At 71.2% G+C, this 55,998-nt stretch carries 60 protein-coding genes (2 of these 60 cut by a window edge); 46 read left to right on the top strand and 14 right to left on the bottom strand.

Annotation, left to right across the window (positions count from 1 at the left end; genetic code table 11):
* Window positions 1–1,654, top strand: partial view of an ATP-binding domain-containing protein gene (locus QK288_RS08775; protein ID WP_281267419.1) — the 3' portion only. 590 nt of this gene lie to the left of the window's left edge; only the last 1,654 of its 2,244 coding nucleotides appear in the window; the start codon falls outside the window, past its left edge; its stop codon occupies window positions 1,652–1,654.
* Between the two features lie 178 nt (window positions 1,655–1,832).
* Here the strand turns inward: QK288_RS08775 and QK288_RS08780 are convergent, their stop codons facing one another.
* Genes QK288_RS08780 through QK288_RS08790 form a run of 3 tightly spaced genes read right to left on the bottom strand, consistent with a single transcriptional unit; the run spans window position 1,833 to window position 4,326 of the window.
* Window positions 1,833–2,105 (bottom strand): protealysin inhibitor emfourin, encoded by a 273-nt coding sequence (locus QK288_RS08780; protein WP_281267420.1) that lies wholly within the window; start codon window positions 2,103–2,105, stop codon window positions 1,833–1,835.
* A 41-nt stretch (window positions 2,106–2,146) separates the two neighbouring features.
* Complete coding sequence (locus tag QK288_RS08785; RefSeq protein ID WP_281267421.1) at window positions 2,147–3,214, bottom strand: M4 family metallopeptidase; 1,068 nt, start codon at window positions 3,212–3,214, stop codon at window positions 2,147–2,149.
* A gap of 53 nt (window positions 3,215–3,267) precedes the next feature.
* On the bottom strand, window positions 3,268–4,326 hold the full coding sequence (locus tag QK288_RS08790; protein WP_281267422.1) for a glycoside hydrolase family 6 protein: 1,059 nt from the start codon (window positions 4,324–4,326) through the stop codon (window positions 3,268–3,270).
* A 201-nt stretch (window positions 4,327–4,527) separates the two neighbouring features.
* Between QK288_RS08790 and QK288_RS08795 the strand changes: the two genes are divergently transcribed.
* The 3 genes from QK288_RS08795 (at window position 4,528) to QK288_RS08805 (ending at window position 6,157) form a co-directional block, all read left to right on the top strand.
* Window positions 4,528–4,974, top strand: a complete 447-nt coding sequence (locus tag QK288_RS08795; protein ID WP_281267423.1) for a VanZ family protein — start codon at window positions 4,528–4,530, stop codon at window positions 4,972–4,974.
* 100 nt (window positions 4,975–5,074) lie between these two features.
* Window positions 5,075–5,344 (top strand): 30S ribosomal protein S15, encoded by a 270-nt coding sequence (gene rpsO, locus QK288_RS08800; RefSeq protein WP_070416523.1) that lies wholly within the window; start codon window positions 5,075–5,077, stop codon window positions 5,342–5,344.
* 189 nt (window positions 5,345–5,533) lie between these two features.
* Entirely contained in the window at window positions 5,534–6,157 is a 624-nt protein-coding gene (locus QK288_RS08805; protein ID WP_281267424.1) for a CE1759 family FMN reductase, read from the top strand.
* Here QK288_RS08805 and QK288_RS08810 read toward each other — a convergent pair.
* Entirely contained in the window at window positions 6,154–6,663 is a 510-nt protein-coding gene (locus QK288_RS08810) for a GNAT family N-acetyltransferase (protein ID WP_281267425.1), read from the bottom strand. The two genes, QK288_RS08805 and QK288_RS08810, sit on opposite strands and share 4 nt — an antisense overlap.
* A gap of 118 nt (window positions 6,664–6,781) precedes the next feature.
* Here QK288_RS08810 and QK288_RS08815 point away from each other — a divergent pair, with 118 nt between their 5' ends.
* The 5 genes from QK288_RS08815 (at window position 6,782) to QK288_RS08835 (ending at window position 10,056) form a co-directional block, all read left to right on the top strand.
* Complete coding sequence (locus QK288_RS08815) at window positions 6,782–7,063, top strand: hypothetical protein (RefSeq protein ID WP_281267426.1); 282 nt, start codon at window positions 6,782–6,784, stop codon at window positions 7,061–7,063.
* Window positions 7,060–7,986, top strand: coding sequence for an FAD:protein FMN transferase (locus QK288_RS08820; RefSeq protein ID WP_281267427.1), 927 nt, complete (start codon window positions 7,060–7,062; stop codon window positions 7,984–7,986). The genes QK288_RS08815 and QK288_RS08820 overlap by 4 nt, the downstream gene beginning before the upstream one ends.
* The gene (locus QK288_RS08825) at window positions 7,986–8,549 is read left to right on the top strand and encodes a ferric reductase-like transmembrane domain-containing protein (protein WP_281267428.1); all 564 of its coding nucleotides are present in this window, start codon (window positions 7,986–7,988) and stop codon (window positions 8,547–8,549) included. The genes QK288_RS08820 and QK288_RS08825 overlap by 1 nt, the downstream gene beginning before the upstream one ends.
* Before the next feature lie 95 nt (window positions 8,550–8,644).
* The gene (locus tag QK288_RS08830) at window positions 8,645–9,799 is read left to right on the top strand and encodes an NADH-ubiquinone oxidoreductase-F iron-sulfur binding region domain-containing protein (RefSeq protein ID WP_281267429.1); all 1,155 of its coding nucleotides are present in this window, start codon (window positions 8,645–8,647) and stop codon (window positions 9,797–9,799) included.
* Window positions 9,796–10,056, top strand: coding sequence for a ferredoxin (locus tag QK288_RS08835; RefSeq protein WP_281267430.1), 261 nt, complete (start codon window positions 9,796–9,798; stop codon window positions 10,054–10,056). The genes QK288_RS08830 and QK288_RS08835 overlap by 4 nt, the downstream gene beginning before the upstream one ends.
* On the opposite strand, the gene QK288_RS08840 is transcribed toward QK288_RS08835, so the two are convergent.
* Complete coding sequence (locus QK288_RS08840; protein WP_281267431.1) at window positions 10,037–11,200, bottom strand: hypothetical protein; 1,164 nt, start codon at window positions 11,198–11,200, stop codon at window positions 10,037–10,039. The genes QK288_RS08835 and QK288_RS08840 overlap by 20 nt on opposite strands.
* Window positions 11,201–11,478: 278 nt before the next feature.
* Between QK288_RS08840 and QK288_RS08845 the strand changes: the two genes are divergently transcribed.
* Window positions 11,479–13,746 (top strand): polyribonucleotide nucleotidyltransferase, encoded by a 2,268-nt coding sequence (locus tag QK288_RS08845; RefSeq protein WP_281267432.1) that lies wholly within the window; start codon window positions 11,479–11,481, stop codon window positions 13,744–13,746.
* A gap of 269 nt (window positions 13,747–14,015) precedes the next feature.
* On the opposite strand, the gene QK288_RS08850 is transcribed toward QK288_RS08845, so the two are convergent.
* From QK288_RS08850 to QK288_RS08860, 3 genes are all read right to left on the bottom strand, one after another.
* Window positions 14,016–14,543 carry a YbhB/YbcL family Raf kinase inhibitor-like protein gene (locus tag QK288_RS08850; RefSeq protein WP_281267433.1) on the bottom strand — a complete coding sequence of 176 codons (528 nt, stop codon included), beginning with the start codon at window positions 14,541–14,543 and terminating at the stop codon, window positions 14,016–14,018.
* 116 nt (window positions 14,544–14,659) lie between these two features.
* On the bottom strand, window positions 14,660–15,625 hold the full coding sequence (locus QK288_RS08855) for a ferritin-like domain-containing protein (RefSeq protein WP_281267434.1): 966 nt from the start codon (window positions 15,623–15,625) through the stop codon (window positions 14,660–14,662).
* A 156-nt stretch (window positions 15,626–15,781) separates the two neighbouring features.
* Entirely contained in the window at window positions 15,782–16,432 is a 651-nt protein-coding gene (locus QK288_RS08860) for a TetR/AcrR family transcriptional regulator (RefSeq protein WP_281267435.1), read from the bottom strand.
* Window positions 16,433–16,670: 238 nt separating this feature from the next.
* On the opposite strand from QK288_RS08860, the gene QK288_RS08865 reads away from it, so the two are divergent.
* Both QK288_RS08865 and QK288_RS08870 read left to right on the top strand, forming a co-directional pair.
* Complete coding sequence (locus tag QK288_RS08865; protein WP_281267436.1) at window positions 16,671–18,008, top strand: pitrilysin family protein; 1,338 nt, start codon at window positions 16,671–16,673, stop codon at window positions 18,006–18,008.
* 5 nt (window positions 18,009–18,013) lie between these two features.
* Window positions 18,014–18,616 carry a histidine phosphatase family protein gene (locus tag QK288_RS08870; protein ID WP_281267437.1) on the top strand — a complete coding sequence of 201 codons (603 nt, stop codon included), beginning with the start codon at window positions 18,014–18,016 and terminating at the stop codon, window positions 18,614–18,616.
* 526 nt (window positions 18,617–19,142) lie between these two features.
* Here the strand turns inward: QK288_RS08870 and QK288_RS08875 are convergent.
* Window positions 19,143–19,649, bottom strand: a complete 507-nt coding sequence (locus QK288_RS08875; RefSeq protein ID WP_281267438.1) for a GNAT family N-acetyltransferase — start codon at window positions 19,647–19,649, stop codon at window positions 19,143–19,145.
* Window positions 19,650–19,672: 23 nt separating this feature from the next.
* Between QK288_RS08875 and dapB the strand changes: the two genes are divergently transcribed.
* Together dapB and QK288_RS08885 are read left to right on the top strand one after the other, a co-directional pair.
* A complete protein-coding gene (gene dapB / locus QK288_RS08880) occupies window positions 19,673–20,419 on the top strand; it encodes a 4-hydroxy-tetrahydrodipicolinate reductase (RefSeq protein ID WP_281267439.1) in 747 nt (248 codons plus the stop codon).
* A gap of 71 nt (window positions 20,420–20,490) precedes the next feature.
* On the top strand, window positions 20,491–20,898 hold the full coding sequence (locus QK288_RS08885; RefSeq protein WP_281267560.1) for a tetratricopeptide repeat protein: 408 nt from the start codon (window positions 20,491–20,493) through the stop codon (window positions 20,896–20,898).
* Here QK288_RS08885 and QK288_RS08890 read toward each other — a convergent pair.
* Complete coding sequence (locus tag QK288_RS08890) at window positions 20,895–21,803, bottom strand: TIGR01777 family oxidoreductase (RefSeq protein ID WP_281267440.1); 909 nt, start codon at window positions 21,801–21,803, stop codon at window positions 20,895–20,897. The genes QK288_RS08885 and QK288_RS08890 overlap by 4 nt on opposite strands.
* A 90-nt stretch (window positions 21,804–21,893) precedes the next feature.
* Between QK288_RS08890 and QK288_RS08895 the strand changes: the two genes are divergently transcribed.
* The 17 genes from QK288_RS08895 (at window position 21,894) to dapF (ending at window position 39,612) form a co-directional block, all read left to right on the top strand.
* On the top strand, window positions 21,894–22,724 hold the full coding sequence (locus tag QK288_RS08895) for a thymidylate synthase (RefSeq protein WP_281267441.1): 831 nt from the start codon (window positions 21,894–21,896) through the stop codon (window positions 22,722–22,724).
* Window positions 22,724–23,236, top strand: coding sequence for a dihydrofolate reductase (locus QK288_RS08900; protein WP_281267442.1), 513 nt, complete (start codon window positions 22,724–22,726; stop codon window positions 23,234–23,236). Before QK288_RS08895 ends, QK288_RS08900 begins: the two co-directional genes overlap by 1 nt.
* Window positions 23,237–23,388: 152 nt before the next feature.
* Window positions 23,389–24,366 carry a 4-hydroxy-tetrahydrodipicolinate synthase gene (gene dapA, locus QK288_RS08905; RefSeq protein WP_281267443.1) on the top strand — a complete coding sequence of 326 codons (978 nt, stop codon included), beginning with the start codon at window positions 23,389–23,391 and terminating at the stop codon, window positions 24,364–24,366.
* A 47-nt stretch (window positions 24,367–24,413) separates the two neighbouring features.
* The gene (locus QK288_RS08910) at window positions 24,414–26,090 is read left to right on the top strand and encodes a ribonuclease J (protein ID WP_281267444.1); all 1,677 of its coding nucleotides are present in this window, start codon (window positions 24,414–24,416) and stop codon (window positions 26,088–26,090) included.
* A gap of 119 nt (window positions 26,091–26,209) precedes the next feature.
* Window positions 26,210–27,214, top strand: a complete 1,005-nt coding sequence (locus QK288_RS08915; RefSeq protein WP_281267445.1) for an efflux RND transporter periplasmic adaptor subunit — start codon at window positions 26,210–26,212, stop codon at window positions 27,212–27,214.
* On the top strand, window positions 27,211–27,909 hold the full coding sequence (locus QK288_RS08920) for an ABC transporter ATP-binding protein (protein WP_281267446.1): 699 nt from the start codon (window positions 27,211–27,213) through the stop codon (window positions 27,907–27,909). The genes QK288_RS08915 and QK288_RS08920 overlap by 4 nt, the downstream gene beginning before the upstream one ends.
* Complete coding sequence (locus tag QK288_RS08925) at window positions 27,906–29,135, top strand: ABC transporter permease (protein ID WP_281267447.1); 1,230 nt, start codon at window positions 27,906–27,908, stop codon at window positions 29,133–29,135. Before QK288_RS08920 ends, QK288_RS08925 begins: the two co-directional genes overlap by 4 nt.
* 74 nt (window positions 29,136–29,209) lie before the next feature.
* Complete coding sequence (locus QK288_RS08930) at window positions 29,210–32,113, top strand: DNA translocase FtsK (protein ID WP_281267448.1); 2,904 nt, start codon at window positions 29,210–29,212, stop codon at window positions 32,111–32,113.
* On the top strand, window positions 32,110–32,754 hold the full coding sequence (pgsA, locus tag QK288_RS08935; RefSeq protein WP_281267449.1) for a CDP-diacylglycerol--glycerol-3-phosphate 3-phosphatidyltransferase: 645 nt from the start codon (window positions 32,110–32,112) through the stop codon (window positions 32,752–32,754). The genes QK288_RS08930 and pgsA overlap by 4 nt, the downstream gene beginning before the upstream one ends.
* Window positions 32,751–33,239 carry a nicotinamide-nucleotide amidohydrolase family protein gene (locus tag QK288_RS08940; protein WP_281267450.1) on the top strand — a complete coding sequence of 163 codons (489 nt, stop codon included), beginning with the start codon at window positions 32,751–32,753 and terminating at the stop codon, window positions 33,237–33,239. The genes pgsA and QK288_RS08940 overlap by 4 nt, the downstream gene beginning before the upstream one ends.
* 154 nt (window positions 33,240–33,393) lie before the next feature.
* Entirely contained in the window at window positions 33,394–33,702 is a 309-nt protein-coding gene (locus QK288_RS08945) for a helix-turn-helix transcriptional regulator (RefSeq protein WP_058725115.1), read from the top strand.
* A gap of 78 nt (window positions 33,703–33,780) precedes the next feature.
* Entirely contained in the window at window positions 33,781–34,005 is a 225-nt protein-coding gene (locus QK288_RS08950) for a DUF3046 domain-containing protein (RefSeq protein WP_123656394.1), read from the top strand.
* A 257-nt stretch (window positions 34,006–34,262) separates the two neighbouring features.
* Window positions 34,263–35,333, top strand: coding sequence for a recombinase RecA (gene recA, locus QK288_RS08955; protein WP_281267451.1), 1,071 nt, complete (start codon window positions 34,263–34,265; stop codon window positions 35,331–35,333).
* On the top strand, window positions 35,330–36,193 hold the full coding sequence (locus QK288_RS08960) for a regulatory protein RecX (protein WP_281267452.1): 864 nt from the start codon (window positions 35,330–35,332) through the stop codon (window positions 36,191–36,193). The genes recA and QK288_RS08960 overlap by 4 nt, the downstream gene beginning before the upstream one ends.
* Before the next feature lie 71 nt (window positions 36,194–36,264).
* Complete coding sequence (gene miaB / locus QK288_RS08965) at window positions 36,265–37,758, top strand: tRNA (N6-isopentenyl adenosine(37)-C2)-methylthiotransferase MiaB (protein ID WP_281267453.1); 1,494 nt, start codon at window positions 36,265–36,267, stop codon at window positions 37,756–37,758.
* A 13-nt stretch (window positions 37,759–37,771) separates the two neighbouring features.
* On the top strand, window positions 37,772–38,725 hold the full coding sequence (miaA, locus tag QK288_RS08970; RefSeq protein WP_281267561.1) for a tRNA (adenosine(37)-N6)-dimethylallyltransferase MiaA: 954 nt from the start codon (window positions 37,772–37,774) through the stop codon (window positions 38,723–38,725).
* Complete coding sequence (dapF, locus tag QK288_RS08975) at window positions 38,722–39,612, top strand: diaminopimelate epimerase (RefSeq protein ID WP_281267454.1); 891 nt, start codon at window positions 38,722–38,724, stop codon at window positions 39,610–39,612. The genes miaA and dapF overlap by 4 nt, the downstream gene beginning before the upstream one ends.
* A 324-nt stretch (window positions 39,613–39,936) precedes the next feature.
* Here the strand turns inward: dapF and QK288_RS08980 are convergent, their stop codons facing one another.
* Window positions 39,937–40,551, bottom strand: a complete 615-nt coding sequence (locus QK288_RS08980; protein WP_281267455.1) for a methyltransferase — start codon at window positions 40,549–40,551, stop codon at window positions 39,937–39,939.
* Window positions 40,552–40,612: 61 nt separating this feature from the next.
* Here QK288_RS08980 and hflX point away from each other — a divergent pair, with 61 nt between their 5' ends.
* Window positions 40,613–42,136, top strand: coding sequence for a GTPase HflX (hflX, locus tag QK288_RS08985; protein ID WP_281267456.1), 1,524 nt, complete (start codon window positions 40,613–40,615; stop codon window positions 42,134–42,136).
* A gap of 112 nt (window positions 42,137–42,248) precedes the next feature.
* Here hflX and lexA read toward each other — a convergent pair whose 3' ends face one another.
* Window positions 42,249–42,893, bottom strand: coding sequence for a transcriptional repressor LexA (gene lexA, locus QK288_RS08990; RefSeq protein WP_281267457.1), 645 nt, complete (start codon window positions 42,891–42,893; stop codon window positions 42,249–42,251).
* A gap of 237 nt (window positions 42,894–43,130) precedes the next feature.
* Between lexA and QK288_RS08995 the strand changes: the two genes are divergently transcribed.
* The 9 genes from QK288_RS08995 to scpB all read left to right on the top strand — a co-directional run bounded on the left by QK288_RS08995 (window position 43,131) and on the right by scpB (window position 50,070).
* Window positions 43,131–43,490 carry a hypothetical protein gene (locus QK288_RS08995; protein ID WP_281267458.1) on the top strand — a complete coding sequence of 120 codons (360 nt, stop codon included), beginning with the start codon at window positions 43,131–43,133 and terminating at the stop codon, window positions 43,488–43,490.
* Window positions 43,491–43,602: 112 nt separating this feature from the next.
* Window positions 43,603–44,709 (top strand): histidinol-phosphate transaminase, encoded by a 1,107-nt coding sequence (locus QK288_RS09000; RefSeq protein ID WP_281267459.1) that lies wholly within the window; start codon window positions 43,603–43,605, stop codon window positions 44,707–44,709.
* Window positions 44,706–45,308, top strand: coding sequence for an imidazoleglycerol-phosphate dehydratase HisB (gene hisB / locus QK288_RS09005; RefSeq protein WP_281267460.1), 603 nt, complete (start codon window positions 44,706–44,708; stop codon window positions 45,306–45,308). Before QK288_RS09000 ends, hisB begins: the two co-directional genes overlap by 4 nt.
* Complete coding sequence (gene hisH / locus QK288_RS09010) at window positions 45,305–45,940, top strand: imidazole glycerol phosphate synthase subunit HisH (RefSeq protein WP_281267461.1); 636 nt, start codon at window positions 45,305–45,307, stop codon at window positions 45,938–45,940. The genes hisB and hisH overlap by 4 nt, the downstream gene beginning before the upstream one ends.
* Window positions 45,941–46,055: 115 nt before the next feature.
* Entirely contained in the window at window positions 46,056–46,802 is a 747-nt protein-coding gene (gene priA / locus QK288_RS09015) for a bifunctional 1-(5-phosphoribosyl)-5-((5-phosphoribosylamino)methylideneamino)imidazole-4-carboxamide isomerase/phosphoribosylanthranilate isomerase PriA (RefSeq protein WP_281267462.1), read from the top strand.
* Between the two features lie 3 nt (window positions 46,803–46,805).
* Window positions 46,806–47,618, top strand: a complete 813-nt coding sequence (locus tag QK288_RS09020) for an SseB family protein (RefSeq protein ID WP_281267463.1) — start codon at window positions 46,806–46,808, stop codon at window positions 47,616–47,618.
* Window positions 47,619–47,668: 50 nt separating this feature from the next.
* A complete protein-coding gene (locus QK288_RS09025) occupies window positions 47,669–48,547 on the top strand; it encodes a ParA family protein (protein ID WP_281267464.1) in 879 nt (292 codons plus the stop codon).
* Window positions 48,531–49,355, top strand: coding sequence for a ScpA family protein (locus QK288_RS09030; protein WP_281267465.1), 825 nt, complete (start codon window positions 48,531–48,533; stop codon window positions 49,353–49,355). Before QK288_RS09025 ends, QK288_RS09030 begins: the two co-directional genes overlap by 17 nt.
* On the top strand, window positions 49,345–50,070 hold the full coding sequence (gene scpB / locus QK288_RS09035) for an SMC-Scp complex subunit ScpB (protein ID WP_281267466.1): 726 nt from the start codon (window positions 49,345–49,347) through the stop codon (window positions 50,068–50,070). The genes QK288_RS09030 and scpB overlap by 11 nt, the downstream gene beginning before the upstream one ends.
* Here scpB and QK288_RS09040 read toward each other — a convergent pair.
* Entirely contained in the window at window positions 49,997–51,037 is a 1,041-nt protein-coding gene (locus QK288_RS09040; RefSeq protein WP_281267467.1) for a hypothetical protein, read from the bottom strand. The genes scpB and QK288_RS09040 overlap by 74 nt on opposite strands.
* Window positions 51,038–51,202: 165 nt before the next feature.
* On the opposite strand from QK288_RS09040, the gene QK288_RS09045 reads away from it, so the two are divergent.
* Window positions 51,203–51,976 (top strand): pseudouridine synthase, encoded by a 774-nt coding sequence (locus QK288_RS09045; protein ID WP_281267562.1) that lies wholly within the window; start codon window positions 51,203–51,205, stop codon window positions 51,974–51,976.
* 10 nt (window positions 51,977–51,986) lie between these two features.
* Here the strand turns inward: QK288_RS09045 and QK288_RS09050 are convergent, their stop codons facing one another.
* Window positions 51,987–53,246: an NAD(P)/FAD-dependent oxidoreductase gene (locus QK288_RS09050; protein WP_281267468.1), complete on the bottom strand. Its 1,260-nt coding sequence runs from the start codon at window positions 53,244–53,246 to the stop codon at window positions 51,987–51,989.
* Between the two features lie 87 nt (window positions 53,247–53,333).
* Between QK288_RS09050 and QK288_RS09055 the strand changes: the two genes are divergently transcribed.
* The 4 genes from QK288_RS09055 to der all read left to right on the top strand — a co-directional run.
* Entirely contained in the window at window positions 53,334–53,939 is a 606-nt protein-coding gene (locus QK288_RS09055; RefSeq protein ID WP_281267469.1) for a TetR/AcrR family transcriptional regulator, read from the top strand.
* Window positions 53,936–55,060: a prephenate dehydrogenase gene (locus QK288_RS09060; protein ID WP_281267470.1), complete on the top strand. Its 1,125-nt coding sequence runs from the start codon at window positions 53,936–53,938 to the stop codon at window positions 55,058–55,060. The genes QK288_RS09055 and QK288_RS09060 overlap by 4 nt, the downstream gene beginning before the upstream one ends.
* A 152-nt stretch (window positions 55,061–55,212) precedes the next feature.
* On the top strand, window positions 55,213–55,908 hold the full coding sequence (gene cmk, locus QK288_RS09065; RefSeq protein WP_281267563.1) for a (d)CMP kinase: 696 nt from the start codon (window positions 55,213–55,215) through the stop codon (window positions 55,906–55,908).
* Window positions 55,909–55,966: 58 nt separating this feature from the next.
* Window positions 55,967–55,998 carry the start of a ribosome biogenesis GTPase Der gene (gene der / locus QK288_RS09070; protein WP_281267471.1) on the top strand. The gene runs 1,495 nt beyond the window's last position, so only the first 32 of its 1,527 coding nucleotides appear in the window; the start codon lies at window positions 55,967–55,969; its stop codon lies beyond the right edge, outside the window.

Raw genomic sequence — 55,998 nt, forward strand, 5'->3', positions numbered from 1 at the left:
CGAGGGCGTCCTCATCGTGCAGGGCGGACCCGGCACGGGCAAGACCGCCGTCGCGCTGCACCGCGCCGCGTACCTGCTGTACTCCTACCGCGAGCGGCTCCGGGGCTCCGGCGTGCTCGTCGTCGGGCCGTCCCCGGCGTTCCTGACCTACATCGAGCAGGTGCTGCCGTCCCTCGGCGAGACCGGCGTCGTGATGGCCTCGCTCGGGTCGCTCTACCCCGGTGTGCACGCGACGACCCACGACCGCCGGGACACCGCCGCGGTGAAGGGCTCGGCGGAGATCGCCGACCTGCTCCGTCGCGCGGTCCGCTCGCGGCAGGTCGTGCCCGCGGAATCGGTGACCCTCGACGTCGAGGGTGAACGGCTCGTCGTCCCGCCGCAGCTCGTCGCGGACGCGATGCGCCGCGCCCAGGACCGTGGGAAGCCCCACAACGTCGCCAGGGTCACGTTCAACAAGATCGCGCTCGACGCCATGACGAAGCTCCTGGCCGACCAGCTCCGCGAGCGCGGTACCACCGTCGACGACGCGGACATCAAGGTCCTGCGCGAGGACATCCGCTCGTCGTACGACGCCCGCGTGCTGCTCAACACCGCGTGGCTGCCGCTGCCGGCGGAGAAGCTGCTCGAGGACCTGTACGCCCGGCCGAACTGGCTCGCGTCGCTCACCCCGAACTGGACTCCCCAGCGCCGTGCCCTGCTGGCGCGCGAGCGCGGGGCGACGTTCACAGTCGAGGACGTCCCGCTCCTCGACGAGGCCGCCGAGCTCCTCGGCACGTTCGACCCGACGGGCGGTGCCGCGAAGCGCCAGGCGAAGGCGAGTCGCAACCGGGACATCGAGAACGCCAGGCAGGCCATCGAGAACATGGGCGTCGAGGGCATCGTCACCGCCGAGCAGGTCGCCGGCGCCTTCGCCGAGGGCGGCGACCCCCGGAGCACCGCGGAACGCGCGGCCGAGGACCGGGAGTGGACGTACGGCCACATCGTCGTCGACGAGGCGCAGGAGCTCTCCCCGATGCAGTGGCGCGTGCTCGCGCGCCGCAACCCGCTCCGCTCGTTCACGATCGTCGGCGACATGGCGCAGGGGTCCTCGCCGGGAGCCGCCCGCACCTGGGACGACGTCATCGGCGCGCTCGCCCGACGCCGTCGTGGTCGTGCCCCGCAGGTGCCCCTCGACCACCGTGTCGAGGAACTCACTGTCAACTACCGCACGCCGCGGTCCATCGTCGAGGCAGCGGGTGCGTTCGCCGCGTCCGCCGGGCTCACGGTCACCGCGAACCAGGCGGTCCGGGACGGCGACCCCGTCGTGCGGCTCCGAGCGTCCCGCGCCGAGGTCCTCGACACCATCGCCACGACGGTGGCGTCCGAGCGCGAGCACATCGGCTCGGGGACGATGGGCGTGATCGTGCCGGACGCCCAGGTCGACGTCGTGCGACAGCGTCTGGCGCAGGGCGACCTCGACGTCCGGAGCCTCGGGTCACCGCGTTCGGGATCGGTCACGGTGCTCACCGGTGCGGACGCCAAGGGGTTGGAGTTCGACGGCGTGCTGCTCGTGGACCCGGACGGCGTCGGGGACGACGCGGCCCGTGCGGCCGCCGCGGTCTACGTCGCGATGACGCGTCCGACGCGTCGCCTGACGGTCGTCGACGTCGCCTGACCAGTCCGGGCGCAGGCGTCCCTGGTCGTTCGCCGATTGCGCCCCCGCACGAAGATCGCGCCCCGTCACGACGGGGCGCGATGTTCGCAACGGGGCGCGAACGGGCTGAAGCATGGGCGAGGCGGGGCGGGGTGCGAACGGGTCGCAGACGCCGGACGGGAGGCCACGGTCGGGTCCGTCAGGTCGGGTCGCCCTCGGCACGCACCCGGTCCACGAGCGCGGCCCACTGGCCGTCGAGCTGGCTGCCCGGCATCCGCACGGTGGTCCTGGCGACGGTGATCGTCCACTCGAAGTCGTCCGGTACCCGTCCACGGCGTCGGACCGGCGGCTCGCGGGGGAGGGCGTCGACGAGGTCGTACCAGCCGTCCGGGTCGTCGCAGGACTCCGTGTCCACGCGCCACCCACGCGTGAGGCCGGCGACCCCACCACTCCGGCGGACGACGATGTGCATGCCCCGAAAATACCCCCGCGCGGCGCGGTCCGGCCGGGAGATCAGGGGAGCACGCCGACCGTGCGCCACGCATCGGTGACGGCGGACGACTCGCGGGAGCCTGCCCCGAACCGGGCGTCGGCAGCCGACACCGTGACGCGGGCGAAGCCGGCGAAGTCGATCGAGGCCGTCACCTCCGCCGAGGTGAGCGCGTCCCACCACACCGCGCCGGCGCCTTCCCACGCACGACCGCCGATCGCCGTCGCCGCGAGGAAGAACGCGTGGTTCGGGATGCCGGAGTTCGTGTGGACGCCGCCCGAGTCGTCCTCGGTGTCGACGTACCCGGCCATGGTCGCCGGCTGCGGGTCCTTGCCGAGCACCGGGTCGTCGTACGCGGTACCCGGTGCCTTCATGGACCGGAGCGCCACCCCGTGCACGGCCGGCGTGAAGAGGCCCTCGCCGATGAGCCAGCTCGCCTGGTCGGCGGTCTGACCAGCGGCGTACTGCGCGACGAGGGAGCCGAAGACGTCGCTCACCGACTCGTTGAGCGCCCCGGACTGCCCCTGGTAGGTCAGGTCGGCCGTGTACTGGGTGACCCCGTGTGCGAGCTCGTGCCCGATGACGTCGAGGGCGATCGTGAAGCGCTCGAAGACCTCGCCGTCCCCGTCGCCGAACACCATCTGCGTGCCGTCCCAGTAGGCGTTGTCGTAGTCGTTCCCGTAGTGCACGCTCGCGTCGAGGGGGAGCCCGGCGCCGTCGATCGACACCCGCCCGAACACGTCGAGCCAGAAGGCGTGGGTCGCACCGAGGCCCGCGTACGCCTCGTCCACGGCCGCGTCACCGGTGTCCGGGGCTCCTTCGCTGCGGACGAGGGTGCCGGGGAGCGAGGTCGACCCGTGCGCGTCGAAGATGCTCCGCTGTGGCGACCGGTCGGGGGCAGCGGCGGCGTGCCTGATGCCGAGCCGTGCTTCGCGCTTGGGTGCCTCGACGACGGCGAGCGAGGCCAACGCCGTGCGTGCGGCGGGGGTCGCGCGGGGGAAGGCGTCCGACGGTGCGTCCGCGATGGCGCGCAGCAGGTACGGCGGGACGACGGATCGGCGGCCGACGGATCGGGGCTGGGCGGAGGTCATGGTGACCATGGAACCCCCGACAGCCGACAATCGGGGCCGAGCCGGGCCTCCTGTCAGTCGCCCTTGCGGTTCTCGACCAGGGCGAGCGCGTACGACTCCCACCACTGGCCGGCTGCCGGGCCGCCGTTGCAGGTGCCGTCGCTGAGCCCCGGCGTCTTCACCCAGAGCAGCGCGTCCAGCCGGCTCGACCCCGCGGTCACGTGCGGGTCCTGCCCGAGCCCTGCGCCCTTCGGGTTGCACCAGTCGCCACGCCAGCCCTGACCGTTCCGGGAGACGTCGATGACGAAGTGCGGGTCACCACCGACGGCATCGGCCAGTCGGTCGGCGTACGCGCGCTCCTGGTCGACGCGGTAGAAGTTCGACACGTTCGTGAAGAAGCCCTGCGTCTCATCGATCCCGGCTTCGCGGAGCCACTTCGCCATCGACGCCGTCGGCACGCGGTTCTCGTTGCCGCCGTCGAGGTAGACCGTCAGCCCGTGGCCGGTGAGTGCGTCCACCGCCTTCCTGAGCAGGGGGAGCCGGGAGTCCTGGAGCCGCTTGCACACCTGGATCTGCGCGATGGCGTCGGGTTCGACCAGCACGACGGCTTTGGACCCGGCCATCGCCCGCACCGCGGAGCGCACCCACGGGACGTACTCGGACGCGGTCGTGCCGCCCTTCGAGTAGTGACCGCAGTCCCGGTCGGGCACGTTGTAGAGGACGAACACCGGCGTCCGGTCCTGCTTCCTGGCGTTCGAGACGACGTCGCGGACGGTCTCCCGGGTCTGGGTGACCGAGGGGTTCGTCAACCACGTGGCGATCGGCTGGTCCGCGATGACGGCGATGCGGTCGGCGGTGTCCTGCTCGCCGTCCTGCCGGGCGGCTGACTCCCGCATCCCGGGCTGGTTCTCGTTCGCGGGCTGTCGTGCGAGACCACCGGGGAACGCCTGGGCGGCGCTCTTCCGCTCGACGATGTGTCGGCCGTCCGGGCCGTTCGGCCGGTTCGGGAGCCAGAGCGCGACGGCCGCGACGACGGCGATCACCACGACGGCGGCACCGCCGATCCACAGCCACTGGCGGGCAGCACTCGGCACGCGGGTCCGGCGCGGGCGATTCGTCTCGTGGTCCGGCATCGGCGGTCCTCCCTGGTCTGACCGTTGTCCGTCGGGCGCTGCGTTCGTGCGGTTCCGGGCGGCCCTGTTCCACCCGTGGTCCCATGCTTCCACCCCGAGGACCCGCCTGGCCACCACGGGCAGGCGTTCCCTCAGCATCGGCGGTGCTCCTGCCCAGGAGCGCTCCAGGTGTCGCGCAGGCCGGTGACCCACACTGTCCGGATGCTCCGGAAACTCCTCCTGCTCGCCCTCACGGCGGCCTACGCCTGGGTGATCTGGCGGATGACGTTGACCCCGCACGTCTTCTCCGACGCGCAGCAGTCCTTCGTCTCGCACGCGATCGTCTGGGCGCAGCAGCTCCCGGGGGGCGCGTGGCTCACCTACGACCGGACGGAGTTCCTCGCGAACATCGCCATGTTCGTGCCCGTCGGGATGATCGCCGCGATGTGGTTGCCGCGCCGTTGGTGGTTCGTCGCCGCGGTGCTGGCGGTCGGCCTCTCCGCCGGGATCGAGATCGCGCAGGGCGCACTGCTGCCGTACCGCGTGGCCGACCCGCACGACGTGCTGTCGAACGGCATGGGCGGGTTGCTCGGAGCGACGCTCGTCGGGCTCGCGCGCAGTCTGATGCCGGCCCCGCGTCGTCGTCGACTCCGGGCCAGGACCGCGTAGCCCGTCTGGTAGTCTTGTGCGGTTGCCGTCGAACGGCCGCGGACAAAGAGCGCTCACGCATCCGGTGTGGGCACCGCGCAACGGACAGAAGGGGATCACCATGGCACTTGACGCGAAGGTCAAGCAGGAGATCATCGAAGAGTACGCGACCCACCCGGGCGACACCGGATCCCCCGAGGTCCAGGTCGCAGTTCTGACGCGTCGTATCAACGACCTGAACGAGCACCTCAAGGAGCACAAGCACGACCACCACTCGCGTCGTGGTCTGCTGCTCATGGTCGGTCAGCGTCGCCGTCTCCTCGGCTACCTCTCCGACGTCGACATCGCCCGCTACCGTGCGCTCATCGAGCGCCTCGGCCTGCGCCGATAAGGTCAGCGCCGCTAGTCGACCGACACACGCTTGACCGAACGCCCCGGTCCTCCTCGTGAGGCCCGGGGCGTTCTCCGTGTGCCCGGAGGCCATCGATTCCGCCCGGAAGGGAGCACGAGGGGAATGGTTGCGAGGGAAGCCCTGTTGGGTACGATGTTCATGCAAACGCATCGAAGATCGGGAGTCACCATGACCACCATCGCCGTCGTCTCCGCCGGGCTCTCCGAGCCGTCGTCGACCCGCCTGCTCGCCGACCGCCTGGCGGCGTCCGCCGTCGCCGCCATCGAGCAGGGCCGGACTGGAGGCTCGCCCCGCGTCGTGCACGTCGACCTGCGTCCGCTGGCCCACGAGATCATCGACGCGATGCTCACCGGCTTCCAGGCCCCCGCCCTGGCAGCGGCGACCGCTGCGGTCGTCGAGGCCGACGCACTCGTCTTCGTCTCGCCGATCTTCACCGCAGGCATGAGCGGCCTGGCGAAGTCCTTCCTCGACGTGATGGACAAGGACGCCCTCGCCGACATGCCCGTCCTGCTCGGCGCGACCGGCGGCACGGCACGGCACTCCCTGGCACTCGAGCACGCGATGCGCCCGGTGTTCGCGTACCTCCGCGCGGCCGTCGTGCCGACCGGGGTGTTCGCCGCGACCGACGATTGGGGCACCCAGGGTGACCAGGCAGCCCTGGACGGTCGCATCCGCCGGGCCGGGACCGACCTCGCCTGGGCGATCGGAGCCTCCCGTCGGTCACCGCAGGAGGCGGACGCCCTGCCGGAGGTGCAGGACTTCGCGAGCCTGCTCGGCGGGCTCGGTCACTAGAGCGGGCGGACGAACAGCCGGAACCGGACCGGACGGCCGTCCGCGTCGGTGTCGGTCGTGCTCGCGAACTCGCGGACGAAGGTGAAGCCGGCACGCTCGGCGACCTTCGCGGAGGCGGTGTTGCGGACGTCGGCGCGGATCGCGGCACGGGCCCCGACACCTCCGGAGCGGATGCGGTCGCAGATCTGCGCGACGGCGATCGCCGTCACGCCACGGCCGCGCATCCACGGCGCGATGCCGTAGGCGATGTTGACGTCGCCCGGATCGAGGCCGTCGCGGACGTCGGGGTCGTAGTCGATGGTGCCGACGCAGTCACCGTCGACGAGGACCGCGAACGCGCGTTTGCCCGCGCCGGCCGCTGCCTCGCGGGCGAGTCGGTCCACGTAGGCCTCGGTGCCGACGACCGTGCTGCGTCCGCCGCTCAGCCAGCGGATCGTCTCGTCGTCCTCCGCCGCGACGATCGCCGCGGCGTGCTCGTGCCGCAGCGGCTCGACGGTGACGTCCACTCGTCCACCGTACCGGGCTCTTAGGCGGACCACAGGGTTCCTCGGGGAGCGGCGCAGCTGACGCCCGGTGTCCTCATCGTCACGGCCGCGAGCCTCGTGGTGACGGCGAGGAGGAACGATGGACACCAGGGGCAGTGGGAAGCGGTCCGCACGGATCACGAGCGCGCTGGTCGGTGCCGGAGGGCTCGTGGTGGCGCTGGTCACCGGCGGCGGGCTGTGGCTCGGGCACACCGAGGCCGCGACGACCGGTGACACGAGCACGTCGACGTCGACCTCCACGGACACGGACACCGGGACGTCCACGGACACCGGGACGTCCGCCGGCACCGGGACGTCGTCCGACACGGGCGTCAGCCAGGGCACCACCGGCGGCACCGACGCGACGACGACGGGATCGTGACCGTGCGCGCCGTCACCTCGTGGGACGTCTGGACCACGACCGCCCGGGTCGTGCTCGACCACCGCGACCGCCGTCACCTCGCCGCAGCGGAGTCGTGCGTGCGCGAGGTCCTCGCCGCCGTCGACGACGCGTGCAGCCGCTTCCGATCCGACTCCGAGCTGCGCTCCCGTGCCGCGGAACTCGAACGCGGCGCCGTCGTCTCACCCCTGCTCGCGAGTCTCGTCCACCAGGCACTCGACGCCGCCGAGACCACGGGCGGCGACGTCGACCCGACGCTCGGGGCGCGCATGGTCGCACTCGGGTACGACGCAGCCTTCGCCGACGCCCCGCCGACCGACACCCCGACGGAGCTCGCCGCGGCGCTCGACGGGCGGCCGGCCTGGAAGCGCGTCCTGCTGTCCGGCACCTTCCTCCGGGTCCCGCACGGGGTGGTCCTCGACCTCGGCGCCACCGCGAAGGCCGCTGCTGCCGACATGGCCGCCGCGAGCGTCACCGCCCGGTTCGGCATCGGCGTGCTCGTCTCCCTCGGCGGGGACGTCGCCACCGCGGGTCCGGAACCGCACGGCGGATGGCAGGTGCTGGTGCAGGACCTCGACGACGACCCGACCGAACGGGTCACCCTGTCGCCCGGGTGGTCGATCGCGACGTCGAGCACCCAGAAGCGCCGATGGGAGCAGGACGGGGACGCACGGCACCACATCCTGGACCCGCGGTGGGGGCTGCCGGCTGACCCGGTCTGGCGGAGCGTGACGGTCGTCGCACCGTCGTGCGTCCTCGCGAACACGTTCACCACCGCAGCGGTCGTCCGCGGTCACCGTGCTCCCGCGATGCTCCGGGCGCACGGCGTCGCAGCGAGACTGGTGGGGGCGAACGGAGACGTCGTGCGCCTCGGGGGATGGCCGGACGAACGGCAGGTCGCCTGATGGACACCGCGCTGTGGGTCCTCGGGCGAGGGATGGGCGTGGCGGCCGTCGTGCTGCTCTCCCTGACGGTCGTGCTCGGCATCGTCACGCGTGGCGGCCGTCCGCTCCGGGGCCTCCCGCGCTTCGCCGTCCAGCTCGTGCACCGGGACGTCGCCCTCGCCGCGACGCTCTTCGTCGTCGTGCACGTGGTGACGCTGCTCCTCGACACCGAGGCCGAACTGCGGCTGGTCGACACGGTCGTGCCGTTCGTCGGCACCTACCGCTGGTTCTGGCTCGGGCTCGGCACGCTCGCGGTGGACCTGCTCGTCGTCCTCGTCGTCACCGCGTTGCTCCGGCGGGTGATCGGCCCGCGGGTGTTCCGCGTCGTGCACTGGACGGCGTACGCGATGTGGCCGGTCGCGATGGCACACGCGATCGGCACCGGGACGGACGGGACCTCGGCGTGGTTCCTGGTCGTCGCCGGGGTCTGTGCGGCAGCAGTCACCGGTGCCGTCGTGTGGCGCTGCTCCGACCGGGTCACCGAACACCGCACGTTCCACCTCGAGAGGACGGCCCGACCATGATGACCACCACCGCGATCGCTCCACCACTCGGCGTCCGAAGGCTCCTCGCAGCGCCAGGCCCCGCACTCGCCGACCACGTGCGGACACACGGCCCGATGCCGTCCGTGCGACCGGGCATCATCGACGAGCTCGGGCTCGCCGGCATCGACGGCCGTGGCGGAGCCGGGTTCCCGCTCGCGCGCAAGCTCGCTGCGAGTGTCGCCGCCGCGCGCACCGAGACGGCGGCCTCGGTCCACTCGCGCAGGCGCACACCCCTCGTGATCGGGAACGCCGCCGAGGGTGAGCCCGCGAGCCGGAAGGACGCCGTCCTGCTCGCGACGAGCCCGCACCTCGTGCTGGACGGACTCGTCGTCGCGGCGCTCGCCGTGGGGGCGACCGACGCGGTCCTGGCGACCGGCGCGGCGAACGCCGACGTCGTGCAGCGAGCACTCGCCGAGCGGCACGACGCAGTCGCGATCACGCTCCGGGTGCTCCCGCACACGTCGTTCGTGTCAGGCGAGGCCGCAGCGCTCGCGTCCGCCGTGGCCGGCGGTCCGGGGAAGCCGACCGACCGGGTCGTCCGGCTCGCCGAACGCGGCCCGAGCGGACGCCCGACGATCGTCTCGAACGTCGAGACCCTCGCGCAGGCCGCACTCGTCGCACGCTGGGGCGCGGCGTGGAACCGCTCGATCGGGACCGCGTCGGCACCCGGGACCCGTCTCGTGACCGTCAGCGACGTCCGCGACCCGGCCACGGCGGTGGTGCTCGAGGTGGCGGGCGGGACGGTGCTCGGGGAGGTGATCCGGGCCTCCAGGGCGGTTCCCGACCCCGCGCGGACGCGAGCCGTGCTGGTCGGCGGATGGGGCGGGACGTGGGTGCCGGCGGCCGCGCTCGACGCGACGCTCGATGCGGACGGACTGGGGCCGTGGGGTGCCTCGCCGGGTGCCGGCGTGGTGGCGGTGCTCGACGACGAGACATGCCCGGTTTCGGTCACGGCCCGCATCGCGGCGGCGCTCGCCGGGGCGTCTGCGGGACGGTGCGGGCCGTGCGTGAACGGGCTGCCGCGTCTGGCCGACGTGCTCGGGGCGCTGACCGCCGGTGCGCGTGGCGCTGACCTGGCGGGCGAGGTGCGTCGCCTGACCGGGCTCGTCGACGGGCGGGGTGCGTGTCACCACCCGGACGGTGTCGCACGGATGGTGCGGAGTGCGCTCAGCGTGTTCCATCAGGACGTGCAGGCACACCTCGGCGGCACCTGCGCGGTGCGGCGATGAACGGCCGCGCCGGGGCGAGCCCCCGCGCCGGGGCGACGGCGCTGCACGTGGACTGGACGCGGTGCCGTGGGCGCGGGCTCTGCACGGAGCTCCTCACCGAGCGGTTGGACCGCGACGAGTGGGGCTTCCCGATCGCCCGTGACGGGGGTCAGACCCGCGACGTGCCGCTCGCCCCGTCGGACGTCGCTGCGGCACAGGACGCCGTGGCGATGTGCCCGGTGCAGGCGCTCCGACTCGTCAGTACCAGTGCGGGTTGACGCTCATCTCGTGGTTCCACGCGCCGCACGGGGTGCCGTAGCGACCCTTGATGTACGCCAGACCCCAGTTGATCTGCGTGTTCGCGTTGGTCCGCCAGTCGGCACCGGCGGCACCGAGCTTCGATGCGGGGAGTGCCTGGGGGATGCCGTACGCACCGCTCGAGGAGTTCAGGGCGTTCGCGCGCCAGCCGGACTCCTGCGTCCACAGGGAGACGAGGCAGCCGTACTGGTCGTCGCCCCAGCCGTAGTTGCCGAGGACGCTCCTGGCGTAGGCCTTCGCGGCTGCCGGGTCGACCGTGACGCCGGAGGTGCTCGGGTACGAGGTGCCGGTCGACGGGGTGGTGGTGGCGGCCTCGGCGGCGGCCTGCGCTGCTGCCGCCTGCGCCGCTGCCTGGGCGGCGACGGCCTGGCCGACCTCGTACTGCTGCTCGGTGGCGGCGGTCGTGTCGTTCAGCGACGCGAGCTGCGCGTAGAGCTCGTTGCTGTGGTCCTTCGTTGAGGCGACGGCGGCGTCCGCCTTCTGCTCGGCGGTCTTCGCCGCGGCGGAGCGTTCCTCGGCCGCCTGTGCGAGCGACGCGCGCTCGTCCTCGGCCCGCTTCGCCTGGTCGTGCAGGGACGACGCGGTCTTCGCCGCGACCGATGCCTCGTCCATCACACCGGCCCATGTGCTCGACAGCTGGTCCATCGCGCCGAGCTGGTAGAGCAGCTGGTCCGGGTTCTTCGCGGTCGCGATGCGCGTGGTCATCTGGTTCGTGGAACCGTCGCGGTACAGGTTCGCGGCGAGCTGGCCGGCCCGCGTCTGCGCGCGCGTCGCGGTCGCCGACGCTTCGTCGGCCTGGGACTGGAGGCTCGTGGCGGTCTGGGTGGCTTCGCTCAGGTCCGCCTCGGCCTTCGTCGCCTTCGCAGACGCGTCGAGCGCGGTCTGCGACTTGGCAGCGGCGTCCGCCTGCGCGGACTGCAGAGCTGCCTGGACCTTCTCGACCTCGGCCGCCTTGGCGTCCGCGTTCCCCTTCGCCTTCTGCACGTCCTGCCAGGTCGGGTAGTCCGTCGCGCTCGCGGGTGCAGCGGTCACGACGGGGGCGACGAGCGCACCGACGACCACGGCGGCCGCGACGAGTACGCGTCTGGCAGGGGATCGACGCATGGACGCAGGCTATCGGGGACACGCCCGTTCGCCACGAGCCTCGCCGTCGATTCACCGCCGACTGCTAAAGTCGAGGCGTCCGGGGACCGTTTCCCGTGACGACACACAACATCGCACGCAGACCGGCACGAAGCTGGTCATCGGTGGTGGCATGCGGGCCGACTCCGTCCCGACTGCTTCTACTGCTGGCCAGGCATGCGTTCCGCGTCGTGGAGCGCACGTGCACGCGTGTGCCCGAGGCCGGGTCTGCTGCATCACAGACGCAAGGAGGCATCCTCTTGGAGGGTCCCGAAATCAAGTTCGCTGAAGCGATCATCGACAATGGTCGCTACGGCACCAGGACGGTCCGGTTCGAGACCGGCCGTCTCGCGCAGCAGGCACAGGGTGCCGTCGCCGCGTACCTGGACGAAGAGACCATGCTGCTCTCGGCCACCAGCGCCGGCAAGCACCCGCGCGAGGGCTTCGACTTCTTCCCGCTGACGGTCGACGTCGAAGAGCGCTCGTACGCCGCCGGCAAGATCCCCGGCTCGTTCTTCCGCCGCGAGGGCCGCCCCTCGACCGAGGCGATCCTGGTCTGCCGGCTCATCGACCGGCCGCTGCGCCCGTCGTTCGTCGACGGCCTCCGCAACGAGGTCCAGATCGTCATCACCGTCCTGAGCATCGCTCCTGACGAGTTCTACGACGCGCTCGCGATCAACGCGGCATCGGCGTCGACGCAGATCTCCGGTCTGCCGTTCTCCGGCCCCATCGCGGGTGTGCGCCTGGCGCTCATCGGCGACCAGTGGGTCGCGTTCCCGAAGGCGTCGCAGCTCGCCGAGGCCGTCTTCGACCTCACCGTCGCCGGCCGTGTCGTCACGGACGAGGCGGGCAACGAGGACGTCGCGATCATGATGGTCGAGGCCGAGGCCACCGAGCACAGCTGGGACCTCATCCAGGGCGGCGCCACCAAGCCCGACGAGGCCGTCGTCGCGCAGGGCCTCGAGGCGGCGAAGCCGTTCCTCAAGGTCCTGGTCGAGGCGCAGGCGAAGATGGCCGCGCAGTCGGCCAAGGAGATCCAGGACTACCCGGTCTTCCCGCCGTACGCCCCCGAGGTCTACGACGCGGTCGAGGCCATCGCCCTCTCCGAGCTCGGCGACGTCTACAAGATCGCCGGCAAGCTCGAGCGCCAGGACGCGGACGACGCCCTCAAGGCCCGCGTCAAGGAGGCCATCGCCGCCAAGGTGACGGCCGGTGAGCTCCCGGAGTCGGCCAACGGCCAGGTCAGCGGTGCCTACAAGTCGGTCACGAAGAAGGTCGTCCGCGGCCGCATCCTGACCGAGCAGGTCCGCATGGACGGTCGCGGCCTCGCCGACATCCGTCCGCTCGACGCCGAGGTCGCCGTGATCCCACGCGTCCACGGCTCGGCGATCTTCCAGCGCGGCGAGACGCAGATCCTCGGCGTCACCACGCTGAACATGCTCAAGATGGAGCAGCAGATCGACTCGCTGTCGCCCGTCACGAAGAAGCGCTACCTGCACCACTACAACTTCCCGCCCTACTCGACCGGTGAGACGGGCCGCGTGGGTTCGCCGAAGCGTCGCGAGATCGGGCACGGCTTCCTCGCCGAGCGCGCCCTCGTGCCGGTGCTGCCGTCGCGCGAGGAGTTCCCCTACGCGATCCGTCAGGTGTCCGAGGCCCTCGGCTCCAACGGCTCGACGTCGATGGGCTCCGTTTGCGCCTCGACCCTGTCGCTCCTCAACGCCGGTGTGCCGCTCAAGGCCCCGGTCGCGGGCATCGCGATGGGCCTCGTCTCCGACACCGTCGACGGCCAGACCCGCTACGCGGCGCTGACCGACATCCTCGGTGCCGAGGACGCCCTCGGTGACATGGACTTCAAGGTCGCCGGCACCTCGGAGTTCGTCACCGCGATCCAGCTCGACACCAAGCTCGACGGCATCCCGTCGTCGGTGCTCGACGCCGCGCTGAAGCAGGCCAAGGAGGCCCGCTCGGCCATCCTCGGTGTCCTCACCGAGGCGATCGACGCCCCCGACGAGATGGCGGACACCGCGCCGCGTGTCATCTCCGTGCAGATCCCCGTCGACAAGATCGGCGAGCTGATCGGCCCGAAGGGCAAGACGATCAACGGGATCCAGGACGAGACCGGCGCCGACATCTCGATCGAGGACGACGGCACCGTGTACATCGGCGCCGTCGACGGTCCGTCGGCCGAGGCCGCTCGCGCCCAGGTCAACGCGATCGCGAACCCGACCAACCCGGAGATCGGGGACCAGTTCCTCGGCACCGTCGTGAAGATCGCCACGTTCGGCGCTTTCGTGTCGCTGCTCCCGGGCCGCGACGGTCTGCTCCACGTCTCCGAGGTGCGCAAGCTCGCCGGTGGCAAGCGTGTCGAGAACGTCGAGGATGTCCTCGGCGTCGGCCAGAAGATCCTGGTCGAGGTCACCAAGGTCGACGACCGCGGCAAGCTCTCGCTCGCGCCGGTCGTCGCCGAGGAGTCGGACACCGACAGCAGTGGTGCGCGCGAGGAGTCCACGGACGCCACCGTCTGATCCACTCCTGCACGCAGAACGGCCGTCGTCCTTCGGGACGGCGGCCGTTCCGCGTGTGCGGGGTGCGGCGGGCGGGGCACCGGCTGCCGACTCGGAACGACGAACTCGCTGTCGTACGACAGCGATCTTGTCGCTCCCGCGCGTCCGCAACAGTCCGCTGCCGCAACGAACGACAGAGTCGTTGTCGTACGACAGCGACGCTGTCGTTTCGAGTCGGGACGGGCGGGGACGGGGACGGGACGGGCGCGGGGACGGAGCCCGAGTCGGCGCTACTCCGCGGGGGTCTCCTGCGTGCCCATCAGCACGGCACGCGCGAGCAGGTGCTCCCGCAGCATGAACCCGACGACCGCGGGGGTCGCATCGACGGGGACCTCGAGCAGCGGGACGTCGAGCGCACTCAGCGTGAAGAAGTACCGGTGGGACCCGTGCCCGGCGGGAGGCGCGGCACCGAGGAACGTGTCCGACCCGAACTCGTTGTGCCGACGGAGTGCCGCAGCGGGCAACAGCGCGTCGTCCGTGCCGGCACCGGCAGGGAGCGACGTGACATCGGCCGGGATGTCCGACACACACCAGTGCCAGAAGCCCGAGCCCGTCGGCGCATCGGGGTCGTACACGGTGAGCACGTAGCTCTGCGTGTCCTCGGGGGCTCCCGACCACTCGAGGGCGGGGGAACGGTCCTCGCCACCGACGTCGCCGCCGCGCGCGGACGTCGGCAGCTCGTCACCGTCGGTGAAGTCGGGGCTGGTGAGGGTGAAGGTGGGCACCTCGGGGAGGCGCCAGAGCGGGTCGTTTGCCATGCACCCAGGCAACCACCCGTGCCATGGAGGCGACCGGAGACGGACGGAAGGCACGGTGCGAGCGGGCACCGTGCCTCCCGTCCGGGTCGTGGTCGCGTCCACGGCGACCAGACGGATCAGGCCGGGCCGGTCGCGCTCCCCGGGTTGCCGCTGGCGACGATCGCTCCGTTGACGCCCTCGGGGAAGAAGCCGCCCCTGTCGATCTGGTTCGGCGTCAGGAACACCACGTTGAGCACCCGTTCGGCGGTGCGACCGTAGGCGAGGGAGTTCGCGTCGGTCGGCACGAGGTTCACCGCGCCGCTCGACGTCGTGATGCCCTGGTCGTCGTCCGTGGGGCCGTCGAGCGAGTCCCGGGCGTCCGAGATCTTGTTCGCCGGCACCTGCAGGCCCTTGTCGTACAGCTTCGACCGGATGGTGCCGGCGTGGTAGGCCTCGACGGCGAGGATGCCGGCGGCGGCGCTGAGGTACGTCTTGCTGGAGATCAGGGGAGCAGCGCCCTTGTAGGCGGTGACCCCCACGTCCTCGAAGACGTACGCCCCGAGCAGGAAGTTCTCCTCGCTCGCGAACGGGTCGAACGTGCCGGTGGGCCCGACGACCCCCGCGGCTCGGGCGGCGGCCGTGAAGCTGCTCACCAGGTCGATCTTGGGACGGGACACCTTCGCGTCCCCGAGCGCGCTCCGGAGGAACGCGACGTGCGCGCGTTCGTCGTTCGCGATCTCGGTGGCGATCCCGCGGATGGCTGCGGTCTTGAACGGCACCTTCTTGCCACCGATGACCGGCCCCTGGGGGTCGATGCCGGTGATCATGCTGTCGGTCAGGCCCGTGCCGAACACGGCGCGGAGGTAGAACTCGGCCTCGAGGTACTCGAGGTTGAGCGCGAAGTTGAGGATCGCGGCGTCGGAGACGGCGGCGTCCTCCTCGGGGGTGGCGGAGGCGGGGGCGGCGGTGAGCACCGACGAGCCGAGCGCGGCGATGCCGGCTGAGGCGCCGGCGACACCGGCGGCTGCGAAGAAGCGTCGTCGGTCGAGCGCGTTCTCGGCGCTGCGGTCGATGGCGTGACGGATGAAACGGTTGTCGAACATCGTTGTCCTCGAGACGTGCGGGCAGCACGGGGCCCTGGCCGACGCTGCAGGGAAACGGGTCGACCGGGGCACGATCGGCGGGTTGGTCGACCGTGCGGTCAAGGTACCCCCGAACAGGGGTCGTCACCAGGGGTGCGCGGAAACCGGCGGACGCCGTCAGCCGGCGAGGACGCGTTCGGCGACACGACGGAGTGCCGCTGTCGCCGCGATGGCGTCGCCGGCGTAGGCACCCGACATGGCGCCGTCCCGCGCGAGCATGAGCTCGTCGGCGCCGTCGCCCGGGAGCGGGTGGCCGGCGGCCTGCAGGAGTTCCGCGAGACGTTCCGTGTACCAGTCGCGGTGACTCGCGACCACCTGGCGGACGGGGTCGCGCGGGTCGTGGTACTCGGCAGCTGCGTTGAGGAACGCGCAGCCGCGGAACTCGGCCTCGTTCACCTCGTCCGAGACGGCGTCGACCCAAGCGCGGACGGCCCGGGGCGCTTCGCCTGCGTCGGTGACGAGGCGCTCGAACCGGTCCTGCACGCGCTCGTGCTGCGTCCGGATGTAGGCCAGGATCAGGTTGTCCTTTGACCCGTAGTGCTTGTAGAACGTCGCCTTCGTGACGCTCGCCTCGGAGATGAGGCGGTCGACGCCGACGCTGTGGATCCCCTCTTCGTAGAAGAGTCGCGTCGCGGTCTCGAGGATGCGGACCTTCGCGCCGCCGGAGCGGGGAGCCGGGGGGACGCTCGACCCGTCCGACGACGCGAGGTTCGGATTGCTCGGCCCAAGGAGACGCTGGACGGCCGGTTGGGGGGAATCGACCGTCACAGCGTGGCTCCTTGGGACTCATCGGCTCCGCGGCTGAGTGGGGGGACTCGTGCCGCCGAGGACTGATGTCCCGAGCCACCGGATCGGAATCTAGGGGGGGCTACCGATCCGGCGTCTGCAACTGTAGCACATGGAGGACAGACAGACGTGTCGGTCTGTCCTCACTTTGTGTACCCCATTTCGAGGCACACGCCGACTTCGGCCCGGCGCCCGGGGAACGTCAGTAGGCTCGACCGCGATGAACCACCCAGTGCCGTTGCCCCTCGAGGCCCCGGACACGTCGTTCCTGACGTCCGGGGGATCCTTCGTCCGCCGCACCGTCCTCCCCTCGGGCGTGCGCGTGCTGACCGAGGCCGTTCCGGCGTCCCACTCGACGAGCATCGGGTACTGGGTCGGGGTCGGGTCCCGAGACGAACGAGCCGGCCAGTACGGCTCCACGCACTTCCTCGAACACCTGCTGTTCAAGGGCACCACGACCCGCAGCGCGCTCGACATCGCCGTGGCGTTCGACTCCGTCGGTGGCGAGCACAACGCCGCGACCGCCAAGGAGTACACGTGCTACTACGCCCGTGTCCGTGATGCCGACGTGCCGATGGCCGTCCGGGTGATCGGTGACATGGTCACGAACTCGGTGCTCGAAGCGGATGCGTTCGACGTCGAGCGCGGCGTCATCCTCGAAGAGCTCGCGATGGCCGCCGACGACCCGGCCGACGTCGCCGGCGAGGCGTTCTTCGCCGCGGCCTTCGAGGGGCACGCGCTCGGCCGACCGATCGGCGGGACGCCGGAGAGCATCCGCGCGGTGCAGCGTGACGAGGTCCTGTCCCACTACGCGGAGCACTACGCGCCGAACGGGCTCGTCATCACCGCGGCCGGAGCCGTCGACCACGACCGCTTCTGCGCCCTCGTCGAAGAGGTCTTCCAGAGCGCCGGTCGCGCCCGTCCGGTCGCCAGGCGCACGGCGCAGCCCGTGGCGGACCCCGCCGTCGAGAAGCTCACGGTGGTGCACCGTCCCACCGAGCAGGTGAGCATGCTCCGCGGCTCGCAGGGCCTGGACCTCCGTGACGACCGTCGTCCGGTGTTGAGCGTGCTGAACGCCGTCCTCGGTGGGGGCATGAGCTCCCGGCTCTTCCAGGAGGTCCGTGAACGCCGAGGTCTCGCCTACGCGGTGTCCTCCTTCGCGCCCGCCTACCTCGACAACGGTGCGTTCGGTGTGTACGCGGGCTGTGCTCCCGACAAGGTCGGCGGCGTGATCGAGATCGTCGACGCCGAGTTCGCGCGGATGGCCGACGACGGCATCACCGACGACGAACTCCGTCGCGCGAAGGGGCAGATCGAGGGAGCGGTGACGCTCTCCCTCGAGGACTCCGACGCGCGGATGACCCGGCTCGGCCGCGCCGAACTCGGCACCGGCGAGTTCACCGACCTCGACACCGCACTCGAACGGGTCGACCGGGTCACCACGGACGACGTGCTCGAACTCGCCCGAGACCTGCTGACCCGTCCGAAGATCACGTCGGTGGTCGGCGACGTCGAGCGCTCGGCACTCGAGTCCGCGATCGGCATCGGCGGTCGATGACGGAGATGTCGCACTACCTCTACCTCGTCCGGCACGGCGAGCACCAGGACGCCGAGCACGGACTCCGCGACGGCAAGCTCTCCGAGCGCGGCAAGCGCCAGTCGATGCTCGTCGCCGACCGGCTCGGCGGCGTGCCGTTCGACGGCGTCTGGCACTCGCCGCTCGAAGCGCCGAGCGAGACTGCGTCGTTCCTCGCGCAGCGGTTGCCCGCGATCCAGCCGGAGCCGTCGACGCTGCTGTTCGACTGCATCCCCTCTGGACCGACACCGGACATGCCCGCGGCGTACAAGAAGTTCTACGGCGGCATCACCGAGGAGGAGATCATCGCCGGGCAGGCCCAGATGGGCGATGCGGTGGCGGAGTGGTTCACGCCGGCGATGCAGGACCGGCACGACCTGATCATCACGCACAACGCCGTGATCGGTTGGTTCGTGCGCGAGGTCTTCCAAGCGCCCGAGTGGCGCTGGATGGGGACGAACGTCGCCCACACGGCACTGACGATCATCCGCATCCGGTCGGCGAAGCCCGCCGAGCTCGTGACCCTCAACGACACGGCGCACCTGCCGGTCGAGCTCCGGACCGGCCTGCCGGTCGACCAGCCGCTCTAGTCGCGACCGCGATCCGGGCTGGAGGCTCGTGGCGGCCCCGCCACGAGCCTCCCGTCCGCCGTCAGCGCGCGTCCGAGACCCTGCAGCCCTGAGCCGCGCCCGCCCCCATCGAGTGCGCAGAAACGGCGCTCCGCCGCCGCCGCGCGCCGCCGTATCCGCGCACTCGTCCCGCCGCCGGCACCGGACTGGAGGCACGGTGCGGGGCCGCCACGAGCCTCCCGTCCGACGGCTCACCGGCCCGCCCGCATCGAGTGCGCAGGAACGGCGCTCCTCCGCCGCCGCGCGTCGCCACATCCGCGCACTCGTCCCGCCGCCGGCACCGGACTGGAGGCACGGTGCGGGGCCGCCACGGACCTCCCGTCCGGCGGCTCACCTGCCCGGCCACCCCATCGAGTGCGCAGAAGCGGCGCTCCGCCGCCGCCGCGCGCCGCCGTATCCGCGCACTCGTCCCGCCCCGCCACCGGACCGCAGGCGTGATCCGGACGGGAGGCTCCTGGCGGCCCCGCCACGAGCCTCCCGTCGGGCGTCAGCGCGCGTCAGGGGCCACCGGCTTGCGGTACCAGGCGGTCGCGTTCGGGTTGTCGTTGAACGGCTCGACGCGCGCGTAGCCCCGCGAGCGGTACATCGCACCGGCTGCGACGAGCGAGTCGTTCGTGTCGAGCACGATCGACGTCGCGCCGAGTCCGGCGGCCGCGCGCTCCAGCTCGTCCATGATCGCCGTGGCCACGCCCCGCCCGCGGCCCTCGGGCGTGACGAACACGTGCTTCACCTCGAACCGCACGTCGTCGCCGTCGTCCGCGATGCGCCGGAGCCCGCCGCAGCCGAGCGCCCGTCCCACGTCGTCCGAGGCGACCGCGAACACGCCGTTCGGCGGGGTGAACTCCGCGGCGGGCGTCCGCTTCCGCGAGTAGCTGCCCTGCGCGCTCGGGAACGTCGCCTCGCGCTCGTCGAGGTAGGCGTCGAGCAGCACGTCGACCTCCGGCAGGTCGGCCGGGACGATGCGGACGGTGACCCGGGTGCGCTCGGTGGTCATGCGTCGATCCTAGGATGGGGCGCATGGTCACTCCCGTCGCCGTCGTCGGCGCCACCGGTCGTCTCGGGGGCCTCGTGGCCGCCGTCGTCGAGGAACTCCCCGGGTTCGAGCTCGTCGCCAGCCTGTCGTCGAAGGACGGCGCGCACGAAGCCGGGCCGTCGGTCTTCAACGGTGCCGGGATCGTCGTCGACGTCACCGTCCCGGCGCTCAGCCCCGCGATCGTGGCGAACGCGCTGGAGAGCGGTGCGAACGTGCTCGTCGGCACGTCCGGCTGGTCAGCAGACCGTCTCGCGAAGCTCCGGTCGTCGCTCGATGCACGTCCGGAGCAGGGCACGCTCGTGGTGCCGAACTTCTCGATCGGATCGGTCCTCGGCACCCACCTGGCGACGATCGCCGCGCCGTGGTTCCCGGCGATCGAGATCGTCGAGACCCACCACGCGGGCAAGATCGACTCCCCGTCCGGCACCGCCGTGCGCACCGCCGAGCTCATCTCCGACGCCCGGCGGGCGGTCGGCCCGGTCGACGCCCCGCACGTCGACCAGCGTGCCCGCGGGCAGCAGGTCGCGAGCGTGCCGATCCACTCGCTGCGGCTGCCGGGAGTCAAAGCCGTGCAGGACGTGGTGCTCAGCGGCCCGGGGGAGACCCTGACGATCCGGCACGACACGAACGACGACGTGGCCTACGCACCAGGCATCCGCGCCGCCCTCGCCGCGGTCGGCGACCTCCGCGGGCTGTCGGTCGGGCTCGGCACCGTGCTCGGCATCGGCTAGGAGCACCGCGTGAAGCCATGTGCCAGGAGCGTCGCGTGAAGCTCCGCTCGCCGTTCTGGGGCGCCGCCCTGATGACGGTGCTCCTCGCGCTCTACATCGTGCTCGTCGGGCAGCGCGCCGTGGCGTTCATCGCGACGGGCCTCGCCGTGGGCATCGCGATCGGCGTCGCGCTCTTCGTCGTCGCGGCCATCGGTGCGCTCCTGCTCGTGCTCGAGTTCCGGTTCGGGCTGCGCATCACGCGGCTCGGTGCCCGCCTCGAACGCGAGCACGGCACCCCGGCCGACGTCGTCCCGCTGCGTCCGTCCGGCCGACCCGACCGTACGGCGGCAGACGAGCTCTTCCCGCAGTACAAGGCCGCGGTCGAGGCCGCTCCGGACGACTGGCGTGCCTGGTTCCGACTCGGGGTCGTCTACGACGCCGCAGGCGATCGGAAGCGAGCCAGGGCAGCGATGCGGACCGCCCTGGCCCACTCCCGCTAGAACGCCGCGTCGACCGCGGCTTCTGCCCGGGTGTACCGGAAGGCGTAGCCGGACTCGAGCAGCTTCGTCGGGACCATCTGCTGGCTCGACAGCAGCATCTCGTCCGCGGCGTCCCGCAGCAGCGCCTTCAGCGCGAACTCCGGGATCCGGAAGAGGTACGGGCGGTGCAGGTCCTCGGCGACGCGCTTCGTGATCCGGTCGGCGACGGCCGGTTCCGGACCGGCGAGGTTCACGGGGCCGGACACCTCGGCTGCGGAGGACACGGTGGCGAGGTGCACGATCGCACCGACCTCGTCCTCGAGCGCGATCCACGGCCAGTGCTGGCCGCCGGTGCCGAGTCGTCCGCCCAGTCCGGCCTTCGTGAGCGGCACGAGCGGTGCGAGCGCGCCCCCGCCCTTCCCGACGACGATGCCGGTCCGCAACGTGACCACCCTGACCCCGTCCGGCGCCCGGTTCGCGGCGGCTTCCCATGCGGTGCACACCTCGGCGAGGAAGCCCGTCCCGGCATCGGCGTCGTCCCCGAGCACGTCGGAGGGGCGGTCGCCGTAGACGCCGGACGCGGACCCGGACAGGAACAGGCGCGGCGGGGTCGTCGCGTGCCGCATCGCCTCGACGAGCGTGTCCGTCGCGTCGACCCGGGAGCGCAGGATCTCCTGCTTGTACGTGTCCGTCCACGGCAGCTTGCCGATGTTCGCCCCGGCGAGGTTGACGACCACGTCCGCGCCGTCGAGGACCGCGGGGTCGAGCGGTCGGCTGCCGGGGGCCCACCGGAACTCCGTCGGGGTGTGCGGCTCGCGCCGCACCAGGGTCGAGACGTGGTGCCCGGCGTCGCGCAGGGCACGCACCAGCGGGGTCCCGATGAACCCGGACGCGCCGGCCACCAGGATCGAGAGCGGTTCGGTCATGGAGACCACGCTACGCAGTCGGTCTGGAGGCTCGGGGGACGTCTCGCACGTCGACTCGCCAGTGTGGGTGGTCACGTTTAGGCTTCGGGTGTGACCGACACCGCGACCGTCCTGCCCGACGCCACCGTTGCCACCCCGTACGAAGACCTCCTCCGGCGCGTCCTCGACGACGGCGCTCCCAAGGGCGACCGCACCGGGACCGGCACACGCAGCATCTTCGGCGCGCAGCTCCGGTTCGACCTGTCGAAGGGCTTCCCCCTCGTCACGACCAAGCGCGTCCACTTCAAGTCGATCGCGTACGAACTCCTCTGGTTCCTCCGCGGCGACGGCAACGCGACCTGGCTGCAGGAGCACGGCGTGCGGATCTGGAACGAGTGGGCGGACGAGTCCGGCGACCTCGGCCCGGTCTACGGCGTGCAGTGGCGCTCGTGGCCGACGCCGTCCGGGGAGCACATCGACCAGATCGCCCAGGTCATCGAGCAGATCCGGACGAACCCCGACTCGCGCCGGCTCATCGTGTCGGCGTGGAACGTGTCGGACATCCCGGACATGGCGCTCGCACCGTGCCACGCCTTCTTCCAGTTCTTCGTCAACGACGGCAAGCTCTCGTGCCAGCTCTACCAGCGGAGCGCCGACATGTTCCTCGGCGTGCCGTTCAACATCGCCTCGTACGCACTCCTGACGCACATGATCGCGGCGCAGACCGGGCTCGAGGTCGGTGACTTCGTGTGGACGGGCGGCGACTGCCACATCTACGACAACCACATCGAGCAGGTCCGCGAGCAGCTCTCCCGCACGCCGTACGCGCCGCCGACGCTCGAGATCGCACACCGCGACTCGATCGACGACTACGAGTACGAGGACTTCCAGGTCCTCGGCTACCACCACCACCCGGCGATCAAGGGCGCGGTCGCCGTCTGATGCCGACGGAGCAGTGGGTCGAACCCGTCCGGGGCGTCGGCCTGGTCTGGGCGCGGTCGCTCGACGGGGTCATCGGCGCGGACGGCGGGATGCCGTGGCACGTGCCGGAGGACCTCGCGCACTTCCGGCAGGTGACGGGGGACGCCACCGTCGTGATGGGTCGGCGCACCTGGGACTCGCTGCCGGAGCGCTTCCGACCGCTCCCGGGTCGCCGCAACGTCGTGCTCACCCGCGACGCGTCGTGGTCGGCCGACGGTGCCGAGGCCGTGCACGACCTGGCGACGGCGCTCGACACCGACGAGCCCGTCTGGGTCATCGGCGGGGGACAGGTCTACGAGGCGGCGGTGCGCTTCGCGGACCGGGTCTCCGAGACCGTGATCGACACCGAGGTCGCCGGCGACACCGTCGCGCCGACGCTGGACGACGCGTGGTCGCTCGTCGACGAGGGCCCGTGGCAGACCTCCCGCACGGGCGTCCGCTACCGCTTCCTGGAGTGGCGCCGCCGCTCGTAGCGCGCGCCGCGCGCCTCCCTCGATCTGGTGGGTGGCGTGTGTGGGGCGGGACCGGCGTGACGGTGCCGCGCCGAGCCTCCCGGCCGGCCGCTGGTGCCGCACCGTCCGGGCGGACGGCCTCGCCCGCGCGCATCCCCGGTACGCTGGTGGCCGTGTCCCCGCGTGAGAATCCCTTCGGTCAGGTCCTCGTCGCCCTCGTGACCCCCTTCACCGCCGACGGTGAAGTGGACTGGCCGGGCGTCGAGCAGCACATCGACGACTGCATCACCGCCGGTGCCGACGGCATCGTCGTGACCGGCACCACCGGTGAGACGTCCACGCTCACCGACCCGGAGAAGCTCCGGCTGGTCGAGGTCGGGAAGTCCGTCGCGAACGGCCGCGCGAAGATCATCACGGGCGGCGGCTCCAACGAGACCGCACACGCGATCCACCTCTACAAGCAGAGCGAGCAGGCCGGCGCCGACGGCGTCATGATCGTCACGCCGTACTACAACAAGCCGACGCAGTCCGGCGTGCTGACGCACTTCCGGATGATCGCGGACGCCACCGACCTGCCGGTGATCCTGTACGACATCCCGGGCCGCACGGGCATCCCGATCACGTACGAGACGATCGTGCGGGCCTCGCACCACCCGAACATCATGGCCGTCAAGGACGCCAAGGGCGACTTCGCCGAGGTGTCCCGCGTGCTCAACAACACCGACCTGATGTACTTCTCCGGCGACGACACGAACGTGCTCCCGCACCTGTCGATCGGCGCGACCGGACTCATCGGCGTGACGGCGAACATCACGTCCACGCCGTACCGGACCATCATCGACGCGGTGAACGCCGGTGACCTCGCCACCGCGACGCGCGAGCACCAGCGCATCGAGCCGCTGGTCCGCGCCGTGATGACGCACGTCCCCGGCACCGTCGCGGCGAAGTACATCCTGCACGGGCTCGGCCGAATCGGCAGCCCCCGTGTCCGTCTGCCGCTCGTCGGCCCCGAGGACTCGGAGGCGTACGCCATCGAGACCTCCCTCGAAGCCGTGCACGGGATCCCCGGCGCCGACTTCTCCAACTTCCGCCCGGACCGCAACGCGGCCGCGGGAGGAGCGCTTCCGAAGGTGCCAGGCACCACCCGTTGATCGACCGCGGCGCGCAGGACGCGCGCCGCCGAAGCAGTCAGGACCGAATGCCCACGCAAGTCTCCGAACCCCAGCCCCTCGAGCCGGGCACCCTCCGGGTCATCCCCGTCGGTGGCCTCGGCGAGATCGGTCGCAACATGACCGTCTACGAGTACGAGGGCAAGCTGCTCATCGTCGACGCCGGCGTGCTGTTCCCCGAGGAGCACCAGCCGGGCGTCGACCTGATCCTGCCCGACTTCGCGCCGATCCGGGACCGCCTCGACGACGTCCTCGGCGTCGTGCTCACGCACGGTCACGAGGACCACATCGGCGCCGTGCCGTACCTGCTGAAGCTCCGCCAGGACATCCCGCTGATCGGGTCCACGCTGACCCTGGCGCTCGTCGAGGCGAAGCTCAAGGAACACCGGATCAAGCCCTATACGCTCGTCGTGCAGGAGGACCAGACCGAGCAGCTCGGCCCGTTCCACCTCGAGTTCGTCGCGGTGAACCACTCCATCCCCGACGCCCTCGCCGTCGCCATCACGACCCCGGCAGGGCGCGTGCTGCACACCGGCGACTTCAAGATGGACCAGCTGCCGCTCGACGACCGCATCACCGACCTCCGTGCGTTCGCGCGACTCGGCGAGGCCGGCGTCGACCTGTTCCTGCCGGACTCCACCAACGCCGACGTCCCCGGGTTCACCGCTCCGGAGCGCGACATCGGTCCGGTGCTCGAGAACATCATCATGCGGGCGCGCAAGAAGGTCGTCGTCGCGAGCTTCTCCTCGCACGTGCACCGCGTGCAGCAGGTGCTCGACGCCGCGGCCGCCGCGAACCGCCGTGTCGCGTTCATGGGTCGCTCGATGATCCGCAACATGACGATCGCCGCCGACCTCGGGTACCTGCGGGTGCCGGAGAACGTGCTGATCGACACGAAGAAGGCCAAGGACGTCCCGGACGACCAGATCGTCTACATGTCGACCGGGTCCCAGGGTGAGCCGATGGCCGTCCTCGCCCGGATGGCGAACCTCGAGCACCAGATCGAGATCGGCGACGGCGACACCGTCATCCTCGCGTCGTCGCTCATCCCGGGCAACGAGAACGCCGTCTACCGCGTGATCGACGGCCTGACGAAGCTCGGTGCGAAGGTCGTGCACAAGGGCAACGCGAAGGTGCACGTCTCGGGCCACGCGTCCGCCGGCGAGCTGCTGTACTGCTACAACATCCTGCGTCCGCGCAACGTCCTGCCCGTGCACGGCGAGCACCGGCACCTCTACGCGAACGCCGACCTGGCGATCCAGACGGGTGTCCCGCCGCGCAACGTCATCCTCGGACAGGACGGCATCGTCGTCGACCTGAAGGACGGCGTCGCGAACGTCGTCGGACAGCTCGACATCGGGTACGTCTACGTGGACGGTTCGACCGTCGGCGAGATCACCGACGCCGACCTCAAGGACCGTCGGGTCCTGGCGGAAGAGGGCTTCATCTCCGTGTTCTGCGCGGTCGACTTCGCAACCGGACAGTGCGTCATCGGCCCGGAGATCCAGTCGCGCGGCTTCGCCGAGGACGACTCCGTCTTCGACGACGTCCGCCCGCAGATCGCCCGTGCACTGGCCGACGCGGCCGGCAACGGTACGCGGGACCAGCACGCGTTCAGCCAGGTGGTCCGCCGGACCGTCGGCCGCTGGGTGAACACGAAGCACCGCCGCCGTCCGATGATCGTCCCGGTGATCATCGAGGCGTAGGGCCCCGCGCGCGGTCCGACCGGAGGCCCGCCGCACGTCCGTCCCGGACGCTGCGGCGGGCCTTCATCTCATCCCAGAGCATGATCTTTCGTCGGCATGCCGGTCACTAGTATTCCTGTGTGATCGTTCTGCGTCGCTGGGTGTGGCCCGGCCTCAAGTTCCTGGTGTTCGCCGCCATCGCAGTGGCACTCGTCCGGCTCGCGTTCTTCGCCGCCCAGCCGCCGGAGGCCGACAAGGTCCCGACCGGCAAGATCGACGACCCGGTCGTCACGGTGGAGAAGGGTGACATCAGCAACGACGTCGAGGCGAAGGGTACGATCCGCTCCGTCGCGTCCACCCCGGTGCGCGCGACGGCAGCCGGCACCGTGAACCGCCTCTTCGTGGCGAACGGCGACCACGTCGAGCAGGGTGCGGCGATCCTCGACGTCCGTGTCGAGACCCCGGTCGACGGTGTCACGGCCGACGGCAGCCCGCTCCCGCCCAAGGTCACCTTCTCGACCGTCGCCGCTCCGGCCGCCGGCACCGTGTCCGGGCTCGACCTGGTGTCGAAGCAACCGGTCGACATCGGCACGACCGTGGCCCGCGTCGCCCCCGAGTCGTACCGCGCGAGCGCCACGCTCGAGGCCGCGCAGCTCTACCGCCTGGTCAACCGCCCGTCCGAGGCGACGGTGACGGTGACGGACGGCCCGGCGCCGTTCACCTGCACCAACCTGTCGTTGACGAGCGCGGCCGCGTCCGACTCCTCCTCGTCGGACACCGACGCCGCGGATGGGTCAGGATCGGAGTCGTCGTCCGGCGGGACGCAGCTGGAGTGCGACGTCCCGGGCGACGTCACGGTGTTCCCGGGGCTCGAGGTCACCGTGGCCGTGCCCGCCGGCAAGGCCGAGGGCGTCCTGACCCTCCCGACCACGGCCGTCCAGGGCACCGCGCAGAAGGGTGTCGTCACCGTCGTCACCGACGAGGGGAAGCACGAGACGCGCGACGTCGAGCTCGGCATCAACGACGGTGAACTGGTCGAGGTGAAGTCCGGGGTGGCCGAGGGTGACCAGGTCCTGCAGTTCGTCCCGGGCAAGGAGCAGTCCGAGGACGACTCCACCGAGGGTGGCGCGGTGATGGTCGGATGAGTCTGGTCTCCGTCCGCGGGCTGCAGAAGTCCGTCACGCTGCCGGACGGCTCGACGCTCGAGATCCTCCGCGGGATCGACCTCGACGTCGAAGCCGGCAGCACCACCGCGATCGTCGGCCGCTCGGGCTCCGGCAAGTCGACGCTGCTCAACGTCCTCGGGCTGCTCGACACCCCGACCGACGGCACGCACGAGTTCGGCGGGGTCGACGTCGGCCGGGCCGGGTCGCTCCGTCGCGACCGGATCCGCGGGGCCGACGTCGGCTTCGTGTTCCAGCAGTTCAACCTGCTGCAGGGTCGCACCGCGGTCGAGAACGTCGAGATCCCGCTCCTCTACGCGACCGGGAAGGACTTCTGGCGTCGTCGTCGTCTCGCCATCGAGATGCTCGACCGTGTGGGGCTGGCCGACCGGGCCGACACGCAGCCGCACCGGCTCTCCGGCGGCGAGCAGCAGCGCGTCGCGATCGCCAGGGCGCTCGTCCGCTCGCCCCGGCTCATCCTGGCCGACGAGCCGACCGGAGCGCTCGACGTCGACACCGGTCGCATCGTGATGGAGCTGCTCGAGACCGTCGCCGCCGAGACCGGTGCCGCGCTCATGACGATCACGCACGACGCCGCCGTCGCGGCCCGAGCGGACACCGTCCACCGGATCGACCACGGCCTCGTGGTCGACGCGTTCGAGGAGGCCGCCGCGTGAACGGCGTGTTCAGCACCGTCGTCGGGACCTTCGTCGAGTCCTGGCAGGAGCTCCGCGTGCACCGGGGCCGTGTCGTCCTCAGCCTGGTCGGTGTGACCATCGCCGTCGCGTCGCTCGCCGTCGTGGTCGGGTTCGGATCGCTCGCCGAGAAGGCGACGGAGGCGTTCAACGAGCAGTACGGTGGCCGGCCGGCGACGTTCCAGCTCACCGCTTCGACGAAGTCGGGGGACGCCCTGCCCGACGAGGACGCGGTGTTCGACCAGCTCCGTGCCGGGGCTGCTCGCTACGACGTGTCGTACGCGAGCGAGGCGGCGGAAGGGCCGCGGAAGGTCCAGTTCCCGGACGGCGTCGGCGACGTGTGGACGAAGACCGTCGATCCCGGGTACGCCGAGATGCACCGGGTCCGGATGGCCGACGGATCATGGTTCACCGAGTCCGACCGTGACCGGCTCGCGCCGGCGATCATCGTGAACCGGGCCTTCCTCGACCGCCTGGGTGACCCCGACCTCGTGACGCACCCGACCGTCCGACTGCCCGGGACGCCCGCGGTCACCGCGGTCGTCGTCGGGGAGTACAAGACGTCCGAGTACGACACCGAGCCTGGCATGTTCCAGCTCGCGCGCACGACGGCCGCCGCCGGGACCGTCGTCGACCCGGAGATGGGCGGCAGTCGCACGTTCGAGGTCTGGATCCCCGCGTCGGGTGGCAAGCAGCTCGCGAAGCGGATCGCGAGCGACACCGAGCGGACCCTCGGCGGCGGCGTCGAGGTCACCGCGAGCCGCATGGACGCCGGTGCCACGGTGGACGGTGACCCGCTCGGGCCGCTGCGCTGCGTCATCGCCGCGGTGTCCGTGCTCGTCCTGGTGCTCGGCGGGCTCGGGCTGCTCAACGTGTCGCTCGTGAGCGTCCGGCAGCGGATCCGCGAGATCGGCATCCGGCGCGGTGTCGGTGCCTCCGCCGGCCGGATCTTCGTGGCCGTACTGCTCGAGAACGTCCTCGGGACCGCCGTCGCCGGGGGCATCGGCGTGATGCTCGGGGCGGCGGTGCTCAGCAACGAGACCGTGCGGACCGCGATCACGAGCGGCGCCGACATCGGGGGAGCACCGTTCCCGCTCGAGGCCGCGTTCGTCGGGATCGGCGCCGCGGTCTTCGTCGGGGCGCTCGCCGGACTGCTCCCTGCGCTCGTCGCGGTGCGCGTCAAGGTCATCGACGCGATCCGGTACTGACCCGTCGGGTGCCCCGCCGCCTCGTGCGGCGGGGCTCCGTCGGTTTGTCCCCAGGTGGCGTTAGGGTCTACCCCATGGCCGGAGGCACCAAGTCGACCACGCGCTCACGCGCGTCATCGTCGTACCGTGGAAGCGGGTCGCGCGGGACGTCGCGCACGCAGGCCACCACGAAGAAGCTGCCGCAGGCGAAGCCGTCGGTCGAGTTCACCGGGCAGAACCCGCTCGTGACCGCCTGGATGGGCATGGCCCACGGCGTCGGTGCGATGTTCCGGCTGCTCGGGTCCGAGACCCTCGAGAAGGACCAGCGTCGCGACGGGTTCCCGTTCTTCCTGTTCGTGCTCGCCATCGCCGGCGCGGTCGTCGAGTGGCTCAACCCGAGCAACGGCGTCTCGGTGGCGCTCGATGCGTACACGTTCGGCGGGCTGTTCGGCCGGCTGGCGTTCGCGCTCCCCGTCATCATGATCGTGTTCGCCGGCTGGCTGTTCCGGCATCCGGCGTCCGTCCACGACAACACCCGGATCGGGATCGGCCTCGGGCTGCTGCTCGTGTCGATCTCCTCCCTGTGCCACGTCTTCGGTGGCCAGCCGAGCGCGTCCGACGGCATGCCGGCGCTCGCCACGGCTGGTGGTGTGATCGGCTGGGTCGTGATCGGCTGGCTGGTCGCGGTCGCCACCGTCTGGATCGCCGTCCCGGTGGCGATCGTCCTGCTGGTGCTCTCCCTCTTCATCATCACCAAGACGCCGCCGAACAAGGTCGGGCGTCGACTCCACGAGCTGTACGCGTACCTGTTCGGCGCCCCGGCCCCTGCCGCTGAGGAAGATGTCCCCGCGGAACCGGCGAAGGCGCCGCGCAAGGGCGTCGCGGGCAAGATGGACTCGCAGGGCCTGCAGCTGTTCGACGACCTCGGGTTCGGCGACGGCGAGCAGCCGGACGACGACGCCGAGGCGCACATCCCGTGGTGGCGCCGCAACAAGTCCGGTCGCGAAGAAGACCCGGCGTACGACAGCCCGGTCATCCCGGCCTCGACCGCCGCGGTCGCAGCGGCACCGAGCCCGAACGCCGGTGCCGCTGCCGGTCTCGTCGACCACACGCCGGCCGAGCCCGCGTCGGTGAACCTCAACGACTCCCTCGAGCAGGACGTCGCCGCTGACCTCGACCGTGCCGAGCAGGCGCTCCGTGACTTCGGCGCCCCCGTGCCGGACGACCGCACCGAGGTGATCCGTCCGGAACGGGACCTGCCCGCGGCGGCCGCACCGAGCCTCCCGTCTGCTCCGGCCGACCCCGTCGACGACGCGACCGGCCAGGCGGACGACGCGATGGCGGCGGCATCGGCGGACGACCCGTCGAAGCCGTACCGGCTCCCTGCGGCCACGACGCTGAGCGCCGGGACGCCGTCGGTGGCGCGCAGTCAGGCGAACGACGACATCGTCGCGGCCATCACCGGTGTGCTCACCGAGTTCAAGGTCGACGCGAAGGTGACCGGCTTCTCCCGCGGCCCGACGGTGACCCGGTACGAGATCGAGCTCGGGCCCGGCGTCAAGGTCGAGCGCGTCACGGCGCTGTCGAAGAACCTGTCGTACGCGGTCGCCTCGAACGAGGTCCGCATCCTGTCCCCGATCCCGGGCAAGAGCGCCATCGGTGTCGAGATCCCGAACTCGGACCGCGAGATCGTGTCGCTCGGCGATGTCCTGCGCTCGAGCGCCGCGACCAAGTCGAAGCACCCGATGACGATCGGTGTCGGCAAGGACGTCGAGGGCGGCTTCGTCGTCGCGAACCTCGCGAAGATGCCGCACCTGCTCGTCGCCGGCTCCACGGGGTCCGGCAAGTCGGTGTTCATCAACTCGATGATCACCTCGCTGCTGATGCGCGCGAAGCCGTCCGAGGTCCGCATGGTCCTCGTCGACCCGAAGCGCGTCGAGCTCTCGATCTACGCCGGGGTGCCGCACCTCATCACGCCCATCATCACGAACCCGAAGAAGGCAGCGGAGGCGCTGCAGTGGGTCGTGAAGGAGATGGACATGCGGTACGACGACCTCGCGTCGTTCGGGTTCCGGCACGTCGACGACTTCAACAAGGCGATCGAGAACGACGAGATCGTCCTGCCCGCCGGCAGCGAACGGAAGCTCAAGCCGTACCCGTACCTGCTCGTCGTCGTCGACGAGCTCGCCGACCTCATGCTCGTCGCCCCGCGCGACGTCGAGGAGTCGATCGTCCGCATCACCCAGCTCGCACGTGCCGCCGGCATCCACCTGGTGCTCGCGACGCAGCGGCCGTCGGTGGACGTCATCACGGGCCTCATCAAGGCGAACGTCCCGTCGCGGATCGCCTTCGCCGTGACGAGCGTCACCGACTCGAGGGTGATCCTCGACCAGCCCGGCGCCGACAAGCTCATCGGGCAGGGCGACGCGCTCTTCCTACCGATGGGGTCCTCGAAGGCCGTCCGCGTGCAGGGCGCATGGGTGCAGGAGAGCGAGGTCGCCGAGGTCGTCCAGCACGTCACCCGGCAGGCCCAGCCCGAGTACCGCCAGGACGTCCAGGCCGTGGTCGAGCGCAAGGAGATCGACGCCGACATCGGCGACGACCTCGAGCTGCTCCTCGCCGCGGTCGAACAGGTCGTCTCCACGCAGTTCGGGTCGACCTCGATGCTCCAGCGGAAGCTCCGCGTCGGGTTCGCGAAGGCCGGGCGGCTGATGGACCTCATGGAGTCGCGAGACATCGTCGGGCCGTCCGAGGGGTCGAAGGCGCGGGACGTCCTCGTCACCGGCGACCAGCTGCCGGCGGTGCTCGCAAAGCTCCGCGGCGAGGAGCCGCCGGAGCCAGCCGCGGCAGCGCCGGCGCCGGCGTCGCCGCCGGTTTCGTCGCCGTCCGACGACGGGGACCGGTACAGCGCTGACCCGGTCGGAGACATGACGCGCGGGTACGATCGAGTCGAGGAAGAACCGGACGAGGACGCCTGGGGCCTCACGGGCAGGGAGTGAAGACGATGACCGCCTCGGAAGGCACCAACACGAAGCGGTTCCCCTGGCGGGGACGTCTCGTCCGCAAGGGACCGGGTCCCGCGTCGACGGCGAACGTCGCGAACATCATCACCGTCATCCGGATCCTGATGGCGCCGCTGTTCTTCGTCCTGCTGCTGGCCGATGCCGGGCAGGACGGCCCGACGCGCATCTGGGCGGCTGTGCTCTTCGTCGTGGCCATCGTCACCGACAGTGCGGACGGCATCATCGCGCGGCGTCAGGGCCTCGTCACGGACTTCGGCAAGCTCGTCGACCCGATCGCCGACAAGGTGCTCATCGGGGGAGCGCTCGTCGCCCTGTCCATCCTCGGGGAGCTGCCCTGGTACGTGACGGTCCTGATCATGGTGCGCGAGATCGGCATCACGGTGTTCCGGTTCGCCGTCCTGTCCGACCGGGTGATCCCGGCGAGCCGCGGCGGCAAGATCAAGACCGTGCTGCAGGCGGTCGCCATCACGCTCGCGCTCTTCCCGTGGTGGAACATCGCCGGCGACTTCGCCCACTGGACGAACGGGATCCTGATGACAGCCGCGTTCATCGCCACGGTGTGGAGCGGGCTGGACTACCTCTGGCAGGCGTGGAAGCACAACCGGACCGCAGCGTGACCCTCGCGTCATCGGTCGTCGCCGCGCTGACCGCGCGGGGTGAGACCGTCGCGGTGGCGGAGTCGCTCACCGGCGGGCTCGTCGTGTCGGAACTCGTGGGCGTCCCCGGAGCGAGCGCCGTCGTCCGCGGGGGAGTCGTGGCCTACGCGACGCCCGTCAAGGCGTCCGTCCTCGGCGTCTCCGCGGCGCTCCTCGCCCGGAACGGTGCTGTGGACCCGACCGTGGCGGCGCAGATGGCCACCGGCGTGCGGACCGCCCTGGCGGTCGACGGCGAACCCGCGACGTGGGGGATCTCGACGACGGGTGTCGCCGGGCCCGACCCGCAGGACGGCCAGCCCGTCGGCACGGTGTTCGTCGGCATCGCATCAGCGGCGGGCGCGGAGGCATTCGAGTTGCACCTCGACGGGGACCGTCAGGCAATCCGACAGGCTGCTGTCTCCGAACTCCTGACACGACTGCACGTCACGCTCGAGACCGGGGAATAGCCCGCGTTACCGCTGGGTTACATCTCACGCAATCTCCAGCAGGACGGCAGCCCAGGTGGCTAGCATGCTGCAACCGGCAACGCTAGTGTTGCTGAACCCGAACCCGGTCACCCTGGCCGGTCGGGCGCGGAGACGACAGAGAGGAGGAGTTCTCATGGTTCTCGTTCGTCAGGAAATCGGCGACGTTCTGCGGGACTTCCGCTTGCAGAAGGGCCGGACCCTCCGTCAGGTCGCGTCCAAGGCCAGCGTTGCTCTCGGGTACCTCAGTGAGGTGGAGCGCGGTCAGAAAGAGGCCAGCTCGGAGATCCTCGCGTCCGTCGCGGATGCGTTGGACACCCCGATCTCCACGATCATGCGCGAGGTTGGAGACCGCCTCGCCGTGGTGGAAGGTCTCACCCCGGTCCCGGACACGCTCCCGGACGAACTCGTCGCCGAGTTCGACAACGACCTCGCGGTGCGCTGAGACGCACTGCACACGAACGCCCCCGTCGGTCCGCCGGCGGGGGCGTTCGCCGTTCGTGCTGACGCTTAGGGTGGTCTGATGCGTGTGAGTGAGTTCTGGCGAGCCGTCGACCAGGTCTTCGGGGAGGCCTACGGCGCGGTCGTCGCCCGTGACGTGGTGCTCGAGGAGCTCGGCGGGCGCTCCGCTGCCGATGCCATCGCCGCCGGGATCGACACCCGGAAGGTGTGGGACGCACTGTGTGACTCGCAGGACGTCCCGCAGGATCGGCGGCACGGCAAGGGGTTGTTGGAGCCGCGCGACTAGCGTTCTGCGACCGAACATCTGTTCGGCGTGTCGCTCGAACGCGTGTTCGATGGGTGATAGCTTCCTGCACAGCGGCGTGATCGGCGGATTCATCCACAGTCAGCGCGGTGACCGGCATCGATGTCGGTGGCCCGCCCTAGGTTCGAAGCCATCGGGAACGTCCGAAGCCTTGTCGAAGAACCAGGGGCCTTGCACCACCGGCCCCGGGGGACGGGACAGCCTACAGGCGGCCGACATCGAGCACGAAGGAGCACACCATGCCATCACCCGCAGACCGCGAGAAGTCCCTCGAGACCGCACTCGCCCAGATCGACCGGCAGTTCGGCAAGGGCGCGGTGATGCGCCTCGGCTCCGACGAGCGTGCACCGGTCGCGACCATCCCGACCGGCTCCGTCGCCCTCGATGTCGCGCTCGGGATCGGTGGGCTGCCGCGTGGCCGCATCATCGAGATCTACGGCCCGGAGTCCTCGGGTAAGACCACCCTGACGATCCACGCCATCGCGAACGCGCAGCGCAACGGTGGCATCGCCGCCTTCATCGACGCCGAGCACGCGCTCGACCCCGAGTACGCCAAGAAGCTCGGCGTGGACATCGACGCGTTGCTCGTGTCGCAGCCCGACACCGCCGAGCAGGCACTCGAGATCGCCGACATGCTCGTCCGCTCCGGCTCGATCGACCTGATCGTCATCGACTCCGTCGCGGCGCTCGTGCCCCGCGCCGAGATCGAAGGCGAGATGGGTGACTCCCACGTGGGCCTCCAGGCACGACTCATGTCGCAGGCGCTCCGCAAGCTCGCCGGTGGGCTGAACCAGACGCAGACCACGATGATCTTCATCAACCAGCTGCGCGAGAAGATCGGTGTGTTCTTCGGCTCCCCGGAGACCACGTCCGGCGGTAAGGCGCTGAAGTTCTACGCGTCGGTCCGCCTCGACATCCGTCGCATCGAGACGCTGAAGAGCGGCACCGACGCCGTCGGCAACCGCACCCGCGTGAAGGTCGTCAAGAACAAGATGGCGCCGCCCTTCAAGCAGGCGGAGTTCGACATCCTCTACGGCACGGGCATCTCGCGTGAAGGCTCGCTGCTGGACTTCGGCGTGGACCACGGCATCGTCAAGAAGTCCGGTGCCTGGTACACCTACGACGGCGACCAGCTCGGGCAGGGCAAGGAGAACTCGCGTTCCTTCCTGATCCAGAACCCGGAGATCGCTGCGGAGATCGAAGGCAAGATCCTCGCCAAGCTCGGCATCGGTGGCGCCAAGGCCACCGAAGAAGCAACGGCACCGGTCGAGTCGCTCGAAGCCAAGCTCACCGCACGCAAGGGCGCGTGACCGGGCACGACGACGGCAGCGACGACCTCGCACCGGTCACCGACCTGTTCGGTGCGAGGTCCCGCCGCCGTCGGACACCGCCGCTGCCCGAGCCCGAGAGCGAAGCGGACACCCCCGGCGTCGAGAGGACGCGCGATGCCGATGCCGATGCGAGCGCGCCGGTTCCGCTCCGTGCACACCGTGCGCAGTCCGAGTGGGTCTCACCGGTCGTGGGGGACGGTTCCGGTCGCAGCGCCCGCGCCGAGCAGGACGGCTACGCCACCGACGTGGCCGATGCCACGACGGCGTCGGTGTTCTCGATCGCCGGCGGTGACGAGATCGACCCCGCTGATGCGCCCCGGCCGCTGGACGAACAACGCGCGGACGCCGAGGGGCTCAGCATGCGCGCCCTCGGCCGGAAGGGCGTGAGCGAGTCCGAGCTCCGGACGATGCTCCGGGGCAACGACCTCGACCCGGACGTGGTCGAGCACGAGGTCGAGCGGCTCACCCGTGTGGGGCTGCTCGACGACGTCGCCCTCGCGACCGACCTCGTGGACCGGCTCCACGATCGCAAGGGACTCGGGCGCCAGGGTGTCGTCGCCGAACTCCGCCGGCGTGGCATCGACCAGGCGGCGATCGACGCGGCCCTCGACGCTGCGGCGGACGACGAGGACGACGAGTTCATCCGTGCGATCGAGCTCGCCGAGAAGCGCGCCGGTCAGCTCAGGGGACTGGATCGTGCGACCGCAGAGCGCCGGCTCTCCGGATTCCTGATGCGCAAGGGCTACAACGGCGGCGTCGTCCGCATCGCGGTGGAGCGAGCGCTCGACGGCGGCGGGTCACGGAAGGGCGGGCCGCGCGGCACGGTCCGGTTCGAGTAGGCGCCGATCCACCACGCGCCGATTTCCCACGCGCCGATTTACCCCACGTGCCGATTTACACTGGGACGACCATGGCCACCGTCGCAGCGCAGCCCCGCACCTACGAAGTCCGCACCTACGGGTGCCAGATGAACGTGCACGACTCCGAGCGCCTCAGCGGGTCGCTGCAGGCCGCCGGGTACGTCGCGGCGGACGGCACCCAGGCGGACGTCGTGGTGATCAACACGTGCGCTGTGCGTGAGAACGCCGACAACCGGCTCTACGGCAACCTCGGGCAGCTCGCGGGCATCAAGCGGGACCACCCCGGCATGCAGATCGCGGTGGGTGGCTGCCTGGCGCAGAAGGACAAGAACGTCATCCTCGAGAAGGCGCCGTGGGTCGACGTCGTCTTCGGCACGCACAACATGGGGTCGCTGCCGACGCTGTTGGAGCGCGCCCGGCACAACGGTGAGGCGCAGCTCGAGATCCTCGAGTCCCTGGACGTCTTCCCGTCGACGCTGCCGACCAAGCGCGACTCGACGCACAGCGGGTGGGTGTCGATCTCCGTCGGCTGCAACAACACCTGCACGTTCTGCATCGTCCCGTCGCTCCGTGGCAAGGAGAAGGACCGTCGTCCCGGCGACGTCCTCGCGGAGATCCAGGCGCTCGTCGACGACGGCGCGATCGAGGTCACGCTGCTCGGCCAGAACGTGAACTCCTACGGCGTCGAGTTCGGGGACCGGCAGGCGTTCGGCAAGCTGCTGCGCGCCGCCGGACAGATCGAGGGCCTCGAGCGCGTGCGGTTCACGAGCCCGCACCCGGCGGCCTTCACCGACGACGTCATCGACGCGATGGCCGAGACCCCGAACGTGATGCCGCAGCTGCACATGCCGCTGCAGTCCGGCTCGGACCGAGTCCTCAAGGCGATGCGCCGCAGCTACCGGAGCGAGCGGTTCCTCGGGATCCTGGACCGCGTGCGCGCCAAGATCCCGAACGCGGCGATCTCCACCGACATCATCGTGGGGTTCCCCGGCGAGACCGAGGCCGACTTCGAGGACACGATGCGCGTCGTCGAACAGGCCCGGTTCGCGTCGGCGTTCACGTTCCAGTACTCGATCCGCCCCGGGACCCCGGCGGCCACGATGGACGACCAGCTCCCCAAGGAGGTCGTCCAGGCACGCTACGAGCGGCTCACCGCGCTGCAGGATCGCATCACCGCGGAGGAGAACCAGCGGCAGGTCGGCCGTACGGTCGACGTCCTGGTGGCGACCGGTGAGGGCAAGAAGGACGGTGCCACGCACCGGCTGTCCGGCCGCGCCGAGGACTCCCGTCTCGTGCACTTCTCGGTGCCGGCCGGCTCCGACGTCCCGCGCCCCGGCGACGTCGTCACGGTCGAGGTGACCCGTGCTGCACCGCACTTCCTGATCGCGGACACCGACCAGCCGCTCCGCATCCGGCGCACCCGTGCCGGCGAGGCGTGGGACCGTGCGCAGGCCGAGTCCTGCGGTGTCCCGGCCCCGGCGGCACCTGGTGACGGGCCGAAGCCGGTGTCGCTCGGTCTGCCGACGATCCGTGTCGGCCGCTGAGCCCGCACCGGGACTGCACGGCGAGCCGGGCGAGCCCGCGGCCGGCACCGTCTCGCTGATCGCCGTCGTCGGCGCGACCGGCACCGGCAAGTCCGACCTGGCGATCGCGATCGCCGATCGACACCGTGCGCACGGCCGGAACGCCGAGATCGTCAACGCTGACGCGATGCAGTTCTACCGCGGCATGGACATCGGCACCGCGAAGGTCCCGCTCGCCGAACGACACGGCATCCCGCACCACCAGCTGGACGTGCTCGACGTCACCGACGAGGCGAGCGTCGCCGCGTACCAGCGCGACGCACGAGCGATCATCGGTCGGATCGTCGACGACGGCGGGGTCGCGGTCCTCGTGGGGGGCAGCGGCCTCTACGTGTCGTCCGTCCTGCACGACCTCGAGTTCCCCGGCACCGACCCGGAACTCCGCGCCGCGCTGGAACGCGAGCACGCGGACGACGGACCGAACGCACTGCTCGCGCGGCTGCGCGAACTCGACCCGGCGGCCGCCGAGACGATCGACGTCCGCAACCCACGGCGGTTGATCCGCGCCGTGGAGATCGCGAGCCGATCCGACCGGGTCACCCCGAGCCTCCCGTCCGCGCCGCGCGCGTGGCGACCCGCCCGTGTCCTGCACCTGCGTCGTGATCGTGCGCAGCTCGTCGCCGCGCTCCACGACCGCGCAGCGGGCATGTTCCGTGACGGACTCGTCGACGAGGTCGCCGCGCTGCGGACGCGCGGGCTCGAGCAGGGACGCACGGCGCGTGCCGCGATCGGGTACTCCCAGGCGCTCGGCGTCCTGCGCGGCGACGCGACGGTCGCCGACGCCGTCGAGGCGACCGCGGTGGCGACGCGGAAGTACGCCAGGCGACAGGTCTCCTGGTTCAAGCGGTACGCCGACGCCGAGGACCTCGACGTGACCGGTGCCGACCGGCAGGAGCTCTCGGACGTGGCCCGTAGGATCGTCCCGTGACCGAGCTGCACTTCACCAAGGGCCAGGGGACCGGCAACGACTTCGTCCTGTTCGCCGACCCGGACGCGACGGTCGACCTGACGCCGGACCGGATCCGCGCGATCGCCGACCGACGGTTCGGTGTGGGGGCCGACGGCGTGATCCGGGCGGTGCGGGCTGATGCCCTCCCCGAGGGGCGCGCCATCGCTGCGTCCGCTCCCGAGGTCACGTGGTTCATGGACTACCACAACGCCGACGGCACGGTCGCGGAGATGTGCGGGAACGGCATCCGTGTCTTCGCGCGCTACCTGACCGAGTCCGGGCTCGTGGACCTCGAACCCGGCGAGACCCTGTCCGTGGGGAGCCGCAAGGGCATCGTCGACATCCAGCGGCAGGCGAACGGGTTCGCAGCCGACCTCGGGCGGTGGGACCTCGGCATCGAGGGCGGTGGGTCTTCCGACGTGCTCGTCCGCGCGAAGAACCTCGACCGTGCCCGCCCGGGCCTCGGTATCGACGTCGGCAACCCGCACGTCGTGGTCGCCGTCGCGACGGAGGACGAGCTCGCCGACCTCGACCTGACCTACGTCCCTGTGCTCGACCCGGCACCGGCGGCCGGTGCGAACGTCGAGTTCGTGCTGCCGGGGGAGCCGCTCGTGCAGGACGGCGTCGGGCAGATCACGATGCGGGTGCACGAGCGGGGGAGCGGCGAGACGCTGTCCTGCGGCACCGGTGCGGTCGCCGCAGCGCTCGCGACGCGGTACTGGGCGGGGGCCAGCGCGCCGGACACCTGGCGTGTGCGGGTCCCTGGTGGCGTCGTGACCGTACGGATGTTCGCGGCCGAGGACGGCGAGCACGTGTCGCTCGCCGGTCCGGCCGAGCTGGTCTTCTCCGGCGACCTGACCGTCTGACGCGGGGCGCGCGGCGGTGCGCTTGAGACGCCCGACCGGCCGCCGATGCAGCCGAGAGGTCACGAAACCCCGCTCACTGCCGTTGAGCGGTCGCGAGCTGTCGCCTGTGCCCGTCGCGAACGACGATCGGTGACCACTCGGCGACCCTAAGCGGGGTGTCGTGACCACTCGACGGCGACCGCGGACGCAGGCACCCGCGCGGGCACGGGCGCATGGGCAGGCACGGGCACGCGCGCGGGCGCACGGGCGCTCGCACGGGCAGACGAACGCGTCGGCCGAGGTGCGCGCGCACCGCGTGCCCCACCTCGCTGGTCCGTGACGCGGCTACTCCGCCGTGCGGTGCACGCGCAGCACGCGGAACCCCTTGTCCGTCGACGCCCGCGAGACGTGGAACGACGCCCCGAGCGTGTCGTGGAGCCATCGCTGCAAGGAGTCACCACCGAGGTCCTTCGACACGACGAGCCAGGCGTCGCCGGACACCTCGAGCCGGGGGAGCCAGGTCATCAGGATGTCGTGGAGTTCGTCCTTGCCGACCCGGATCGGTGGGTTCGACCAGATCGTCCGGAAGCGCAGGTCCGCCGGGACGTCGGAGGGGACCCCGATCGACACGTTCGTGACCCCGGCGGCTTCGGCGTTGGCGCGCGCGAGGTCGAGCACGCGCTCGTTCACGTCGACGCCCCAGACCTGTGCGTCCGGGGAGTGGAGCGCCATCGTGATCGCGATCGGCCCCCACCCGCAACCGACGTCGAGGAGTGCGCCGTCGTGCGCGGGCGGCGGAACGGAGCCCAGCAGCACCCGGGTCCCGCGGTCGATGCCGTCCGGGCTGAAGACCCCGGACGCAGTGGTCAGCGCCAGGGAACGACCCGCCAGCGTCACGTGGATCTGGCGCGGTCGCGCCTGGCTCTCCGGGGTGGCCGAGAAGTAGTGGTCGTTCGCCATGGATGAACCGTACCGGCAACCCCGTGTGTCCTGGAGCCCGCAGAGGTACCCTGTGGACAGCATGACGGATACCCACAACCAAGCTGAAGGCGACGGCGTCGTCGAGCGCGTGCTGCGCAACGCCGACTCGCGAGCCAGCTCGTCCATCTTCGCGCCGGCACAGGCGATCCAGACCCGCTCGGTCGACGAGCACGGCTGGGCCGGTGACGGCGACCAGTACGACCGCGACGACCGCGCAGCGCTGCGCCGCGTGGCCGGTCTCTCCACCGAGCTCGAGGACGTCACCGAGGTCGAGTACCGGCAACTCCGGCTCGAGCAGGTCGTCCTCATCGGCGTGTACGCCCAGGGCGACGCGGCCGACGCCGAGAACTCGCTCCGTGAGCTGTCGGCACTCGCCGAGACCGCGGGTGCCGTGGTCCTCGACGGGCTGCTGCAGCGACGGCCCCACCCTGACCCCTCGACCTACCTCGGCAAGGGCAAGGCCGAAGAACTCGCGATGGTGGTCAAGGCCACCGGGGCCGACACCGTGATCGCCGACACCGAGCTCGCCCCGTCCCAGCGCCGTGCGCTCGAGGACGTCGTCAAGGTGAAGGTCATCGACCGGACCGCCGTGATCCTCGACATCTTCAGCCAGCACGCGAAGAGCCGCGAGGGCAAGGCGCAGGTCGAACTCGCGCAGCTCGAGTACCTCCTGCCGCGACTGCGCGGTTGGGGTGAGTCGATGTCCCGCCAGGCCGGTGGTCAGGTCTCCGGCGGTGCCGGCATGGGGTCGCGTGGTCCTGGTGAGACGAAGATCGAGCTGGACCGTCGCCGCATCCACACGCGGATGTCGAAGCTGCGTCGGCAGATCGCGTCGTTCCGTCCCGCGCGAGAGGCCAAGCGCGCCGACCGTCACCGCAACGAGGTGCCGAGCGTCGCGATCGCCGGGTACACGAACGCGGGCAAGTCGTCCCTCCTCAACCGGCTGACGAGCGCCGGCGTGCTCGTGCAGAACCAGCTCTTCGCGACGCTGGACTCCACGATCCGCCGGACGAACACCGGCAAGGGCCGCGAGTACACCTTCGCGGACACGGTCGGCTTCGTGCGCAACCTGCCGCACCAGCTCGTCGAGGCCTTCCGCTCCACGCTCGAAGAGGTGGGCGAGGCCGACGTCATCGTGCACGTCGTCGACGGCTCGCACCCGGACCCCGCAGCCCAGCTCGCGACGGTCCGGGACGTCATCGGCGACGTCGGCGCCCGGGACATCCCCGAGATCGTCGCGTTCAACAAGTCGGACCTCATCGACGACGCCCAGCGGCTCGTGCTCGTAGGTCTCGCCCCGGACGCCGTGTTCGTCTCGGCGCGCACCGGCGAGGGCATCCCGGAGCTCCTCCGGGCGATCGAGGCACGGCTCCCCGAGCCCGACGTCGAGCTCACCGTGGTGATCCCGTACGAGCGTGGCGACCTGGTGTCGTCCCTGCACGACGCGGGTGCGGTCGAGTCCGTGGACTATGTCGAGGCGGGGACGCGACTGCGCGTGCGCGTCTTCCAGCGCCAGGTCGCCGAGCTCGACCCGTTCGTGGTCGCGCCCGTCACGACGGCCTAGGACCCCGCAGGCTCGCCTCCGCCAGACACGGCTCGGTCCCTGAGACACCCCAGAACACACGAAACGCCGCCGAATCCGGCGGCGTTTCGTCGTTCCCGAGGTGTCTCGCGCGTCAGATGCTGCGGAGGACGGCGACCACCTTGCCGAGCACCGTCGCGGCGTCGCCGAGGATCGGTTCGAACGCGGAGTTGCGGGGGAGCAGCCACGTGTGGCCGTCCCGCTGTCGGAAGACCTTGACCGTGGCTTCCTCGTCGAGCATCGCCGCGACGACGTCGCCGTTCTCGGCGGTCTGCTGCGACCGGACGACGACCCAGTCGCCGTCACAGATCGCCGCGTCGATCATCGACTCGCCGACGACCTTCAGCATGAAGAGGTCCCCGGTGCCGACGAGCTGACGGGGGAGCGGGATGATCTCGTCGACGTGCTGCTCTGCGGTGATCGGAACACCCGCGGCGATGCGGCCGACGAGCGGGACGAGGGTCGTGGCGTCGACATCGGGGCCGTCCGCGTCCGGCGCCGGCTCGTCGACCAGGACCTCGAGCGCTCGCGGGCGGTTGGGGTCACGGCGGATCCAGCCGCCGAGCTCCAACTGGCCGAGCTGGTGCGACACGCTCGACAGTGACGAGAGGCCCGCAGCGTCGCCGATCTCGCGCATGCTCGGCGGGTACCCCCGGCTGGCGATCGACGCACGGATCGCGTCGAGGATCGCCTGCTGCTTCGCCGTCAGCGGTTTCTGTCCCCGCAGTTCGTCCGCCACGTCGTCTCGCCTTCTGGTCGGACCGGAGACGGCCTCTGCGGGAATGTCGGTGGTCCCCGTCAGGCTTGTCCCAGTCAGTCGAAACAGTATCCGACCGCATGCTGCCGGACAAACACCTGTTCGAGCGTGTCGCACGAAAACTCCCCAGAAATGTGTCCAGGGGACTTGTGCGGCTGCCTGTTCGAACGTATGTTCGGTACATCGCTTCGGTTCACCAGAGCAGGAAGGCACAACGACATGAGCACCATCGCACTCGCAGACATGCAGGGCACGGCCGTCCGTACCCGGCTCCGCATCACGCGCCGCGGCCGTGTGGTCTTCACGACGCTCGCCGCCCTGCCGGTCATGATCGTCGTCGGTCTGTTCGCGTTGAACGGTGGCCAGGCCGCCGCCGGCAACACCTCGGCGGACGTGCACTTCCAGACGGTGACGATCGAACCCGGGGAGACGCTCTGGCAGCTCGCCGAGCAGACCGCACCCAACGCCGACCCGCGTGACTTCATCGCGGACGTCGTGAGCCTCAACGCGCTCGACGGTTCCGGTGTCCAGGCCGGCGAGCAGATCGCCATCCCGGCCAAGTACGCCCCGGCGAAGTGAGCGGAGCGCACGGAGTCGACGGCCCGGCGTCCTGATCGCGTCGGCGGGTGCACAGGGCATGACCGTCCGGACGGCCGGTCACCGTGCAGCCCGACCGCTCTACGATGGATCGGTGGCATTCACGCTCGAAGACCTCCCGATCCGAGACGACCTCCGCGGTCAGAGTCCCTACGGGGCACCGCAGAAGCACGTCCGCGTGCAGCTCAACGTCAACGAGAACACGCATCCGGTGCCGCAGGACGTCGCGGACGACATCGTCGAGTCGGTCCGTCGGGCGCTCGGGACGGTGAACCGGTACCCGGACCGCGAGTTCACCGAGTTGCGCGAGTCGCTCGCGGGGTACCTCGGGCACGACCTCGCGGCCGAGCAGATCTGGGCGGCGAACGGCTCGAACGAGGTCATCCAGCAGCTCCTCCAGGCGTTCGGCGGTCCCGGGCGCAGTGTGCTCGGTTTCCCGCCCACCTACTCGATGCACTCGATCATCGCGTCCGGCACCGGCACGCAGTGGATCGCTGCCGAGCGCGACGCCGAGTTCCGCATCTCGCCCGAGACCGCGGTCGCAGCCGTGCGTGCGCACCGCCCGGACGTCGTGTTCCTCTGCGGACCGAACAACCCGACGGGCACCCCGCTGGACCTCGCGACGATCGAAGCGGTCTACGACGCCACGGACGGCATCGTCATGGTCGACGAGGCGTACGCCGAGTTCATGCCGGTGGGGCAGCCGACCGCGCTGACACTGCTGCCCGGTCGCGAACGACTCGTCGTGTCCCGCACGATGAGCAAGGCGTTCGCGTTCGCGGGCGCCCGCGTCGGGTACCTCGCGGCACACCCCGCCGTGATCGACGCCCTCCGTCTCGTCCGCTTGCCGTACCACCTGTCCGCGCTCACGCAGGCGGCGGCGGTCGCGGCGCTCCGGCACGCACCCGAGATGCTCGCGATGGTCGACGACATCCGGGGCCAGCGAGACCGCATGGTCGACGGGCTCCGCGCGATGGGCTACTCGCCGTACGAGACGTGGTCGAACTTCGTCCTCTTCGGCGGTGTGGCCGACCCGCGCGCGGCGTTCGAGTCGCTGCTCGAACAGGACGTGATCGTCCGGGACCTCGGGATCCCGAACCACCTCCGGGTGAGTGCCGGCACCGAGGAGGAGACCACCGCGTTCCTCGACGCCATGCGCCGGGTGGCCGCCGAACAGCCGCCGGTTAGGGTTGCAGCATGACCGCCCGTACCGCCGAGACCACCCGCTCGACGAGTGAATCGACCGTTTCCCTGTCGCTCGACCTCGACGGCACCGGCAAGTCCGAGATCGCGACGAGCGTGCCGTTCTTCGACCACATGCTGACCGCGTTCAGCAAGCACTCCCTCATCGACCTCCGGGTGCAGTCCTCCGGGGACACCGACATCGACGTGCACCACACGGTCGAGGACACCGGGATCGTGCTCGGCCAGGCCCTCAAGCAGGCGCTCGGCAACCGTGCCGGCATCGGTCGCTACGGCGACGCGCTCGTCCCGCTCGACGAAGCGCTGGCGCAGGCGGTCGTCGACGTGTCCGGCCGTCCGTTCCTCGTGCACTCCGGCGAACCCGCCGGCTTCGAGTTCCACCGGATCGGTGGCCACTTCACCGGGTCGATGGTCCGCCACGTCTTCGAGGCGATCACGTTCAACGCGGGCATCACCGTGCACGTCCGCCTGCTCGAGGGTCGCGATCCGCACCACATCGCGGAAGCGGAGTTCAAGGCGTTCGCGCGGGCGATGCGCCGTGCGGTCGAGCTCGACCCGCGCGTCGACGGCATCCCCTCGACCAAGGGCGCGCTGTGACCGCGAAGCCGAACGTCGTCGTCCTCGACTACGGGTCGGGGAACGTGCACTCCGCGGCGAAGGCGCTCGAGCGTGCCGGCGCCGAGGTCACGCTGACGGCCGACAAGCGCACGGCGCTCGACGCCGACGGACTGCTCGTCCCCGGCGTGGGCGCGTTCGCGGCCGTCATCGACCAGCTCGAAGGCGTCCAGGGCGGCGAGATCGTCGACCACCGGCTCGCGGGTGGCCGTCCGGTCCTCGGGATCTGCGTCGGCATGCAGGTGCTCTTCTCCCGAGGGGTCGAGCGCGGGGCAGACGTCGAGGGGCTCGCGCAGTGGCCCGGCACCGTCGAGCAGCTCGACGCCGAGGTCCTGCCGCACATGGGCTGGAACACGATCGACGCCCCGGCGGATTCCGTGCTGTTCGACGGCCTCCGCGACGAGCGGTTCTACTTCGTGCACTCGTACGGCGTCACCGACTTCCCGCTCGAGGCGTACGGTCCGTTCCGCGCGCCGAAGCTCACGTGGGCCGAGCACGGTCAGCGCTTCATCGCCGCCGTCGAGAACGGACCCCTCACCGCGACCCAGTTCCACCCCGAGAAGTCCGGCGAGCCGGGCATCCAGATGCTCCGCAACTGGGTGAACTCGCTCTGACCCACGCCGCGCCGTGGGCCGACCACGGTCCAGGTGACGAGCGTGCCGGACCCGCACCGAGCCTCCCGTCCGGCCACGTACCGGCACCGCACCCCGCAACGAAACCGACAGGACCATGACCGACCTGACCTCGACCCCGCCCCTCGTCCTGCTGCCCGCCGTCGACGTCGTCGACGGCCAGGCGGTCCGCCTGACCCAGGGCGAGGCCGGCAGTGAGACCTCGTACGGCGACCCGGTGACCGCTGCCCGGACGTGGCGCGACCAGGGTGCCGAGTGGATCCATCTGGTGGACCTCGACGCGGCGTTCGGTCGCGGCGACAACCGCAAGGTGATCGCGCACGCGATCAAGGAGGTCCACGGCGTCTCGGTCGAGCTCTCCGGTGGCATCCGCGACGATGCGTCGCTCGAAGCCGCGCTCGCGACCGGCGCTGCACGCGTCAACCTCGGGACCGCCGCGCTCGAGAACCCGGCGTGGGCCGCGCGGGTGATCGGGGAGTACGGCGAGCAGATCGCCGTCGGGCTCGACGTCCGCGGCACCACCCTGGCCAGCCGCGGTTGGACCGAGGACGCCGGCGACCTCTGGGAGGTCCTCGACCGACTCGAGGACGCCGGGTGTGCCCGCTACGTCGTGACGGACGTCACGAAGGACGGCACGCTGCAGGGGCCGAACGTCGAGCTGCTGCGCCAGGTCTGCGACCGCACCGACCAGCCCGTCGTGGCGTCCGGCGGCATCTCGACCCTCGACGACCTCGTCGCGCTGCGGGAGCTCGTGCCGCACGGACTCGAGGGCGCGATCATCGGCAAGGCCCTGTACTCCGGCGCGTTCACGCTGCCGGCCGCGCTCGACATCGCGTCGGAGTAGCGGATGGTGGGCATCTCGAACGGGCGCGGCGGCGGACCGGAGGACGGGGCGACGCGCCACGACCACGCGGCGGACTCCGCCGGGTTCCCGTGGGCGGGTCGGACGTTCGACAGCCACGACGACGCGTTCGCCGACGACGACGGACTCGCCGACCCGGCCGTGCTCTCCGCGATCGCCGCGCTGCCCGCAGGCTCGTCGCAGGCCGACGTCGTCTCCGCGTTGCGAACGGCTCGCCTGCTGATCCCGCTGGTCGCCGAGGCCGGCGAGATCGGGGAGACCCCGGACGGCCGGCTCGTCGACAAGACGCAGGAGCTCTCGATCGTCACCGTCGCCGGGCCGGACGGCCGAACCGTCATGCCCGCGTTCACCTCGGTGGCGGCGATGCAGGCCTGGGACGCCACGGCACGGCCGATCCCGGTCGAGTCCCGCCGGGTCGCGATGGCCGCCGCGAGCGAGGACACGCAGCTCGTGGTGCTCGACCCGACGTCAGCGAGCGAGTTCGTCCTCCGTCGGCCGGCGGTCTGGGCGATCGGGCAGGACCTGCCGTGGACGCCGTGCTTCGAGGACCCGGGCGTCGCGGCCGCCTTCGCCGCCTCGGTGGACGGCGAGCGCAGCGTCGCCCGTGTCGAGCTCGAGCCGGGCGACCCGCTCGGCCGCTTCGCCGGCCCGGAACTGACCGTGGGGCTGGCACTGCACCCGGGGCTCGACCGCGCGCAGGTCGGTGAGCTCGTCGGGCGTCTGCAGCAGCGGTGGGCGGGCGATCCCGTCATCGCGGAGCGGGTCGACAGCATGCGGGTCGCGTTGCGGGCGGCCTGAGCCCGGCGGTGCGGCCCGGCTCCGGTCGGCTGCGCTTGTACGATGGCCCGGTGAGCACCAACCCGACGACACAGCCCGGCACCGGCGAGACCACGTACGGTCCGACCGGCCGGCCCGTTCGGGAGTTCCCCGTTCCGGAGGAACTCGACGGTCACGGGCCCGCACGCATCATCGCCCTCTGCAACCAGAAGGGCGGCGTCGGCAAGACCACGACCTCGATCAACCTCGGTGCCGCGCTGGCGGAGTACGGCCGCAAGGTCCTCGCCGTCGACTTCGACCCGCAGGGTGCCCTGTCCGCAGGGCTCGGTGTCCGCACGCACGACATCCCCACCGTGTACGACCTGCTGATGGGCTCCATCAAGGACCCGAACCAGGTCATCCAGCCGACGAACACGCCGTACCTCGACGTCATCCCGGCGAACATCGACCTGTCCGCGGCCGAGGTCCACCTCGTCAACGAGGTCGCCCGGGAGCAGATCCTCGCGAGCGTCCTGCGCAAGGTCGCGGGGGACTACGACGTCATCCTCGTCGACTGCCAGCCCTCGCTCGGCCTGCTCACCGTCAACGCCCTCACCGCCGCGCACGGCGTGCTGATCCCGCTGGAGTGCGAGTTCTTCGCCCTCCGTGGTGTCGCGCTGCTCATCGAGACGATCGACAAGGTGCGCGACCGGCTGAACCCCGCCCTGAAGCTCGACGGCATCCTCGCCACGATGTACGACTCGCGGACGCTGCACTCGCGCGAGGTCATGGAACGCGTCGTCGACACCTTCGACGAGAGCGTGCTCGACACCGTGATCGGCCGCACCGTGAAGTTCCCGGACGCCACGGTGTCGGCCCGCCCGATCACCCAGACCGCTCCGGACCACGCTGCGGCGCACGCCTACCGGCAGCTCGCACGAGAGCTCGTCCAGCGTGGCGCCGTCGCCTGACGCCACCGACGGGTCGGGCTTCCGCGTCCGGCTGCGGAACTTCGACGGCCCGTTCGACCTGCTGCTGTCGCTCATCACGAAGCACGAGCTGGACATCACCGAGGTGTCCCTCGGCGTCGTCACGGGGGAGTTCATCGCCTACGTCCGGCTGGCGGAGTCCGCGGACGAGCTCGACGAGGCGAGCGAGTTCCTCGTCGTCGCCGCGACCCTGCTCGACCTGAAGATCGCCGGGCTGCTGCCCCAGGGCGAGCTCGTCGACGCCGAGGACGTCGCACTCCTCGAAGCGCGTGACCTCCTCTTCGCCCGACTCCTGCAGTACCGGGCGTTCAAGCAGGCCGCCGACTGGTTCGGTGCGCGCTGGAACACCGAGTCGCGCCGGCACGTCCGCAGCGTCCGGCTCGAGGAGCGGTTCCGCGCCCGCACGCCGGAACTCGTCTGGACGCTGTCCGTGCAGGACTTCGCGGCCCTCGCCGCGCTGGCGTTCGCTCCGCGGGAGATCCCGACCGTCGGCCTCGACCACCTGCACGCCCCGCTGGTCAGCATCCGGGAGCAGGCAGCCGTCGTCGTCTCGATCCTCCGCACGCGCGCCGGATCGGGCGATCCGGACGTCTCGTTCCGGGAACTGGTCGCCGGCGTCGACATGACGGGTATCGTGGTGGCTCGCTTCCTCGCGATCCTCGAGCTCTACCGGAACGCGTCGATCACCTTCGAGCAGGACGAGCCGCTCGGGGAGCTCACCCTGCGGTGGACCGCGGAGCACTGGACCGACGAGAGCCTCGCCAATCTTGGAGCCGACTATGACGGATGACGTCCACGACGTCTCGAGTGCCGAACCCGGCGGTGCGGACGAGGTCGCCGACGCCCGGGCGATCGAGCAGTCGATCCGTTCCGGTGCCGCCGGTGCGCCCGTATCGGACGCGCCGGTCGGGTCCGGTGCATCGGTGCGGTCCGACGCGCCGGTCGACCGGCAGCTCGAGGCGATCCTGATGATCGCGGACGAACCACAGTCCCTCGTGTCCCTCGGTGCGGCCGTCGGTGCGCCCGTCCCCGTCGTCCGCCAGGCCATCGAGCGCCTCGTCGCGGACTTCGACGGCGTCGACGGCACCGTCCGCCGCGGCTTCGAGCTGCGCGAGGTCGGCGGTGGATGGCGCTTCTACGTCCGAGCCGACCTGGACGCCGTCGTCGAACAGTTCGTCGAGGCCGAGCGCCCATCGCGGTTGTCGCAGGCCGCGCTCGAGACGCTGGCCGTCGTCGCCTACAAGCAACCGATCACCCGCTCCCAGATCGCTTCGATCCGGGCCGTCAACGTCGACGGGGTCGTCAGGACGCTGGTGGCCCGCGGGCTCATCGAGGAGTCGTTCACCGACTCCGAGACCGGTGCCATCAACTACGTCACGTCCGGGTTGCTCCTGCAGCAGCTCGGCATCAACTCGCTCGACGAACTCCCGCTCATCTCGCCCCTCCTGGAGGACGGCGCCGACGGCTTCGAGCAGAACGAAGGGATCCCCGATGGCCGCGTATGAGGACGGACGACACGGCGGCGCCGGTCGCGGGGGTGCGGGTCGCGGAGACGCCGGCCGCTCCGGCGGTGGACGCACTGGAGGCTCGGGTCGCCCGGGCGGGTCGGGTCGCGACGGGGACCGGTACCCCGGTCGTCCCGGTGGTGCGGACCGCGGCTACGGCGACCGTTCCGGCGGTCGCTCGGGTGCCCCGGGCCAGCGCGACGACCGTGGGTACGGCCGCCGCGACGACGACCGCGGAGCGCCTCGCCGGGACGACCGTGCTGGTGACCGTGGGTACGGTCGCCGTGATGACGATCGTGGGTACCGTCCGCGTCAGGATGACCGTGGTGGTCCCCGTCGGGACGACCGTGGTGGTCCGCGTCGCGATGACCGTGGCGCTGCGAGCGGTGGGTACGGCCGTCGTGACGACGATCGTGGGTACCGTCCGCGTCAGGACGACCGTGGTGGTCCGCGCCGCGATGACCGTGGCGCCGGTGACCGTGCGTACGGCCGCCGTGACGACGATCGTGGGTACCGTCCGCGTCAGGATGACCGTGGTGGTCCCCGTCGGGATGACCGTGGTGGTCCCCGTCGGGATGACCGTGGTGGTCCGCGTCGCGATGACCGTGGCGCTGCGGGCGGTGGGTACGGCCGCCGTGACGACGATCGTGGGTACCGTCCGCGCCAGGACGACCGTGGTGGACCCGGTCGTGACGACCGCGGTGCCCCCCGTCGTGACGACCGCGGGTACGGCCGCCGAGACGACCGGCCCCAGGGCGTTCGTGACGATCGACCGCAGGGTGGCCGCGACGACCGCGGGTACGGCCGTCGCGACGACGACCGCCGCGGCGCGCCGACCGGAGACCGTCGGACGGATCGCCCCCGGTGGAGCAACGCCGACCGCGACCAGCGCGACCAGCGCAACCGCCGGGACGACCGCGGCCGCGATCGCCGCGAGGACGACGGGCAGGCCAGCCGCGTCTGGCACAACGGTCGACGCTACGTCGGCGGGACCGCGACCGTCCGGAACCGTGCGACGACGCCACGACCAGCGGGGGAGCGCGACGCCGCGGGGACCCCGGTGGAGGGCACGCCGGAACGCCCGATCATCCCCGAGTGGGACGCAGCAGATGGTGCGTCGACACCGGCCGACCTGCAGCCGGACGGTGAGCGCCTCCAGAAGGTCATCGCTGCGGCCGGTGTCGCGTCGCGACGGGTCGCCGAGAACCTGATCGCCGAGGGGCGTGTCACCGTGAACGGTGCCGTCGTCGAGGCCCTCGGGCGTCGGGTCGACCCGGAGACGGACGCGATCGCGGTCGACGGTGTGCCCGTGCAGGTCGACACCTCGCGCCGCTACGTCCTGCTGAACAAGCCGACGGGCGTCGTGTCGAGCATGCTCGACGAACGCGGCCGTGCCGACCTGTCGCAGTTCGTCGAGAAGTTCGAGGAGCGCCTGTTCAACGTCGGGCGACTCGACGCCGAGACCTCGGGCCTGCTGCTGCTCACGAACGACGGTGCACTCGCCCATGTGCTCGCGCACCCGTCGTTCGGCGTGACCAAGACCTACATCGCGAAGGTCGCCGGCAACGTCAACCCCGCCACGGTCCAGCTGCTGCTCGACGGCATCGACCTGGAGGACGGCCCGATCGCCGCCGACAAGGTCCGCCTGCTCGAGTCGTCGCGGGGGGAGTCCCTGGTCGAACTGACGCTGCACTCGGGCCGCAACCGCATCGTCCGCCGCATGTTCGATGCGGTCGGTCACCCGGTCAACGAGCTGGTCCGCCGGTCGTTCGGGCCGTTGCACCTCGGGAGCCTGCCGAGTGGCCGGACCCGCGAGCTGAGCAACGTCGAGCTCGGCAAGTTGCTCGGCATCGCGCGCGGTGCGAGTGCGCCGACGGGACCGGACTCCGCGGAGACCAGCGACTGATCGCCGGGGCTCAGGAACGCTGCGCCGCACGGTAGGCCTCGGCCCCCGTGCGCCAGCGTTCCGCCTCGACGTCGAAGTCCGGCACGTCGTCGAGATCAGGGCCGCCGGCGGCGAAGTGCTCGACGATCGCCTCGTTCGCACTCCGTCCGATCGATGCACCGCGGTCGATCACGACGCGCTCGGCGGAACGGATCGCCCGGTCCGCGTCGGTGCCGTCCCGGAGCGCACCGACGATCGCCCGAGCCAGCTCGGCCGCGTCGAGCAGTGCGAGGTTCACCCCGTTGCCCCCGAACGGCGACATGACGTGGGCGGCGTCGCCGAGCAGGGTCACCCCGGCCACGTGGCGCCACTCCATCGGCGTCGGGAGCGCCATGATCGGGCGGTTCGCGAGCGAGCCCTCGCTGTCGGCGACCACGCGGAGCAGCTCGGGGGAGAAGTCCCGGAACCGCACCAGCAGCTCGTCACGCACCCGCTCGGTGTCCGTCGCCTGCGTGGCGTTCGCGTCGAGCGCCGGGCTCTCGGCCAGTACGCCGCCGCGCCCGTCCGCCGTGCCGAGGCCGGCAGCGGCGAGCCAGTCGAGGTCCACGCGCATCCCCAGGTAGCCCCGGACCACGTCGTCGCTGTTGCGCTGCAGGACCATCGTCCGACCGTCGCCGTTCGCCCAGAGGTGCCCGTCGCCGACGAGTCGGGCGATCTCCGGGTGTGCCGTGGAGACCGCCGTGAAGAGGACCTCGACGAAGCTGACGCCGGTGTAGTGGGGGAGCGTGTCGGTCAGTGCCGCCCGGACCCGTGACCACGCGCCGTCGGCGCCGATGACGAGGTCCGCGCGGTCGACGGCGCCGTCCGCGAAGACGAGCTCGTGCGGAGTACCCGGCACGACCTCGGTCAGCTTCCGGCCCCACCGGATGGTCCCGGGCGCCAGCGACCCGGCGAGCATCGAACGGAGCTGGGCGCGGTCGATCTCGGGCGCAGCGAACTCGTCCGGTGACGCGACGTGCTCCATCAGCAGGGTGCCGTCCGGGCCGACCATGCGCTTCGACTGCCCTTCAGGCCGTGCGAGGGCGGCGAACTCGTCGACGAGGCCGGCGTCCTCGATCGCGATCTGACCGCTGTCGGCGTGCAGGTCGAGCGTGCCGCCCTGGTTCCTGGACGCGAGCGACAAGTCGGCGTCGTACACGGTGAGCCGCAGCCCCGCGCGCTGCAGCACCCGGGCGCAGAGCAGTCCACCCGGTCCGGCTCCGATGATCGCGATGCTCGGTTGGTCGTCCATGGTCCATCCTTTCCTCGTTGCCGAACGATCGTTCGGTCAGCATGACGATAACCACCGAACGATCGTTCGGCAAGTAGGATGGCGACCATGAGCAACGCGACCTCGACCCGCCGACCCGGCAGCGAGACCCGCGCGGAGATCCTCCGCGTCGCGCTGGAGCTCTTCACCAGCCGCGGGTACGAAGGCACCTCCATCCGAGACATCGCCGAGGCGCTCGGCGTCACGAAGTCGTCGCTCTACTACCACTTCGCCAGCAAGGAGGCGATCATCCGTGCGCTGCTGGACGATCGCCGCGGAGAGCTCGACGCCCTGCTCGCCTGGATCGACGAGCAGCCGCCGGGCCCGGACCTGCTGCGCCGGACCGCCCTGCGCTGGGTCGACTCGACCTCGCCCGGCCGGATCCGCGGGATGCGGTTCGCGCACGCCAACCGGCCGATGATGCAGAAGTTCGCCGACGAGGGCGGCGACATCCGTTCGTGGTTCGACGAGGTCGTCGATCGGCTCGTCCCGGCGGACGCCCCATGGACCGAGCGACTCCGCGCGCGCATGGCGTTCGACACCGTGAGTGCGGCACTGTTCGCCGCGCTGGGAACCCGCGCGTCCGAGGAAGAGGTCCTCGCGACCGCCCGTGCCGCGACGATCGCACTCACCGATCCGGAACGACCGGGACCGGTCGGTAGGGTTGCCAGGTGACCCAGACGCCCCATCCCGGCACGACACCGGAGCCCGACCGCCGGCTCCGCGGACCCGTGCGCGTGGTCGGCGCCGGCCTGCTCGGCGCGTCGATCGGCCTCGGTCTCCGGCAGAAGGGCGTGGAGGTCATCCTCGACGACGTCTCACCAGCAGCGCTCGCGCTCGCCGTGGACTACGGCGCCGGCCGTCGTCCAGCCGACGGGGACGCTCCCGAACTCGTCGTCGTCGCGGTCCCGCCGGACGTCACCGCGCAGGTCGTCGAGCGGGAGCTCACCGCCTACCCCGACGCGGTCGTCACCGACGTGGCGAGCGTGAAGTCGGTACCGCTCGAGCGTCTCCGTGCCGCCGGCGCCGACGTCACGCGGTACGTCGGTTCGCACCCGATGGCCGGTCGCGAGCGCAGCGGCCCGACCGCGGCGCGCGCCGACCTGTTCATCGGTCGCCCGTGGGTGATCGCCGGTCACGACGACATCACGCACCGCCGGGCGGCCGTGGTCGAAGCCCTCGCCCTCGACCTCGAGGCGACGGTCGTCCCGATGGAGCCCGAACCGCACGACCAGGCCGTGGCGATCATGTCGCACGTCCCGCAACTCGTCTCGACGCTGATGGCCTCCCGGCTCCGCAGCGCTCCCGAGTCGGCGCTCGGACTGGCCGGCGGGGGCGTCCGCGACGTCACCCGGGTCGCGGCGAGCGATCCAGGGCTCTGGGTCCAGATCATCGGGGCGAACGCCGCGCACATCCGGCCGGTCCTGAGCGACCTGCGGGACGAGCTGACGAAGGTCATCGACGCCCTCGCCGACCCCGACGCACCCGGTGCTCCGCGGACGATTGCCGAGACCATGGCATCGGGGAACCGCGGCGTCGAGCGACTCCCGGGCAAGCACGGCACCACCAAGCGCTTCGCCCAGGTCGTCGTCCTCGTGGACGACCGACCCGGGCAGATCGCCGAACTCCTCACGACCATCGGCGAGATCGGCATCAACCTCGAGGACATGCGCCTCGAGCACTCACCCGGAGCACCGATCGGCATCGTCGAAGTGTCGGTCGTACCCGAGCAGGAACAGCGACTCGTCGACGAACTCGAGAGCCGCGGATGGAGGATCGCAGCAGCATGGGCCTGAACGACCAGAACGAGTCCGGCGTGACCGGTGGGCCCGACGGCCCCGACACCGGGCTCCCCACGCCCGTCGACCAGCCCGGCCCGGTGACCGGTGGCGACATCGGCGGCGCCGACGGCCAGGGCAGTGGCGAACCGGGCCTGACCCGCGACCCGATGCCGGCCGGTCTCGCGGACGGCGCGTACGTGGCGAAGTTCGTGATCGCGGTGGACGGCCCGGCCGGCAGCGGCAAGTCCAGCGTCTCGCGGGCGGCCGCTCGCGCGCTCGGGTTCGGCTACCAGGACACCGGCGCCGCCTACCGCGCGCTGGCGTGGCACGCCCTGCAGCAGGAGGTCGACCTCGACGACGCCGCGGCGATCCTGGCGAGCTGGGACACGTTCGACTACGAGATCGGCACCGACCCGGACGCGTACTTCGTCCGCGTGGCGGGCACCGACGTGACCGATGCGATCCGGACCCCGGAGGTGACGGCGGCGGTGGCGCACATCGCGAAGCTCCCCGACGTCCGGAAGCGCCTCGTGCAGCTGTTCCGGAACGTGATGCGCAAGACCGATGCGAAGGGGATCATCACCGAGGGCCGGGACATCACGACGGTGGTCGCGCCCGACGCCGACGTCCGGATCCTCCTGACCGCCGACGAGCAGGTTAGAATGGCCCGACGCTCGGCGGAGGTCACGACCCAGTCGGCCGCCGAGACCTCGGCTGCACTCGCCCGACGTGACGCAGCCGATGCGAAGGTCGTCGACTTCATGAACGCCGCGGACGGCGTGACGACGCTCGACTCCACCGATCTCGACTTCGACCAGACCGTGCAGGCGGTCGTCGACCTGGCCCGCGCGGCCGGACACTGACACCGGCCCGACGGGCCCGAACACACGCGGCCGACCGGCCGCCGGCAAGGAACCCACCATGGCGCAGCTGGACAACGGACCAGAGCACGA

Source organism: Curtobacterium sp. 9128 (genome assembly GCF_900086645.1).
Taxonomy (GTDB): domain Bacteria; phylum Actinomycetota; class Actinomycetes; order Actinomycetales; family Microbacteriaceae; genus Curtobacterium.

Coding starts and splice junctions, on each gene's coding strand:
- QK288_RS08825 (WP_281267428.1), top strand. CDS start 7,986: ATGGACACCGCGCTGTGGGTCCTCGGGCGAGGGATGGGCGTGGCGGCC.
- QK288_RS08855 (WP_281267434.1), bottom strand. CDS start 15,625: ATGTTCGACAACCGTTTCATCCGTCACGCCATCGACCGCAGCGCCGAG.
- QK288_RS08875 (WP_281267438.1), bottom strand. CDS start 19,649: ATGACCACCGAGCGCACCCGGGTCACCGTCCGCATCGTCCCGGCCGAC.
- cmk (WP_281267563.1), top strand. CDS start 55,213: ATGCCGGCCGGTCTCGCGGACGGCGCGTACGTGGCGAAGTTCGTGATC.
- QK288_RS08780 (WP_281267420.1), bottom strand. CDS start 2,105: ATGCACATCGTCGTCCGCCGGAGTGGTGGGGTCGCCGGCCTCACGCGT.
- QK288_RS08995 (WP_281267458.1), top strand. CDS start 43,131: ATGAGCACCATCGCACTCGCAGACATGCAGGGCACGGCCGTCCGTACC.
- hflX (WP_281267456.1), top strand. CDS start 40,613: ATGACGGATACCCACAACCAAGCTGAAGGCGACGGCGTCGTCGAGCGC.
- QK288_RS09055 (WP_281267469.1), top strand. CDS start 53,334: ATGAGCAACGCGACCTCGACCCGCCGACCCGGCAGCGAGACCCGCGCG.
- QK288_RS08850 (WP_281267433.1), bottom strand. CDS start 14,543: ATGGCAAACGACCCGCTCTGGCGCCTCCCCGAGGTGCCCACCTTCACC.
- QK288_RS08865 (WP_281267436.1), top strand. CDS start 16,671: ATGAACCACCCAGTGCCGTTGCCCCTCGAGGCCCCGGACACGTCGTTC.
- miaB (WP_281267453.1), top strand. CDS start 36,265: ATGGCCACCGTCGCAGCGCAGCCCCGCACCTACGAAGTCCGCACCTAC.
- QK288_RS08920 (WP_281267446.1), top strand. CDS start 27,211: ATGAGTCTGGTCTCCGTCCGCGGGCTGCAGAAGTCCGTCACGCTGCCG.
- QK288_RS08945 (WP_058725115.1), top strand. CDS start 33,394: ATGGTTCTCGTTCGTCAGGAAATCGGCGACGTTCTGCGGGACTTCCGC.
- recA (WP_281267451.1), top strand. CDS start 34,263: ATGCCATCACCCGCAGACCGCGAGAAGTCCCTCGAGACCGCACTCGCC.
- QK288_RS08900 (WP_281267442.1), top strand. CDS start 22,724: ATGCCGACGGAGCAGTGGGTCGAACCCGTCCGGGGCGTCGGCCTGGTC.
- QK288_RS09050 (WP_281267468.1), bottom strand. CDS start 53,246: ATGGACGACCAACCGAGCATCGCGATCATCGGAGCCGGACCGGGTGGA.
- hisB (WP_281267460.1), top strand. CDS start 44,706: ATGACCGCCCGTACCGCCGAGACCACCCGCTCGACGAGTGAATCGACC.
- QK288_RS09020 (WP_281267463.1), top strand. CDS start 46,806: ATGGTGGGCATCTCGAACGGGCGCGGCGGCGGACCGGAGGACGGGGCG.
- QK288_RS08785 (WP_281267421.1), bottom strand. CDS start 3,214: ATGACCTCCGCCCAGCCCCGATCCGTCGGCCGCCGATCCGTCGTCCCG.
- QK288_RS08840 (WP_281267431.1), bottom strand. CDS start 11,200: ATGCGTCGATCCCCTGCCAGACGCGTACTCGTCGCGGCCGCCGTGGTC.
- QK288_RS08870 (WP_281267437.1), top strand. CDS start 18,014: ATGTCGCACTACCTCTACCTCGTCCGGCACGGCGAGCACCAGGACGCC.
- QK288_RS08885 (WP_281267560.1), top strand. CDS start 20,491: ATGACGGTGCTCCTCGCGCTCTACATCGTGCTCGTCGGGCAGCGCGCC.
- QK288_RS08835 (WP_281267430.1), top strand. CDS start 9,796: ATGAACGGCCGCGCCGGGGCGAGCCCCCGCGCCGGGGCGACGGCGCTG.
- rpsO (WP_070416523.1), top strand. CDS start 5,075: ATGGCACTTGACGCGAAGGTCAAGCAGGAGATCATCGAAGAGTACGCG.
- dapB (WP_281267439.1), top strand. CDS start 19,673: ATGGTCACTCCCGTCGCCGTCGTCGGCGCCACCGGTCGTCTCGGGGGC.
- QK288_RS08950 (WP_123656394.1), top strand. CDS start 33,781: ATGCGTGTGAGTGAGTTCTGGCGAGCCGTCGACCAGGTCTTCGGGGAG.
- QK288_RS08805 (WP_281267424.1), top strand. CDS start 5,534: ATGACCACCATCGCCGTCGTCTCCGCCGGGCTCTCCGAGCCGTCGTCG.
- QK288_RS08980 (WP_281267455.1), bottom strand. CDS start 40,551: ATGGCGAACGACCACTACTTCTCGGCCACCCCGGAGAGCCAGGCGCGA.
- QK288_RS08910 (WP_281267444.1), top strand. CDS start 24,414: ATGCCCACGCAAGTCTCCGAACCCCAGCCCCTCGAGCCGGGCACCCTC.
- QK288_RS08930 (WP_281267448.1), top strand. CDS start 29,210: ATGGCCGGAGGCACCAAGTCGACCACGCGCTCACGCGCGTCATCGTCG.
- QK288_RS08790 (WP_281267422.1), bottom strand. CDS start 4,326: ATGCCGGACCACGAGACGAATCGCCCGCGCCGGACCCGCGTGCCGAGT.
- QK288_RS08815 (WP_281267426.1), top strand. CDS start 6,782: ATGGACACCAGGGGCAGTGGGAAGCGGTCCGCACGGATCACGAGCGCG.
- QK288_RS08890 (WP_281267440.1), bottom strand. CDS start 21,803: ATGACCGAACCGCTCTCGATCCTGGTGGCCGGCGCGTCCGGGTTCATC.
- QK288_RS08830 (WP_281267429.1), top strand. CDS start 8,645: ATGCCGTCCGTGCGACCGGGCATCATCGACGAGCTCGGGCTCGCCGGC.
- priA (WP_281267462.1), top strand. CDS start 46,056: ATGACCGACCTGACCTCGACCCCGCCCCTCGTCCTGCTGCCCGCCGTC.
- scpB (WP_281267466.1), top strand. CDS start 49,345: ATGACGGATGACGTCCACGACGTCTCGAGTGCCGAACCCGGCGGTGCG.
- QK288_RS08795 (WP_281267423.1), top strand. CDS start 4,528: ATGCTCCGGAAACTCCTCCTGCTCGCCCTCACGGCGGCCTACGCCTGG.